The organism is Serratia sp. DD3 (assembly GCF_000496755.2).
Genome location: NZ_AYKS02000092.1, coordinates 1 through 57,671, shown reverse-complemented (window position 1 = coordinate 57,671; position 57,671 = coordinate 1). Strand labels below are relative to the sequence as shown.

The following is a 57,671-nucleotide window of genomic DNA, read 5'->3' as shown; positions in this document are numbered from 1 at the left end:
GCAGGCTGCGTTGCCGGGGGCGATAAGCATTGATATCGTTGTAGGAGTTTAACGCGAGTATGATATTGAACGGGATCGATTTATTTAGCTGGATCAGCATCAAGGTAGGCAATATCACAACGCCAAGTAACGCAATCAAGGTATAGCGCCAGTCTGCACCGCCCAGCCAAATCAGGCAGCTTAACGCGACCACCAAGCTCAGGGTCACCAGAGAAGCCCAAAAAGGTCGGTATAGTAATTTAGCCATCCCCTCGATATTACGCTGTGTATAGCCCGCCAGCACTTCCGGGCTTTCGAAAGCCCGTGCGGTAAATATGCTATATGCCCAATAGCCCCGGCCATCGCGCATCATGGTCCAGACGATGGACAGACAAATCGCGCTTAACCCGGTGATAATCTCCAGCAAGGTGATGTCAATCGCATTGCGAATCAATGACGAAGTCAGAATGCTGGAGGTCAGCACCACAGGTATTATCGCTACCCGTAGGTATTTTTTACTAAAAGGAGCAAATCTTGGGATCATGCGGCCCTTAACCCCGCTTGCTGGAGTTGACTGCCCACAATATGGTAATAGTGCTGGATGTTATAATCCTCGCGAGAGCCATAATGCTCTGCGAGCAGATGGCTGAGGGTTTTCTTATTACTGATCTCCAGATAGCGGCAGTACCCCATTTGTGCCCACTGATCCATGCTTTCACGCCAACGTACAGTATGGGTAAGATGCAGCGCCAGGTTTTCTTTGATCTGGGCCACGTCATTTTCCACTTTAGCGCTATAGTTCATGATCACTGGGCGGGTGGGTGAAGAGAAGGGCAGGCTAGCCAATGCCTCACGCATCTGAGTTACCCCTTCACTCATCAACGGCGTATGCCAGGCACCATTGACGCCTAGCTTGATAGTATTCACCCCGCTACGCGTGAGATGGTTGATCAGCGTCTTTACCGCTGTCAGTTCACCACCAACCACTTGCTGTTGCCGCCCATTATCGCAGGATACATTCAATACATCCCACAGATCCAGATTGTCAATATGCTCGCATAGTGCCTTATAGCTGTAAGGTTTGACCACATACATCGCCCCTTTGCGCTGTTCGGCCAGATTTTGCATGATGCTTGCGCGTAACGTAATAGCACGGAATAGCGTTTCCAAATCCATCACTCCAGCAGCATAGAGAGCGGTGTATTCCCCGGCACTGTGCCCAGCATAGCCAGTTTCTAACACCGGTTCACGCTCACGTAACGATGTCAACATCGCTGTGTTAACAGTAGTGACAGCCAACTGTTGGTAAACGGTTTTAGTCAGACGCGTCATCGGCCCTTTCTGACACAGCTTGCGCACGTCCAGCCCAGAAACATCGCTGGCACAGTCCCATACTGCTCTGGTACCGGCTGAGATGTCGCAAACATCGCTGCCCATGCCGATGACTGGGGAGCCCTGGCCAGGGAAGATCATCATCCAACCTTGGGCCATATTAGTGGTGATGTCTGTATCACCAATTGATTCGTATACCTGCATAGATATTTCCTTTTTCTCCGAAGGTGCCAAATTCACTGTCCTTGCTGCCGAAACTGGCTGCAACACCGGTATAAACCTCAATACTGTTTTTTAACGGCGTGCTTAAATGCAGATTCAGCATATTACTACCATCCGCCAGATTGGCCATGCCAGAGACTGACCAGTCGATATTGCCAACCTGTCCTTTATTGGTGCGGATATAAAGTGTGACATAGTGCTTTCCGAGCAGATTTCCACCACGGGCAACATTGTCGGTTTCTGCCGCCATCATGCGGGAGTAAAGTTGATAGGATGCGCGATAAAGTGCGGCAATCTCTGGCGGTAGTGGATTGGCATAACCGCCATTAACGAAACGGATAGTATCGAAGTTATCCTTCCACTCACTGCGGCTGTAGCCTTGACTCTGGCCGTAATATTCCGCGCCGTATTCGGTTTGATCGTCGCTGGTGTAACGTAAACCAGCACCGATGTCTGCTTGAGCACCGTCAGAGCGCATTTTGTATGGCACTTGTACAGAACGATACTCACGTATGGCACGTGCTGATGCGGTGTCCAGATGACGCCAGGTCTGCCCATGAGAAACCGACCCTTCAACACTGAGGATCAGCTTATCTGTCAGGTTGCCGCTGGTGCCGATTGCCAGCGTTTTCTGGTTGCCAACAAGTACGGATATGGTCGGGTTGAAGGTTTTCAACCCGGTGGCGGTATAGCTGGCATAATATCTGTCGGTGCTGTTGGTCCGCTGCAGCGGATCCCATTCAGAGGCAGCTTCCTGGCGCTGAGTGTTACGCTTCAAGCGCGGAAAGGCCGCCAGTGTGTAGGTGCCTTCATTGCGATACAATGAATTGCTGACACCATAAGCGCCTTCATCATAAAAATTACGCCAACGATCCGCTAGGCCGAAGATACGGACGTTACGTATGTTGCCAATGATATTGCGCGATAAATCAAGGGGAGCAACAGAGAACAGATAGCCGCTGGTTTTGCGTATCTTACCGGCATCGATGTACCAACTGTCACTGGCTTTCCAGCTGCCGACCACCTCGTTGATAACGCCAAACCCTTGACGGCGTTTATCCTCCAGAGTTCCCGGCTGACGGGCATGGGCAACATATTGCCCACTGGCTTGCGCCTTGACGCTGAAGGTGTCAGTCAATTTACAGAGCCCGACACTGGAAAGGTACAGGTTGGCAGCGGTGTTATTACGAAACGCCGGACTGTCGAACTGCCACAACGAGGCAGAGGTATGGGAGGAAACCCCCTCAATACCCGCATAACCACGTTGTAGCTGGCAATCAACTGCCCAACTGGCATCACTGTAGGTGCCAGCTAACAACAGCATACCGGTAACGGAAAGCCAGTTAGTCGCCATCATTAATTCAGTCTCATCAGATACTCTTTCTGGAAGTAACTTTCCGGCAACGATTCCAAACGGACGTCGCTATAACGCATGGTCGTGTAGTTACCTTTTTGCAGAGCATCCTCTACGACGATAGTCGTTGGCCGCATTTTGCCCAGCACCTGCTGAAAATCGCGATAATAGGAACGCTTGAGCAAGACGCCATCGGCAGAAAGAAAATCGGCCCGGTTGGGGAAGCCAGTCTCTTTATCTACCCAATAAGTGATGGCCGGGTAGGTGACATGGGGCCAGCGGCGTTGCAATGAAAGTTTGTAACAGGTTTTCTCCCCACAGGCTTCCTCACCCACCAACTTGGAGATATAGGAATAATCGAAGTCAGCGGCCACCACGTCACCGTTAGAGACCTGGCCCATCAGGCGCTGTTGGCGTGAGATAGGGATCGGACGCCGTAGATCAGGGGAGAAATACCACATTTTGTCCAGGTCGGAGAGCAAGGCTTTGCCTTTGTCGCGCACTGGAGAGACAAAGCGTACCAGTGCTCGTGCATCCCCTTTCTCTACCCGCTCAGAAGGTTTGTAGAAACGCATGGAGACATCCAGCACCTGCTGGTTCTCTGTCACGTCACGCCCTCCTTTATGTTCGAGCAGGGTTAAGGTGTAACGGAAAGGTTGATCCGGTGCGCGCACACGATCGGCGCGGCGGATAATTTCGCGCGCACGCTGATCTTCCTGAGTCAGGTTGTTCAATTGGTCACGTTCAAGTGAACTCGGCACTTGTTCTGCTGCTTGAGCTAGACCTGAAAGGCCCAAAAGTATTAGGCATCCAGCGAGTTGACGTTTCATCGTTATAATCCTTATTGATAATACTTAGGGTTCAAGTGTCATGCCAAGATCGGCCATCAGGGTGGCACCACGTATCGCGCTTGACTGGTCAGAGACCAAAAAAGCAGTGATGTTGGCCACTTCTTCCGGCTCCACCAGCCAACGACGTGGTTTACTTTCGTAGCGCTCGAACATCTCTGGCCACAGCTCTTTCAAGAACGGCATCATATCGGTATTCACCATCCCAGCGCAGATACCGTTGACTCGGATCTTGCGGTCATACAGTTCTATTTCCAGGTAGCTCACCAGGTTTTCCAACGCTGATTTAGCAATGCCGAGCGGGTAATTTGGTAATACGCGCCGGCTACCCAGACTAGAAATTGCACAAATTGTGCCGCCTTCAGTCATCATCGGCACTATTTCCTGGACGCAGGCGGTGTTGCCAATCAAGTTGGTATTGAGCAACAGTTTCCAGTCATTGCGTGTCATCTCCATAAAGGGTTTGAACGGCGCAGCGGCGGCATTCAGCACGAGGTGATCGATCCGCTCGATACCCTCTTGGCGCAGCTTTTTCATCATTTCACTGATATCACGTGGTTCGGCGATATCCGCTTTAGCCAATGTCACCTTGACCCTGGTTTCTGCTGCTACAAAACGTTGCAGGTTGGCGGCACTTTTTCCTTGATCTTTGCGGTAGTTGAGGATCAGATCGTAGCCCTCTTGTGCCAGCTTTTCAGCGATAGCCATGCCAATGCCACGGCCAGCGCCAGTAATGAGTACAGTTTGTCCTTTTGACATCTCTTTTCTCCCTGAGGGTATTAAACAAAGCGGAATGCTTCCGCAATCACCAGTTTCGAGGCCCGGCGAGCCGGGATAATGGATGCGATTAATGCGGTTACCAGCGGTAACGCACAGGAGAACCAGAACAGATTAATATCCTGATCCCACATCACAAAAGCCAGATAGCCTTGGGTGTAGCCTGGAGAAGGCGGCATTGGTATTCCATTGATATTGATGAGTGTAGCAATCAATATGCCAAAGCTGACGCTTAGCACCGAACCAATGATGCCGATGATGATCCCCTCCAGCACAAACAGGCGACCAATATAGGATTGGTTGAGGCCTAAGGCGCGCAACGTCGCAATTTCCCGAGTACGTTCAATCACGTTCATCATCAGCGTATTACCGATCATGAACACTACAATGACGCTGACAATCGATTTGATGAACAGGAAAATCCCTTCAAACAGGTTAACCACCTGATGGTAGAAAATCGCCAATTCATCCCAAGAGCGCGATTCCAGGTTGAGCTTTTTATCGCTGATCAACTGATTGATGCGCGCCAGTACTCTCTCGGTTTGCTCGGTGTCCTGCAACATAATGATGATTTTACTGACACCGTCAGTCTGCAACAGGCGCTGGGCAGTTTGTAGCGGCATTTTGATTGCCGTATCGTCATACTCTTTGATACCAGACTGGAAGACGCCTCTCACCTGGGAAGACATGGCATTTTGCCCACCCTGCGGGTTGACCACCAACATATCTACCCAATCGCCATAGCCTGCAGAGAGGGCATTGGCGATACCCGAACCGATGGTAATCTCTTGCGGCCTAACCCGTGACAGGTCGCTACCCGAAATGATTCTATCGAGAGAGCCCAGCACCAAGGAGGTTTGTGGTTCAATCCCCACACCGGTAAAGAAAGTAGAGGTTCCTTTGTCGTATTGCGAGATGATGCCGCTGAATGCCAGTTGACCGGTAATGGTGGTGATCTTCGGTGCTATCACTGGGTCGGCCAGCAGAATATTTTTCACCTCATCGTAATTATTGATGGTGTACTGCAGCGAATTGTTAGCACCACTGCTGAGATACCCTTTCTCGTACAATTGGATATGACCGAGGTTGGTACGGATGGTTTGCTCACGCAGGGCCCAAAACGAATAATCGACAAAGCCACCGAAGATAAATACGGCCACGCCACCCAGCGTGATAGCCAGCAGCGTGACTCCAGAACGGCGGCGCTGGCGGAACAGGTTGAGGAAGGTGTAACGGATATCCGTTGGTTTACGGATTGCCGTTATTATCACCACCAACAGTGCATAAACAATAATAATGTTGGAGATCCAGAACAAGATATTCATCATAGCGGTATCTCCGCCAAGGGTTGGAGAATGTTTTTCAGTTCAGCTGGCGTCCATGCTGGTGCCGCACGGCCTTTAAGAGTAGCGAGGCGTTTCCCTTCTTCACCCAGTTGAGCCAGTGATGCCAATGCGGCTTTGGCATCGCTTTCGCGTTGGCAATCGGTTAGCGCGTTCGCCGACATCAGCAATATCATCGGTTTCAAATCGGCCGGTACGGCTGGATTCTGTTGTAAAAAGTTCAGATCTTGCAATGCCACAACGCAGCGGCCATTGGATGCAGGAACAAAGGCATCCATCCTGGCCCGCAGGTAGCGCATCTGCCAGTCATTTTCATCCGTTTCTGCTGCTTCATCAATGTAGAAAAAACCCAGTTTTGAGCTTTCTGCTGCACGCATATAGTTCTTCTTGAGCAGGAAATCCTTAGCCATAAACAGCTGTGCATAGCCAGAGAACATTTTGGCCATGCGGTAATCTGGGTGCTGTTGATACAGCATTTGTAACTGACTGGCGGCGTTGGTTAATGAGTCCATTGAGGCTTGAGCATTAACCCCCAGGATCATCTGTAAACGCGTGTTGTTGTGCACACCCTGTTGCGGTTGGGCTACATTGTTAGCTTGTGAGTTGCTAGCCTGTGAAAGGCCGCTGGTCAATAGCAATATAGCGACGGCATAACGTTTAAGCGGTAAGAAAATCATTTTCCAACTCCCCATCCCTGATTTCCAACACCCGTTTGGCCTGATCGCGCAACGATAATGAATGGGTGGAAATAACAAATGTTGTTTTCAGTTCTTGATTCATGGTGAGCAGAAGATCGATGATCTCTTGCCCAGTGCGGGTATCCAGATTGCCGGTGGGTTCATCGGCGACGATCAGCCGTGGGCGTTTCACCAGTGCACGGGCAATCGCCACGCGTTGTTGTTGCCCACCGGAAAGTTCGCCTGGTGTGCGTTTGTAATGTGCCGCCAACCCTACTTTCTCAAGCATATCCATCACTTGGCCTTGTGCGACTCGGCGGCTAAAGCCGTTGAGCATCAGCGGATAATAAACGTTGTCAAATACGCTTAGCACTGGCAGTAGGTTAAAGAATTGAAAGACAAAACCAATGGCGTCTGCCCGCAAGCGTGCAGTTTGCTTGTCATTAAGCATGGAAAGATCGTTACCCAGCAGATAGACATGGCCGCTGGTGGGGTAATCAATCCCAGCCATCAGATTCAACAGCGTACTTTTACCGCTACCGGAAGGCCCACACAGCGCGATAAATTCACCATCATGAATTTCGGTGGTGATTGATCCCAGTGCCACTATGGCACCCGTGCCTTTACCGAATTTTTTGCTGGCCTGTTGCATCGACACAACAGGTAACGGTTGTGCAGTTTGTAGGGTGGTCATGGTTTTCCCCGATAATTTGACGGTAAATTAGAAGCCTCTTCGACCAGTAACAGGCGGTAATCGGCAGAAATTTCGTACACCAGATAGCCATCGCGATTGATCCATGAATGTCGGCTTATCCCTGTGCTGCTGTCGGTCGTTTCTATCAGGCACAGATCATTAAACGGTTTCGCTATCCCTGGTAGGTGAAGGTCGGTCATGCTGACATAACGACTCTGAGTCAAGACGATATCGCCACTGATGGGCACCAGCACTTGCTCACTGCGTTCGGTGCCCACGAGTGTTGAATGGCAGGGGATCGGAAAACGCAATGAGAATAGTGTGTACTCAAATTGTGTTTTATCGATACTTTTCTGCCGGTTTCCCTGCTGATCGGCAATATTTAGCGTCAGTCCCGCTGCCTTCGCCGGCATCTCGCCTTTCACCGTGCGTGTGTTGCCATCATTGTCCTCAGATATACGGTAGCTCAGGCTGTTATCCACCCCGTAGAACACCTCATCCTGATAGCGGTAATGATGTGTGTTGAGCAATACTCTCCAGGAAAATGCAATGCTGGCTTGTTGCACATAACGGCTATGTTGCTGATCCCAACGTTGAGTGACGCGGTGTTCGCCGATTGGTTTTTCCCCCCGTACAGGCAGGATGCGGTACACAGCATGGTAATCCTTGAACGTCTCGGCCTGTAGCGGCTTGGCTTGTAACAGCTTAGCTTGTAATAGCATAGCCGTTAACGCCATCAGCAGTGGAAACCCGTAACGCATCATTATAGCTGCTCCTCTGGTACCCAGCTTTCCAACAGCCAAGCACCACCTTCACCATCAAGCACACTGAGCAAGCTATGCCCGCTGTTCTTGCTTTGCTGCAGATATTGCCAAGCCAGCGCTGGGTTCATACAGCCGCTGTCGCCATAGAGATCACTGAGTGATACACAGACTTGGCTGGCCGGTAATTGCTGGAAAGCCTGTTGTTGCATAGCACGTAATGACAGCGCTGGTGGCGTGACGCCCAATACGGCATGGGTATCGGAGCCAAGAGAGCCTTTATATTGCTCTGCCAACTGCATGGCTCGCTGTTGCGGTGAGCCAGTCAGGCTCTGGTAGTCGCTCAGGTGTAAAGTTACCCCCTGGCCCGCTGCTTTTTTCAGGATAAGGCAGCCGACGCGCTCAACGCTGAATTGGCAATTGGCTGGCACTTCTCCCCGCTGCTTGGATGACGGAAAACGTTCGGTTTCCGAAAAAACCAGCACCGGGAAACTGCGGAATTGGCCACAAATAATGACGTTATCGGCCATATTGCTGTTTAGGCAGTCTTGTGCCAGCAGCAGGGCATTCATCAAACCATTACGCTCACCGCGTAATTTGCAGGTGAAATCCTTGATGCCATAATCACGCACGATACTTTTGGGCAGAATGTCGACGCTGAGTGAATCGCGCCAGCTATTGATCCCTTCAATGGTTGAGGTTTCTCCCCAAGAGTCGACATAAAACAGGGCATTGCGTTCATGGCGCAGGTGGAATTCCCCTTTGCTGCCCAGTTGTGCCACCGCTTGAGTGCAGGCGGTATTCATGCTGTTTAACCAGTCGCGATAATTGGCTTTGCGCAACGCCTCTTCAGGCAACATGTCACTGTCTACACCGAAACGGCGGAACAACCATTGGCTGCTGCCCGCTTTGGCATTGGCTTTTTTATGCAGCCAAGCTTCCCATACGTTGTACCAGCTCGGCGAAAACCGCCGCATCGGCAAACGGGGTTCAAGCAGGGAAAACCCCACCAGATTAATGGCTGCGGCCGGTATCACTCGTTTCACCTCATTCATTTGCACCCTCCCAGTTAGCGGAGATCACCATGGCGATCGCTGAACCGTCGAGCCCGATGCCTGATTTGATAATGTGCTCTTTTTCCAATGCCAACGGCGGGCTATCGGCATGAACGTGAATTTGCAGCGTTTCATCAATAGGATAACGACTGGTCAGCGCTAGGAGACGGCGTTGTTGCAGAGCGTCAGCAATTAGCATCAGATCGAGCAGCCCGCAACAAGAGACCATATAACCTATCTGGCCTTTGTAGCTGACGACCGGGATACCCGCCTTTCCCCAGAGTTTTTGCAGCGCCATCGCTTCGGCTTTGTCACTGGCAATCACCCCATTGGCATGGGGGAAAACGCAGGCAATATCTTGCGGTGACAGATCGGCATCTACCAGTACGCGTTCTAGTGTTTGAGCGATAGTACGGAAATCGGCGGTAAAGGAACTGCTTCCCCGGCCGCCACTGCTCTGGCAAAACATCGAACTACGTAATATGGCGCTCGGTTTAAAGCCTCGTTGCTGAGCGTGTTGCCCACTTTCAAGGATCAACGCGACGACACCGTTGGTGGGTAAGATACTGCTGTTATGGTTGCTAAAGGGCTGTGAACTGCCTTCCCCCAGCATATCTTGCCCGCCAAGGAAGATGATGTCCTGAGTCTGCGTTTCCAGCCAGCCAATCACTAACACCAGATCAACCTCTCCGGCGGCAATGGATGACTGAGCAAGATGGACTGCCGCTAAAGCAGAGTTGCTAGCACAATAGAGCGAAACCGCCGGCCAACTGAGCTGATAGGTTTGCGTCAACTGTTTTACCAGCCGATCCTGATCAAAATTGCTGGCATGCAACCGTTTGATTTTTGGAAAGAACAGCAGCTCTTCCTGATCGTTGCGATCCTGATAGCCTAGGTAATCGGCGATGTCAGCACGCTGACCATGGCCGACCAGATAAACTCGCACTCGTTTTCCCTGCAAATGTTCCTGACCTAAACCAGCCTTGGCTAAAGCTTGGTCAATCACTGGTTGCAGGCGGGAAAACGCCGAGCCGAAGGGTTGAGCTTCGGGTACATAGTGCGGGTTACAGCTTAAACGCAGATCCTGCCATTCACTTTCTGTGGCAAACCACGGCTGTGAACCGATCAATCTGCCTTCCACCAGACCATTAATCAGCGCCGGAAAATCCGGCGCATAGGCACTGGTCACGCCCCAACCGCTGAGGGCGACGTTATCAATCACGCCATACTCCTCAGCAGTACGGCATAATGGTTGCCTCCTTCCGTGGCACCTAGCACCAGCGCGGTACGGACATTTTTCTTTAACGGTTTGGTGACAAACGCGATATCGTCAGCAGCGAAATGCTCGGTATACGGGATAGGCAGTATTTCGCCGCGCTTCATGATCTCGGCGACCACAGCGATGTTGAGAATACCGATGCAAGATTCCACCAAGCCAAACCAGCCGTTATAGTTAACAAACGGCAGATTGCGACGAGCTTCACCAAACACTTCGCGAATTGCCCCGATCTCAGTGGCATCACGCAGGGGAGTACCATCGCTGGTACCACAAACCAGATCCACCTCTTCCAGCTTGATATCGGCTTCCTGCAAGGCTTGGCGGATAGCGGCCACCATCGATTCGACCCTGGCTGGAATATCATCTTGCTTAAAGAAGCTGCCGTCGTTGGATTTACCGTAACCGGCGATCTCGGCGTGAATATGGGCGCCGCGCTCTTGGGCGTGCTGTAAATCTTCAATCAACAGCATGCCAGCCCCTTCACCCGGGACATAGCCCTTGGCATCTTGACTGTAAACCTTGAAGTCCGCCGGATCGCACGTCAACTGCAGATCGCTGTTGAGCGCCAACAGATAGATGGCAAATGTCCCCATGTTTTCATCAGCACCACCGACGATCACTTGAGGTTGCACCGATTGGCGGATTAATTCATAACCATAAGTCAACGCTCCCAATCCAGCGTTGATACCGGTTGCCAGCGAGGTGTTATAGCCTTTGATCCCTTCGGAAATGGAACAGAAGGTGGAGATGGCATTCATCAGTGACCCAGGGAATTCCGAGGTGCGCACTTTGGTTGGGTCAGGGAACAGGCTCTCAAGGTAGCGAACCACCGTTGATTGTGGCCCTTTTGACATCCCCAGGATCATGCCCAGCGTTTGACCGTCGCGTTTGATTTTACGCCCAGCATCAGTCATTGCCTGGGTAATGGCCAGCAGGGCAAAGGTGCTGATGGTATTGGCTTTGCGCGGATCAAAACGGCGCAGCGTTTTACGCGGATCCAGGTCTAATACCTGGTGCACGCCTGAAGGTTTACTCAGTTTGCTCGCCATATCCGTTTCGCCGAAATTGTTCTGCATGTAGTCAACCACTTCATGGTTGTTCTTCATGGTATTGACGATTTCGCGAAATTCCTGGCTGGTAGAGGAGTCCAGTTCCAGAGGATGAAGCTGAGAGATCGGCGCCTGCGCCCACATTTTTTCCAGTATGCTGTGCAGCGTGTGGCCCACAGAACTGACAGCCCCCATCCCAGTGATGGCGACACGTTTAGCCTGGTATTGGCTCGCTGGGCTCTGTTCTGGCTTCACGCTGGCTATCACACAGCAGTTGTTACCGCCGAAGGCATAGTTGTTCTTCATGAACATTTTGACTTCGGCTTCTTGGAACTCATTAGGCACGTAGTTGAGATCGCAGTTCGGGCGTGGCGTGCTAAAGTTGAGCGTTGGCAGGATCTTGTTTTCTGGCAACGTCAGAAAACAGGCGATGAGCTCAATAATCCCTGCGGAACCGATATTGTGGCCGACATAGGCTTTGGTCGAACTCACTGGAATATCCGTGATATTCGGGAAGACCTTCTTCATGGCTAAGGTTTCACAGCGGTCGTTGGCCTCGGTACCGGTGCCATGGGCATTGATATAATCAATATCCGTTGTCTCGATTTCTGCATTTTGCATTGCGTGGCGCATGACTTGCACCGCACCGTCACCGCGTGGGTCTGGAGCAGTTTCGTGGTAGGCATCGCAAGAGGTGGCATAAGAGACCATTTCGCCGTAGATGGTGGCACCACGGGCGATAGCGTGTTCGTATTCTTCCAGCAATAACGCCCCCGCACCTTCACCAATTGACATTCCTGGCGTGCCGGAGAACGGGCTTGATGGGGTGCGCTTCATGGCGTGCAGCGCGTAGAAACCGGCAAAGGTCGGCAGGTAGATAGGTTCGGTGCCTACGACCAGAACCGTAGGGTTTTTGCCGTTCTGGATCAGGTCATAGCCGATCCCCATGGCGTTGGTACTGGCTGTACAAGCGGTGGCAACCAGTTCAAAACCGCCCTTTAGTCCCAGCAGTGAAGAAACAATGGCACAACAGGAAGAAAAACTACCTGAAACCATCGCTTTTTTCAGCGAGAAACGCTCCATCTGATGTTCGATCAGCGGCATAAACGCTTCGGTACCGGCCGAGGAAACACCGATAATCAGTCCCGTTTTATCGCGGAGCACACCATGAGGTAATTGCCCCTGATCTAAGGCTTCGTGACCAACCTTGTAGGCCCACAGGGCAGCGTTGTCCAATGAGGCGACGGTTTCAGCAGAGAGTTCTGGCCAACTCAACGGTTGCAACACCTCGGAGGCATTCGCATCCTCAAACCATTCGAGATACTTTTTGCTGGGTTTTATCCCACAGGTTTTATTCAGCAGTGCCTGTTTAAAATCGGCAACGTTATTGGCAATGGAAGAGAGGTGACCCATACCGGTAATCACCACTCTTTTGCGAGTGACTGTCATAGTGTCTTCCGTGTCAGCAAACCAGAAATCGAATGTGGATACGCCATGTTTCCATGGCGTACATAGTCCCATACTTCAAATTACTTGCGTGTTAGCTGCGCTCTGTCATCCCCAGCCACAGGGTTAGCTATGTGACTGGGGATTTCATCGATTGCCGCGTTACTCGGACCAAAATCGGGCCTGGTCCTAAAGGGCTAGCGCTGTTCGAAACATTCAGCTTTTTGTTAAGTAACTTAAATTATTTTGGGTATAAATACGTTATGCTTTTGGTGCATTTCCTGCGGCCAGTGCTGCTTTTTCGGCCTTCATTTTCTCTTCTTTCAACTTATTCCATTCGGATTGTTGCACCAAATCGCGTGGGCGCGTGCTGTCCACATAACTATGCTCTGAAGGGTTGACCAAGAAGCTATAGTTACGGGCGAAAGGCACCGCAGAAGTGGTTACCGTGATTGGACCGTTGGCTGTTACTACCTGATAAGCGTCAATGTCTGCCCATGCCATGTCATCTGTGAGGAACAGGCGGCCGAGACAGGCGTTCAAATCTGGCGAATAGTCACAGATGATCACTTCACCAATGCAGTTACCGTCAGACATTACTTTGTCGCCACGCTGAGGGATCGCATTTGGCTTACCGGCAAGGGTCATCCCCACCACTCTGTGGCTGACACCTTCCTCCAAGCGATCATTCAGGCTTTCCAGACCGGTGAAGACTTCTTTGTCGTAGCGCACAGCCCACTGCATCTGCAATGAGATTGGGCAGCGAGTATAGGTATTTAGGGTGTCAGGTTCCCAGCAAGGGTTTTCCAGACGTACCAAGTGTTGGTAGTTCAAGCCACCGGTGCGCATATCGTACTTCTCACCGGCTTCCAGCATTTGCATCCAGACGTCGGCTAATACATCCTGTGGCCCCATAAGCTTGTAGGAGTATTCGCCGTGTTTGCCGCTACGCAGGAGAATCAGTTCGTCGTCAACGTGCATATGTTCTTGGAAGGGCAGACCGATAACGTCCATCCCGTACACTTCAGCCAGCAATTCCCAAGCGTATGGGCCTTCAAAGTGCAGCATGCCCCATTCTGGTGTTAGAGACTCGATCGACTCGATGTCTGCGAATTCTTCTTCATTTTCTGCCAGTTTGGCACGCAGCAATTCACATAATGTTTCACCGCTGACCCACTCAGATATCAGCAAAAAACGCTCGTCATCACAGGCGATATACAAATCAGTGATGATGTTGCCAGTTTCATCGAGGATCAGGCTGTACATGGCCTGCTCATCGCGGATCGATGAAACATCACCGGAAACCAGTTGGTTTAGCAGTGACCAAGCGTCATCGCCGCTGATGGCCGCAATGCCAAAGTGGGAGTAGTCGGACAGCAAAATGTTTTTACGTACTGCTTTGTATTCTTCATCCGCTGCACAATAGCTGAGTGGAATAGCAACGCCGTTGCGTTCTCCCAGGATTGCACCGTGCTGTTGATGAATTTCAGTGAGTTTGGTCATTCCTTGTCCGCTCCTGCTGTTGCTGATCCGTTGTTGATTTCTCTCTGTTTGGCGATAACAAACGAGGCCAGAGTGTTGACGTTACGCATGTAGGAAGGATCATCACCTTCTTTCACACGGATGCCGAAGGTTTCGTCGAGAAGTACGATGACTTCGGTAGCATCCACTGAGTCCAGCTTTAAACCGCTGCCAAACAATGGGGTATCGTCGTCAATCTGATTGACGTTTTGATAGAGATTCAGGCGTTCTATCAGGCCTGTTTTGATTTTCTCCAGCACAAATTTGCGCTGTTCAATCGTTTCAATAAGCGAGATGTTACTCATAGTGGTGTTTCTCCCTGGTATTTCACTTGCATGCCTTTGCTTTCAGCATTACTGATATCGGTACGAAAATTCACAATACGTCCTGAGCAAACTACATTACGCCCGACTCGAGCCTCCACTTCGTAATGGTGGAAACCATGGACATCGGCGTAAGCCAGTCGGCTGTTGACTTCAATGGTGTCGCCCGGCGAGACCATGTTCTTATATTTTACGTCCTGTGACGCCAGTACACCGATGACGCGTGCACGCTCTGCCACTATGCGTTGCGCGCCTTCTGGCGTACTCAATGCACGTGAAACGTCATCGAACTTCTTCAATTGCTGTTGAGTTTCTCGTTCATGCAATAGGCAAAAATCGTTCAGCAGGCTCAGGTATTCGCTGGACTGGCCAAAAATTTCGGCGATCATCACACCTGGCATCACTGGGTTATCAGGAAAATGCCCGGGAATGTAGGACTCGTTAAAGGTTACGTGCTTAATGACGGTGATCGAGCCCTTTTCGCCTGGCGAAAAGTCCACGATGCGGTCAACCATGAATATGGGTGCACGCCAAGCCCCCATTTTCAGTAACAAAGGCGGAGTAACTAAACTCCTGTTATAATTAGCCATTCAACTTTCCTGTCGGTTAACGCATCACCAGACCGCCATCCGCCACTAGAGTCTGCCCTACGATATAGCTGGATGCGTCTGAACTTAAAAAAGCCACCACATTGGCGATCTCGTCAACACGACCAAGACGTTTCAACGGGATAGCTGACATTACTGTACGCACAATCTGGCGCGGTACTTTTTTCACCATTTTGGATTCGATCATACCTGGTGCCACAGCATTGACACGGATGCCCTTTGCCGCCATTTCGTTAGCAAGAGTACGGGTAAAACCGATAATGCCAGCCTTGGCAGCACTGTAATTACTCTGGCCAAAACTGGAGGTGATTCCAGATACCGAGGAGATATTCACTACTGCTGAATTGCGCGCATGGCGTAATAAAGGTAGTAACTGTTTAGTCATACTGAAGGTGCCGTACAGATTGACCTTAATAACTTGATCAAACTCTTCGTAGGTCAACGCGGAAAATACGTTATCTTTGTAGATCCCTGCATTATTAATAAGTACATGAACTGCGTGAGCCTCTTTTTCAAGCTCATCAGCCAGGCGTGAAACTTCGCTGACATCAGCAATATCACATTGCTTAATATGCAGATTCTCACCTTGTGGATGAGAGGTTTTTAATTTTTCCAACCCGCTAGTATCATAATGGTAAATAGCGAAAACGTTAGCGCCTTGCTCAAGGTATTTTTCACAAATAGCTAAACCGATATCACCACTGGCGCCAGTGACGACCACGTTTTTACCCCCGAGATCGGGATAGTGAGACATAAATATTCCTTTATTTTAACAATTAAGCCAATGCTGCAGCGGCAATCGCATGCGATTGACAATGAGAAATACTCAGCGTGGAACTGGTGAGGTTTTTTTCCTGCATTATTCGGGAAAATTCACCACTGAAGAGATAATAAGGGCATCCGAGATCATCGTGCATGATTTGGATGTCATGGAATGAGATCCCTAGACGAAACCCAGTACCAAGCGCTTTCACTGCAGCCTCTTTGGCTGCCCAGAAACCGGCCATGCGCTCGATGTTTTCGGTCAGATTCCCTAAGGACTCTTGCTCTGCGGGCGTTAACAAGAGTTGCACCAGCTTATTACCACTACGTGTTAACGCGGTATTTACCCGTGCGATTTCGATAATATCTACACCAAGATTCATTCGTCCTGACTCTCTTTCTCAATCCATTGAAGCATCTTCATTAAACGTAGTTATAGTGTTTTTACTTTAAACTACGTAGGTGTTAGCTGCCTTTTTTCACCTCAGTCATATAGTTTCTATGTACCGGGGATTCGATCAGTTGCTACCTGCAAGCAAATCGATTATTTGGTGTGTGTATACCTAAAGGCGTCAGGCGAAGATAAGTTAACACGAAAAATAAAAAAAAAATAATAAGAAAAATCTTAATTCATTCAGTCTATGACAGAATGAGGCGTTTTGTATCTAGTAGAATGAAAACACCTGTGAATCACTATTTTCCTTTTTGACTCCTCTTTAACTGGTCTTAGATGGTCTTTTAGACAGCTTTGTCAGCGTAAAAGAATAGTGGTGAGTATTTTGTTGATATATACCCGATTAACTTAAAGATGCTGGCTTCAGCACCTGAAAATTATCATTAAGCCGAGCTGATAAACAGCCCACTATGTTTAGGCTTTAGCTTGCCTTTATTCAGGTACCCACGGATATGGTGATCAACCGTTGTTTGGTGCAAACGTAAAGCCTGAGGAATCATCACAAAGCACCTTCCCGCCTTCAGAAGCGAAAAGGATGGCCTTTATACGACCATAAACGTGCTAATCCCTTCTGGAATCCTGTAGGTGTTAGAGTGCGTTTTGCTGTTCTACGGTGATAAATAGCTTCATGGCAAAAAGCATGCTCCTCGTAACGAACAAAATTAAGCGTTTTCAATGATCACAGATTGATACTTTTCAGGCTTCAGGCTTCAGGCTTCAGGCTTCAGGCTTCAGGCTGCTTGGGTGTTAGCTGCAGTTATTCATCTCGTTCATAAGGATCGCTCCTATCGGGGCCGCTGCAGCAGCGTTAAAATCCGCACCAGGCGGATTCGCCGTTCACCCTAGTGACATAGTTAGCTATGTCACTAGGGATTAATGAACCTCATCTATGCGGTTCATCCTGCGGGCCAGCGTAAGCACTGTTCAAAACACTCTGCGTTTTGTCATGCAACTCGAATTATTGTGTGTTTAGACTGATCCCTGCGCCCAGTATCGGTCTTTGGCTTTTTGCAGTTTGCTGTAAGCCGCCAGTAATGCCTGGTGTGCCGGTAAGGCGGTTAACGCCGGGTCAATAGCAAACAGACCATGGAAGCGTTCGCTGCCATTAATGGCGGCAGAGGCTGCGTCAAGGGCGGATTGCCCATACATTTTGACCAAAGCACTATGATATTGAGCGGGGTCGCGTTCCGCTTCCAGAGCTAACTGAAGGCATGTTTGCAAACAACGGTAATAATTGCTGCGTTCAGCGCTAAACAGTGAGGCATTAAACTCCAGTGTCCATTCGGCCCAGATCAGCGCCTGCTCCAGATCGCCTCCCGCCAAGGCCAGCATCGATTTCAGTTCGCCCACGCGTAATGTGTACCAAGCATTGTCTTTGCCAGTAGCGAGGCCCAGCAATTCACGCACCCGGGTGAAATCGTCTAATCCTTCATCATCCAACTGTTGCAGCAGAGCCAGATACTCTTCTGCTTGCCAGTGGCTGTCTGGTAATTGCAATAAAGTGGCCCGCAAATGGGCTGCCATACTGTTGTTGGCCAGGATCAGATCTTCTGCCGGATAAATATCAGACATGCCAGGCACAATAATACGGCAGGCATAAACCCCCAAGTGCTGGTAATCCGCAATGTATACTTCAGCCTCTTCCTGATTAAAAATGCTCATCAAGGTGGAAAATTCTTGTTGCGTGGTGCCGCTGAAATTCCAATCGACAAAAGGATAATCCGCATCTTGCTTGAACATATCCCAAGAGATTAAGCCGCTGGAATCAATAAAGTGCGTTTCCAGATTGGTGTGCTCGGCGACTTCTTCATTATCAAAGGTAGGAGGGCTAAAGACATCAAGATCTTTTAAGCCACGCCCTTGCAGCAGTTCAGTGACGGTACGCTCTAATGCGACACCAAAATCCGGGTGGGCACCAAAGGAAGCAAAACAACTGCCATTGGCTGGGTTGAACAGCACCACACAAATCACCGGATAGTGGCCACCCAGCGAAGCATCATAAGCGAGGATTGGGAAACCTTCGGCCTCCAGTTTGGCGATAGCTTCAACTACTTCAGGATAACGGCTTAACACCTCGCTGGGAATTTCCGGTAAGCTGATGGATTCAGCAATAATGCGGTTCTTGATATAACGCTCGAACACTTCAGAAAGCGCTTGAACGCGAGCTTCGCTGGTGGTATTGCCCGCAGACATGCCGTTGGAGACATACATGTTGCCGATAATATTCATCGGAATATAAACCGTCTGCTGGTCTGACTGACGGCTGAAGGGCAGGGCACAGATACCGCGCTGCGCATTGCCTGATTGAAGGTCCACCAGATCACTGGCTTGCAGTTCCTGTTCAGGGTCGTAAAACGCATGCAAGCGTGGGTCTAACAACCCCGCAGGTAATGCATTATCTTCCGGGATAGGGAACCATTTTTCGTGTGGATAATGGACAAAGTCGCTTTGTGCAATTTGCTGACCTAAATAGAAATCAGCAAAGAAATAGTTGGTGGAGAGACGCTCAAAGTATTCCCCCAATGCCGAGGCCAAGGCGGCCTTTTTACTGGCACCTTTGCCATTGGTGAAGCACAGCGGACAGTCGCGATCACGGATGTGCACCGACCAGACATGGGGAACTGGATTGAGCCAAGAGGCTTCTTCAATATTAAAACCCAGATCAGATAATTTTTGCTGAAAACCGGCGATGGAATCTTCCAGTGCGGCGTCTTTACCGGGAATAAAAGTTTGCGTCATGGTGATCACTTATTGGGCATACAGAGAACGCACAATAATACGAGGTTTTAGGCTGAAGCTCCATATATTCCTAAATTTGCATGAATATCACAGTTTTTATAATGATAAATTATATAATTCGGCAGATTATTATTTTATCAATCATGGGATAAGACAATGAAATCAATAAAATTGAGTGTCATGGCATTACTCATGGCCGGGGTGAGCAGTTCTGCACTGGCATTGCCTAATATCACCTTGTTAGCTACGGGGGGAACCATTGCTGGTGGGGGGCAATCTGCTACCCAATCAAATTATACCGCTGGCAAGTTGGGGGTGGAGGCGTTAGTCAATGCTGTGCCAGAGCTGAAAACAGTTGCCAATGTGAAAGGGGAGCAACTGGTAAATATTGGTTCGCAAGATATGAATGATGAGGTGTGGCTCAAGTTAGCAAAAAAAATCAATGCGGACTGCGCCAAAACCGATGGCTTTGTCATCACCCATGGCACAGATACTTTGGAAGAGACGGCCTATTTTCTTGATTTGACGGTCAAGTGTGACAAACCGGTGGTGATCGTTGGCGCCATGCGCCCGGCTACCGCCATGAGTGCGGATGGCCCATTCAACTTATATAATGCGGTGGTTACCGCAGCGGATCCACAGTCGGCCAGACGTGGTGTGCTGGTGGCTATGAATGATACGGTACTCGATGGCCGCGATGTGACCAAAACCAATACCACGGCAGTGCAAACTTTCCAGTCCCCCAACTTTGGACCGCTAGGGTATATCCACAATGGTAAAGTTGATTATCAACGTTCACCGCAGCGTAAACATACTACTGCAACACCGTTCGATGTCAGCAAATTAACCACCTTGCCGAAGGTAGGCATCATCTATAACTATGCCAATGCATCCGATGCCCCGGCAAAAGCCTTGATCGCAGAAGGTTATCAAGGGATTGTCAGTGCCGGTGTTGGCAATGGCAACTTGTATAAAACTGTGTTTGATACATTGGCCAAAGCCGCAAATGATGGCATGGCGGTGGTTCGTTCTTCTCGTGTTCCGACCGGTTCAACCACCGAAGATGCGGAAGTGGATGATACTAAATATGGTTTTGTGGCCTCAGGGACATTAAACCCGCAAAAAGCCCGAGTTTTGCTGCAATTAGCCTTAACGCAAACCAAAGACGCCAAACAGATCCAGGCGATGTTTAATCAGTACTAATTATGCAATCTACAGGGGGTGTGATGCCCCCTGATATTGTTTATCTTCGCCGCAAAACCCCGCCCTTTGAATGACGATGTTTCCGGTTCTTACAAGAATAAGCATTGCAGCCGCGTTAGGTGAGTGATAAAACCTGATGGGTGGATTTGGCGTTGCGGTTCAATAGGACGGCGAGTGGCGCCATTGGGTATCAACATCTATTTAGTGTATCAACATCTATTTAATTTGGTTTATTCAGGTGGTGGCCGATTACTGCAACTTGAATAACGAAGGGTGAGTCGACACACCGGTTTGTGCGGCAAACAGTCAATGTAGTGAGGGGAAATGACACAGGTTTATAACTTTAGCTCTGGCCCGGCAATGTTGCCGGTTGAAGTGTTGCGTCGTGCTCAACAAGAACTGTGTAATTGGCATGCGCTGGGGACTTCAGTAATGGAAATCAGCCACCGCAGTAAGGAATTTATTGCCGTTGCCGAAGAGTCTGAACAGGATCTGCGTGATTTGCTGAAAATCCCTGCCAATTACAAAGTGTTGTTCTGCCAGGGTGGCGCACGTGCACAATTTGCTGCGTTGCCGCTAAACCTGTTGGGCAATAGTACCAAAGCGGATTATATCGATGGTGGCTACTGGGCTCACAGTGCCATTCTTGAAGCAGAGAAATACTGTCAGCCGAATGTTATTGATGTTAAAACTTCGGTGGACGGGTTAAGTGCCATCAAACCGATGAAAGAGTGGCAGCTCAGTGATGATGCCGCGTATGTACACTATTGCCCAAATGAAACGATTGATGGCATTGCGGTGGATGAATTGCCTGATTTTGCTAATAAAGTGGTGATTGGCGATTACTCTTCAACGATTCTTTCCAGTCCGCTGGATGTGAGCCGTTTTGGTGTTATTTATGCCGGCGCTCAGAAAAATATTGGGCCCGCTGGTTTAACGCTGGTGATCGTGCGTGATGATCTGCTGGGTAAAGCGCGCCGCGAAACTCCTTCGACGCTCGATTACACGGTATTAGCGGAAAATGATTCGATGTTCAATACGCCGCCGACGTTTGCCTGGTACCTTGCTGGCCTGGTGTTCAAATGGCTGAAAGAGCAGGGTGGCCTGGTGGAAATGCAAAAGCGTAATCAGGAAAAAGCGCAACTGCTGTATGCCACCATTGATCAGTCGGATTTTTATCGCAACCGCGTTGCCACGGCTAACCGTTCCTTGATGAATATTCCTTTCCAGTTAGCCGATCCTGTATTGGATAAAGTCTTCCTGAGTGAAGCGGAAGCTATTGGCCTACAAGCGCTGAAAGGGCACCGTGTAGTAGGGGGAATGCGCGCCTCTATTTATAATGCTATGCCGTTGGCAGGTGTGAAGGTATTAACTGATTTTATGGTTGATTTTGAACGTCGTCATGGCTGAGCCTGACGTTTACTGACGTGTATAGTTGTTGTCCTTTGGTATTAAAGCGGCTCCGGTGATATCCCGGGGCCGTTTCGTTGATCAGATTGTGGAGAATGTTGTTGATATGGTCGATTCCCTGACGTTACAACCGGTTGCTTTAGTCGAAGGCACCGTCAATTTACCCGGCTCCAAGAGCGTATCCAATCGTGCTCTGCTGCTGGCTGCACTGGCTCAGGGAACTACCCGGCTGACTAACCTGCTCGATAGCGACGATGTCCGTTATATGTTGAATGCGTTGCAGGCGCTGGGGGTGAAGTACCAACTCTCTGATGATCGCACCCGTTGCGTCGTGGAAGGCGGGGCTGGCCCTCTGGTAGCAAAACAGCCGCTGGAACTGTTCCTTGGCAATGCCGGTACGGCAATGCGCCCATTGGCTGCGGCATTGTGCCTGGGGCAGGGTGATGTGGTTCTGACGGGCGAACCCCGTATGAAGGAGCGGCCGATTGGCCATTTGGTGGAGGCGCTACGTCAAGGGGGCGCGCAAATAGATTATCTTGAGCAGACCGATTACCCACCAGTGCGCCTGCAGGGTGGTTTTCGCGGTGGGGATGTGACGGTGGATGGCAGTGTTTCCAGCCAGTTTCTGACCGCTCTGCTGATGATGGCTCCGCTGGCAATGCAGGATACCGCCATCCATATCAAAGGTGAGCTGGTTTCCAAGCCTTATATCGATATTACGCTACACCTGATGAAAACCTTTGGTGTTGAGGTCACTCACGAAAACTATCAGGTATTCCATATTGCTGCTCAGCAGCAGTATTGTTCACCGGGGGATTATCTGGTGGAGGGGGATGCCTCTTCAGCCTCTTATTTTCTGGCCGCTGCGGCGATCAAAGGCGGCACAGTGCGTGTCACCGGGATCGGCAAAAAAAGTGTCCAGGGCGATACCAAGTTTGCCGATGTACTGGAAAAAATGGGGGCTCATATTACCTGGGGGGATGATTTTATCGAGTGTCGCCGTGGTGAGTTGCAAGGTATCGATATGGATATGAATCATATTCCAGATGCTGCCATGACCATTGCTACCACCGCTCTGTTTGCTGAAGGCCCAACCACTATCCGCAATATTTACAATTGGCGCGTAAAAGAAACCGATCGACTGGCGGCCATGGCCGCTGAGTTGCGCAAAGTGGGGGCCGAAGTGGACGAAGGGGAGGATTACATCCACATTATACCGCCGAGCAAGTTACAGTTTGCCCGAATTGAGACTTATAACGACCACCGCATGGCGATGTGTTTCTCGCTGGTGGCCCTGTCTGATACCCCGGTGACGATTCTTGACCCCAAATGCACGGCCAAGACATTTCCGGATTATTTTGAACAATTGGCACGTATCAGCCAATAGGCCTGATTTCTGCTCTATTGATGATTTCTCACTCGCCAGGATGGCCGTAGCTGATTGAATTCTATCTGTGGCTTTTGCAGCGTAATGGTTTTATTTTCAGCAACCAGTGCGTTCTGGGGTAACAGTAAAGCTGACAGGGGAGTATAATACGCCGCCGAATCTGCTCCAGTGGGGGCAGATAGCAGGCGCATCCCTGTGAGGTTTTCTACCCGAAGGAGAGAGATAATGATGGCTACAGCCCCGGTAATAACCGTTGATGGGCCAGGTGGAGCGGGTAAAGGCACGCTGTGTAAAGCGTTGGCCGAATCCCTTGGATGGCATTTGCTGGATTCTGGTGCCATTTATCGTGTATTGGCTCTGGCTGCACTACACCATCAGGTGGATATCACCTCTGAAGAGGCATTAGTTCCCTTGGCCGCCCATCTTGATGTTCGCTTTGTTGCGCAGGACGGCAAGTTACAGGTTATTTTGGAAGGCGAGGATGTCAGCAACGAGATCCGCCAGGAAACCGTTGGTAATACGGCATCGCTAGTGGCTGCTTTCCCGCGGGTGCGCGAAGCATTATTGCGCCGCCAGCGAGCGTTTCGTGAGGATCCCGGCCTGATTGCCGATGGCCGTGATATGGGTACCGTCGTCTTTCCTGATGCGCGAGTTAAAATTTTTCTTGACGCCAGCTCAGAAGAGCGCGCGCATCGTCGCATGCTGCAGTTGCAGGAAAAGGGCTTTAGTGTTAACTTTGAGCGTCTTTTAGCCGAGATAAAGGAACGGGATGACCGTGACCGTAATCGGGCTATTGCGCCCCTGGTGCCAGCTACTGATGCTCTGGTGCTGGATTCTACCAGCATGTCGATCGAAGAAGTGATCCAGCGGGCGTTGGCGTATGCACATAAAATATTGGCGTTGCCGCAGTAATAAATACGGCGGCACCTTTCTTTTTTGTCATATTTGCCACCGTATTGCGTAGCAGTATTGTAGTATATCGGGTAAAATTTTGCCCTTGTGATTTATATCGTGATTCATGCAACTGCAGTGCAGCCAGTGGGCCATCTAATTTGCGCCTGTTGCTGCGGTAATGTGCATGATGACATTTATAGAAACCTGGTCGGCATGGAGCCAATGACCGGGTATGTGAAACAACCCCATTCGGCGGGATGCTAAATGGACGTTAAACTAAAGAACCCTGAAGATTAACAACATGACTGAATCTTTTGCTCAACTCTTTGAAGAATCCCTGAAAACAATTGAAACTCGTCCGGGCTCCATCGTTCGTGGCGTGGTTGTTGCTATTGATAAAGATATCGTACTGGTTGACGCCGGTCTGAAATCTGAATCCGCCATTCCGGTAGAGCAGTTCAAAAACGCACAGGGTGAGCTAGAAATCCAGATTGGTGACGAAATTGACGTTGCGCTGGATGCTGTTGAAGATGGCTTCGGTGAAACTCTGCTATCCCGTGAGAAAGCGAAGCGCCACGAAGCTTGGATCACGCTGGAAAAAGCTTACGAAGAAGCTGAAACCGTTATTGGTATTATCAACGGTAAAGTTAAGGGTGGCTTCACTGTTGAGCTGAACGGTATTCGCGCGTTCCTGCCAGGTTCTCTGGTTGATGTGCGTCCGGTCCGCGATACTCTGCACCTGGAAGGCAAAGAGCTTGAGTTCAAAGTGATCAAGCTGGACCAAAAGCGTAATAACGTTGTTGTTTCTCGTCGTGCAGTAATTGAGTCCGAGAACAGCGCAGAACGCGATCAACTGCTGGAAAACCTGCAGGAAGGCATGGAAGTTAAAGGTATCGTCAAGAACCTCACTGACTACGGTGCATTCGTTGATCTGGGCGGCGTTGATGGCTTGCTGCATATCACCGATATGGCTTGGAAGCGCGTTAAGCATCCGAGTGAAATCGTTAACGTTGGCGACGAAATCACCGTTAAAGTGCTGAAGTTCGACCGCGAGCGTACCCGTGTTTCTCTGGGCTTGAAGCAACTGGGTGAAGATCCATGGGTTGCTATCGCCAAGCGTTACCCAGAAAGCACTCGATTGACAGGCCGTGTGACTAACCTGACTGATTACGGCTGCTTCGTTGAAATCGAAGAAGGCGTTGAAGGTCTGGTGCACGTTTCTGAAATGGATTGGACCAACAAAAACATCCATCCGTCCAAAGTGGTTAACGTGGGCGATGTAGTGGATGTGATGGTTCTGGATATCGATGAAGAACGTCGTCGTATCTCTCTGGGCCTGAAGCAGTGCAAATCCAACCCATGGCAGCAATTTGCGGAAACCCACAACAAAAACGACCGTGTTGAAGGTAAAATCAAGTCTATCACTGACTTCGGTATCTTCATCGGCCTGGACGGCGGCATCGACGGCCTGGTTCACCTGTCTGACATCTCCTGGAACGTTGCAGGGGAAGAAGCCGTGCGTGAATACAAGAAAGGCGACGAAATTGCAGCAGTGGTCCTGCAGGTTGACGCAGAGCGCGAGCGCATCTCTTTGGGCGTGAAGCAACTGGCTGAAGATCCGTTCAATAACTACCTGTCTGTGAACAAGAAAGGGACTATTGTTACTGGTAAAGTCACAGCAGTTGACGCGAAAGGTGCTACAGTTGAATTAGCAGGCGGTGTAGAAGGTTACCTGCGTGCATCTGAAGCCTCTCGCGACCGCATTGAAGATGCAACTCTGGTTCTGAAAGTGGGTGACGACGTGGAAGCTAAATTCACGGGTGTTGACCGCAAGAATCGCGTTGTAAGCTTGTCTGTTCGTGCTAAGGACGAAGCTGACGAGAAAGATGCTATCGCTACTGTGAATAACAGCAAGCAGGAAGAAAGCAATTTCTCTAACGCTATGGCTGAAGCTTTCAAAGCGGCTAAAGGCGAGTAATGACGGGGGGGCGGCATTGACCGCCCCGATACGGTAGTTTAGCTGCAAAGCTTGGAGGAACTATGACCAAGTCTGAACTTATAGAAAGACTTGCTGGTCAGCAATCTCATATCCCGGCGAAGGCCGTTGAGGATGCTGTGAAAGAGATGCTTGAACATATGGCAGCAACATTAGCCGAAGGTGAACGCATTGAAATTCGCGGATTCGGCAGTTTTTCTCTTCACTACCGTGCTCCGCGCGTTGGTCGTAACCCAAAAACGGGTGATAGAGTTGAGTTGGACGGCAAGTACGTTCCTCACTTTAAGCCAGGTAAAGAGTTACGTGACCGTGCCAATATCTATGGATAATTATAATTCATAGAGTTGTTGCTTGTAATAAATGAAAGCTAAAACGGTGCCTCAGTAAGGGCACCGTTTTTTATGGTGACACTATTCCTCTCCCCGGTGTTAATTTTCACCCGCCTCGCCGCTTTTCGCTCAACACTCGCAACTTTTCACCCAGCCCTCGCAACGATCACAGCAATGCAACGTCAATCACCGATAGTTTGCGTATCACTTCCCATGCACTGAATCAGCCACTGGTGGCGACTTAGCTGAGCGTTAATATCCCCAGTGGATATAACATCAGGTAAGGAGCGTGGATATCAGGGTCTCGATCGATACAGCAGCGATGGCGTTAGTCACAGGGATGTTGCCACTGCTGTTTTTGCCTTATTTACCCACATGGTCACAGTTGAGTGGCGTGGCTTTTGTCGCCCTGCTGCTATGGCGGCAAAAACAACAGTATTGGTGCCAGGTGTTATGTTACCTGTTGCTAGGGTTCATATTGGCAACGGGGAGCGCCAGCGTCTTGATGCGCCAAGTTACTACGTTATCGGTGGGCGGGGATCAGGATGTTATGGCTACTGTGCGCAGTATCAAGCTGGAAGGCGTAGAGATACCTCAGGTACAGTTCCGCATTGAGCAAGTGAATGGTCGTTGGCTCATTCCTGCACTGACGTTTATTGCCCAAAGCCCTAGTGAAAATATATGTGCCGGGCAGCAGTGGGCACTAAAGGTTCGCTTTCGCCCAGTACATAGCAGTTTGAATGAAGGCGGGTTTGATGGCCAGCGTTGGGCGATGGCTAATCGACAACCCTTACGCGGTTATCTCCGCTCGGCAACCGTGGTGAATGAAAACTGCCACTGGCGGCAGCAAATTATTACCACGATGGATAATCAGTGGAGGGAGCTGGCACAACGCCCGGTGTTATTGGCGTTGGCATTTGGCGAACGTATGTTGATGGATGGCAACAGCCGGGCACAATTGATGAAAACCGGCATCGCACACCTGATGGCGATTTCTGGCTTACATATTTCCCTTGCTGCTGCGTTTGCTTGGGCTGGTGCGCGTGGGGTGCAGTTTTTTCTGCCTGCACGCCTTATCGGTTATCGATTGCCCCTACTTACTGGCTGGGTGATGGCGCTCAGTTATGTCTGGCTGGCAGGAGGGCAGCCGCCAGCAATGCGCGCCTTTATTGCCCTGTCATTATGGCTTTGGTTGCGCTTCAAGGGGGTCTCTTGCTCTTCTTGGCAGGTTTGGTTGTGGTGTATCTGCCTGCTTTTGTTATTTGATCCACTGGCGATACTGTCGGACAGCTTCTGGCTATCTGTTTTAGCGGTGGCGGCACTGATTTTTTGGTTTGAATGGGCACCATTATCGGTACGATTTACCTCCTTTTGGGGGTGGGCGCCGCTACGTTGGCTGCATATCCAGCTCGGGATGACGCTGTTGTTGATGCCATTACAATTTGGTTTGTTCCATGGTGTCAGTTGGACCTCTTTACCGGCTAATCTCTGGGCGGTCCCCATTATCTCCCTATTGTCGGTCCCTTTGATTTTACTGGCAATGATACTGTTTTTTATCCCTTGGCTGAGCTTTTGGTGCTGGAAATTGGCAGACCTTACCATTAGTTGGGCGCTATGGCCGCTTCCCTGGTTAGAGCAGGGGTGGGTACAGGTGGGGGCGCTGCTGCTACAGTTCAGCACACTTGGTTGGTTGGTAGTGATCGGTTGGCGTTTTGAGTGGTGGCGCTGCTTTCCTGCAGGCTGTATCACGGTGGTACTGGTCTGTTTGCTCTGGCGGGAGCGTTCAGCAGATTATCACTGGCGGGTAGATATGCTGGATGTGGGACATGGCCTGGCGGTGGTGATTGAGCGTGAAGGGAAAGCGGTGATTTATGATAGCGGCAACCGTTGGACAACCTCCAGCGCGGCAGAGCGTATTATTTTACCCTTTTTGCATTGGCGGCAGATTTCTCTGGAGCATATTATTATCAGCCATAGCCATCTTGACCATATTGGCGGCTTGCCGGTGTTGGAGCAGGCATTTCCCCAGGCTGCTGTTCATACGCCGCTAATTCATGAACGCCATTTGCCTTGTTTACAAGGGCAACAGTGGACGTGGCGCGGGTTGAATTTCCAAGTATTGTGGCCGCCACAGCGGGTAGAGCAAGCGGGTAATGATGACTCCTGTGTGGTACGGGTTGATGATGGCAAGTTCAGCCTCTTATTAACTGGCGATATCGAGCGCCGGGCAGAGCAGGGGCTGTTACGCCAACGCGCCAAATTACCCGCCACACTATTGCAGGTACCCCATCATGGTAGCAGGACATCATCATCCCCCCCATTTTTGCGCGCAGTGGCACCAGAGCTGGCGATGGCTTCGGTTGCCCGTTATAACGCCTGGCGTTTACCGGCGGTAAAAGTGATTAAAGATTATCGGCAAAATCATATTGCCTGGCACGATACTGCGCATTCTGGGCAGTTGAGCGTGTTTTTTTTCGACAATAGCTGGCAAATTAAAGGTTTTCGGGAACAAATAAATCCGCGTTGGTACCATCAGTGGTTTGGCGTAAAGAGTGATAATGAGTAGAATAGGCCGCTATTTCTTTCGATGCTGGTATCTGCATGATGAATGATAAAGATCTCTCCACCTGGCAGACATTCCGTCGCCTATGGCCGATGATCACACCTTTTAAAGCGGGCCTGATTGTGGCCGCTATTGCGCTGGTTTTAAACGCCGCCGGGGACACCCTGATGTTGTCGCTGCTCAAACCCCTGCTGGATGAGGGTTTTGGTAAAGCCGACAGCCGCGTACTGGTCTGGATGCCCTTGGTGGTGATTGGCCTGATGTTAATGCGTGGTGTCACCAGCTACGTTTCCAGCTATTGCATCTCCTGGGTGTCTGGCATGGTGGTGATGCAGATGCGTCGCCGGCTATTTGGTCATATGATGAGAATGCCGGTGGCATTTTTTGACCAACAATCCACCGGGACGCTGCTTTCACGAATTACCTATGATTCTGAACAGGTGGCATCTTCCTCTTCAAGTGCACTGGTCACCGTGGTGCGTGAAGGGGCATCGATCATCGGCCTGTTTATCATGATGTTCTATTATAGCTGGCAACTGTCCTTGATCCTGATCTTGCTGGCACCTATCGTCTCCTTCGCTATTCGCATGGTGTCCAAACGGTTCCGCAATATCAGCAAAAACATGCAGAATACCATGGGGCAGGTGACTACCAGTGCCGAACAGATGCTGAAAGGGCATAAAGAAGTGCTGATCTTTGGTGGCCAAGAAGTGGAAACTGAACGTTTTAATAACGTCAGTAACCGTATGCGTCAGCAAGGGATGAAACTGGTCTCCGCCTCTTCAATCTCTGATCCCATTATTCAGTTGATCGCTTCATTGGCATTGGCATTTGTCTTGTATGCCGCCAGTTTCCCCAGTGTGATGGAAACCCTGACTGCCGGGACTATCACCGTGGTGTTTTCAGCCATGATCGCCTTAATGCGTCCTCTGAAATCACTCACTAATGTCAATGCTCAGTTTCAACGTGGCATGGCAGCATGCCAGACACTGTTTTCCATTCTGGATATGGAACAGGAAAAAGACACCGGCACGCGCCAAATAGAGCGTGCCACTGGCAATATTGAATTTCGTCACGTGACCTTTTGTTACCCCGGCCGCGAAATTCCGGCACTGCGGGATATCAACCTAACGATATCAGCAGGTAAAACCGTCGCCTTAGTGGGGCGCTCTGGTTCAGGCAAGTCAACCATTGCCAACTTACTGACACGTTTTTACGACGTGCAGGAAGGGGAAATATTAATGGATGGGCATGATCTGCGGGAGTATACCTTGGCTTCACTGCGTGATCAGGTCGCTTTGGTATCGCAGAATGTACACCTGTTTAACGATACCATTGCCAATAATATTGCCTATGCCCGTGAACAGCATTATAGCCGTGAACAGATTGCAGAAGCCGCACGGATGGCCTATGCCATGGATTTTATTGACAAAATGGAACATGGCCTGGATACGGTTATTGGGGAAAATGGCGTGATGCTTTCTGGCGGTCAACGCCAACGTATTGCCATCGCCAGGGCGCTGCTGCGTGACAGCCCGATTCTGATCCTGGATGAAGCCACCTCGGCGCTGGATACGGAATCTGAACGTGCTATTCAGGCTGCGCTCGATGAACTGCAGAGAAACCGCACCTCGTTGGTGATTGCCCACCGCTTGTCTACCATTGAGAAAGCCGATGAAATTCTGGTGGTGGAAGATGGGATTATCCTCGAGCGTGGTCAACATGCGGCGCTGATTGAGCAGAAAGGCGTATATGCGCAACTTCACCGTATGCAGTTTGGTCAGCAATGATAGAGCGCATCTGGTCTGGCGGTTCACTATGGTATTTGCTGCTGTTGCCGTTCTCTTGGCTCTATGGCCTGGTGAGCAATGTAATTCGCCTGAGTTATCGCTGCGGCTTCCGTAAAAGTTGGCGAGCTCCGGTACCGATTATTATCGTCGGCAACCTTACTGCTGGCGGCAATGGCAAAACGCCGATGGTGATTTGGCTGGTAGAGCAGTTGCAACAACGTGGCTACCGCATTGGTGTGGTGTCGCGTGGCTACGGCGGGAAGTCAGCGGTCTATCCGTTAGTATTGGGGCCGCAGACCACCACACAACAAGCGGGTGATGAACCGGTTTTAATCTATCAGCGAACCGGTGTACCCGTAGCGATATCTCCTAAGCGTGTTGAGGCGGTTCAGGCACTGTTGCAGCAGCATCAATTGGATGGGGTGATTACCGATGATGGCCTCCAGCATTATGCGTTGCAGCGTGATTTTGAATTGGTGGTGATTGACGGGGTACGCCGTTTTGGCAATGGCTGGTGGTTACCCGCAGGCCCCATGCGTGAGCGCGTATCCCGTCTTAACACCGTGGATGCCTGCGTGGCTAATGGCGGCGTGGCGCAAGTGGGGGAAATCGCCATGAAATTACAGGCACAGCAGGCAGTGAATGTGATGAGTGGCGAGCAACGCCCGGTGCTTGAGCTGACACCGGTTGTTGCCATGGCAGGGATTGGCCATCCACCACGGTTTTTCGCCATGCTGGAGAAAATGGGTGTGAAAGTTGATCACGAGGTGGCTTTTGCTGATCATCAACCATACACCCAGTCACAATTAACGGTGTTGACCCAACCCGGGCAAACACTGCTGATGACCGAAAAAGACGCGGTGAAGTGCCGCGCCTTTGCCCAAGCAAACTGGTGGTATCTACCGGTTGACGCCGTACTTCCTGCCGAACAGGCAGAACAACTGTTACAGAAAATCGAGCAGCAGCTTAACAAGGTGCATAAATAGTCAGTTGCCTTCAAGTTGCTGCCAGTAACGGAGGGGTATGCTCCGTTATTGGGAGTTACCCCCCAGCGTATGAACCCCTAATGCCTGCGCGCAAGCCGCTAAAGAGCGTTGTTGTGTCTGTTGGTACAGTTGCTGCTCATCAATGACTTTAGCCCCTAACGCCTGCTCAAAAGCCATACGGCTTGATGCGGAATCATATTGTGCACGCTGGCTGTCACCCAGATTAGATTGAAAAATACCAGCCGCGCTGACGGGGAGAAAATCCTCATACACTAACGGCTGAAAACGGATGTGATCCAGCGCGATAAGCTGTTCGAGCGTGCTGTGTTGATCTCTTGACTCTTTGGCAGCCAGCCCGCGCTCGGTAGGGAAATAACGGAACCAGGCCAGTTGTTGCTCACGTAATACTTGGTAATCGTCTGGGAAACCCTGGAAGTGATCTGCCAATAATTGGTTATATTGCGCCGCATTGCTTTCGGTCGGTGTTGCTTGAAAGCGGTCATTGGTCGCTTGCAGCAACTGATCGTAAAGTGCCCGTCCTTTGGGCGTTAAAGCGGCACCACGCTGTTCAATTTCACCGAAGCGTGCAGTATGGTGCCCGGCAATCTGGCGGCCATCTAGCTCAACGAAAAGCACCTTTTCCTCCAGTGCTTTGAAGCTGGTCTGCCGTAACAAAATAGGGCACTTGCGCAGTGGTGGGCCTTCAATCACTGCTTTAGGGCAAATGCCGCGCTCGGGCATGGCAGACTGAACCCGGTCAATGTCCAGCGTTCTGGGTGTTAAGTGGTTGATATGTGGCCCTTTGAAGGCGACAACATCGGCAATTAAACGATGTTGATCGTGCAATTGTTGATATTCGCTCGCGCTGACTGTGGCCACACTATGCCAACTGAAGGTTTCAAGGGCTTGTTCAACAAACTCATTGGCTTGCTCAGTGGTTAATCCGCCCTCAGCCTCGTGTAGTGCGATCAGCTCATGTGTTCTGGTGGTGAAAATAGAACGCTGTGCCAGTAACTTTTCAGCTTGTTGGCGCAATGGCGGGTTTTCGATCAGTTCGAGTCGCAGTAACGAAGTGAACACGCGAAATGGGCTGACTTCCAGATCAGACTCGTGTACCGCACGAAATGCAGTTGAATGGACAGGCACTCCTGCAGTTGACAAGTCATAGTAACCAACCGGTGACATCCCCATCACGTTGAACAGTTGCCGCAACGTTTGTAACTCTTGTGCTGTTCCGACACGGATAGCGCCATGGCGCTCCATTGTTAACCGGCCAATCTCGCCAGTAATTTGCAGGCAGTGCGCTAAAGCGGCATCTTCACTCAACATCTGTCGGTTGGTTTCCGCTACCAGATCAAGTAATTCGCCGTACAACGGAACCTCTTTCTGATACATGGCCGAGAGAGCCCGCGAGAATTTGGCGCGAATGTCATTAGGTGAGACGAAAGGCGAGCCACTCATATGCTTGCTCCTTAACGTTAAGAATTTGAAAACTCGGTCTTGCGCTGCGCGGATAATAGGGTGTCCGGCAGAAAGCATTGTTGGTCATACTTGAGTTCATTCAAACGGTTGGGGAGTCGCTTAGCTCCTGACTATAATTCAACTTATCTAGAGTATAATCACTGGGATAAAATGTTATGGTGTAATTTATTGCGAAAAATGTGATAAACCTCTTGTATTGATTAATGGTTTATGAGTTAATGCGTCTCCCCTTGCTATGCAGGTGGGTTTGAGTTTAGAAAAATAGGGTTTAGAAAGTAAGAGTTAGAAGTTAAGATTTAGACGCTAAGATTTATGAAGTTAGCGTTAAGCAGTTCCTCGCTAGACGTCATCATCCGATTACACTGCAAAGATGAACCTCCTAAGTCCTTCCTAATAAGTAATGATTCTGAAACCAGTGATTTGCGCCGGAAGATAGCTTTCATAACTGTATTGATACTCAAAATAATTCCAGTGGTTTGACAAAACGCTGAGCGTTGGTGCTTGTCCCAGTCAGGGTGGAACCCAGAGGGGCAGGTCACAGAACATGGCTGACAAACATGCAACATAAAATAGGTTGATTTGTCATTAAATTGCCATATTGCTGGAATAGGCTTGCTTTATTGAGCAAGTGATCGCGTATTAACAGTAAGTGCTAGTACGTTTTTTATTTTTGCCCACGAGAGCTCTGTCACAAGAAACTCAAGTAGGGGCTGATAGCATCCGGACGATAATAAAAAAAGTGTTGTTAAGGGTGCACAAATGTAAGGAATTAAATAATGTTTAAAAATAGTGGATTAAAAATGGGCCGAGTGAAATGGTTTGATCAGGCTGAAGGCTATGGTTTTATTTCTCCGGTTGATGGTAGTGACGAAATTTATGTTAGCCGTCGGGCTATCGCCAATACCAACAAAAAATCGTTAAACGAAGGCCAGAACGTTGAGTTCTCAATTTATCGTAGTTCTCACGGGCTGACCGCAGCAGACGTTATCGCGTTCTGATCCCCGCTTTCTCACCAGTGCCGGAGTCGCTCCCCTATGCACTGGTGATGAAAACCCCGCCAATATCCTCTATCATCAGACAACGATTCAATATCGCTGGATAGCAGGATGCTAAACCCCATTATTTCGCTTCACTCTGCCCGAGCCCTTCATCTTGCTGCTCAAGGCTTGCTTACCCCGATGAAACGCCAGGCTCGTCCCGACGATGTCATGGCTGCCATCGAGCGTATGGGCTTATTACAAATTGATACCATTAGTGTGGTGGCCCGTAGCCCTTACCTGGTGCTGTTCAGTCGTTTGGGCCACTATCAGCCAGCCTGGTTAGAGCAGGCTTTAGCCAGTGGGCAATTATTCGAGTATTGGGCCCATGAAGCCTGCTTTATTCCAATTGATGACTTTGCGTTATTACGTCATCGCATGCTGGCACCACAAACAATGGGTTGGAAATACTCGCAGGCTTGGGTGGATAAACATCACTTGGCCATTGAAAAACTGCTGCAGCATATCGAGCATCATGGTCCCGTGCGCTCTGCCGATTTCAGTGCCGGAAAGAAAGGCAACAACGGCTGGTGGGATTGGAAGCCGGAAAAACGCCATCTTGAAGTGCTGTTCACGGCAGGCCAATTAATGGTGGTTGAACGCCGCAACTTTCATCGAGTCTACGATCTCACCCAACGACGGTTGCCATCATGGAATGATGAAGCACATAGCTTACCGCCAGCGGAGGCACAACAAGCGATGTTACGCCGTAGCTGTCGCTATCTGGGCATCTTTAAAGCCGAATGGCTGGCGGATTATTACCGCTTAAAGCAGGTTAAGCCAAAAAAGATGCTGGCAATGTTAGCAGAGCAACGCGAGATTTTGCCCGTTAGGGTTGAGGGCTTGGCAGGGGAGTTTTATGTGCATCAATCACTGACCACTGAGTTGGCGTTGGCAGAACAGGGGAAATTGAAGTCCAGCGTGACCTGCTTGCTTTCGCCTTTTGACCCAGTAGTTTGGGATCGTCGCCGTGTTCTGGAACTGTTCAATTTTGATTATCGGCTGGAATGCTATACGCCAAAAGAGAAACGGCAGTACGGCTATTTCACCTTACCGTTACTGCACCGAGGTGAGCTGATAGGGCGAGTGGATGCAAAAATGCACCGCAAGCCAGGTATTTTTGCTGTGATCAGTCTCCATTTAGAGCCGGGTATCACGTTGAATAAGCGACGCTGTCAGGATATCTCACAAGCAATAACCCGTCTGGCTGATTGGCATGGCGCGCAGCAGATTACGCTGGGGGAGGTACCCGCGCAGTTAGCCACCGCATGGAGGCAGTGGCGGGACGAAAATGCTTAAATACTCACCTGGCGATGATTTAGCTCATTCCTTACGTTGATCAGACGATGATTAAATAGTGCTATAGCGTTATGCTATTCTCTGACAAAATTCCCTGAAGATAGCTCTTCCCTTGGAGAAAGCATGGATCACCGTTTACTCGAAATCGTTGCCTGTCCGCTGTGCAATGGCAAGCTCTATTACAATAAAGCTCATCAGGAGCTGGTTTGCAAATTGGACAGCCTGGCCTATCCATTGCGCGATGGCATCCCAGTATTGCTGGAGAATGAAGCGCGTTCACTGTCATTAGATGAGAAACCTGCATGAGTTTTATTGCTATCATTCCTGCGCGTTATGCCTCTACCCGTTTGCCGGGTAAACCCTTGGCGGATATTCACGGAAAACCGATGGTGGTGCATGTAATGGAGCGTGCACGTGAATCGGGTGCGTCTCGCGTTATTGTCGCCACTGATCATCCCGATGTGGCGCAAGCGGTAGAAATGGCGGGGGGTGAGGTGTGTATGACCCGTGCTGACCATCACTCCGGTACTGAACGCTTGGCGGAAGTGATTGAAAAGTACGCTTTTGCGGATGACCAAATTATCGTCAACGTACAAGGGGATGAGCCTCTGATCCCGCCGGTTATTGTACGCCAAGTGGCAGAAAATCTGGCGGCTTGCCGTGCCGGCATGGCGACGCTTGCTGTACCGATAACCACGGCGGAAGAAGCCTTTAACCCGAATGCAGTTAAAGTGGTGATGGATGCACAAGGGTATGCCCTTTATTTTTCCCGCGCCACCATTCCTTGGGATCGCGAACGTTTTGCCCAATCGAAAGCGAGTATCGGCGATAGCTTATTACGCCACATTGGTATCTACGCGTATCGTGCCGGGTTTGTGCGCCGTTACGTTAGTTGGCAACCTAGCCAGCTTGAACAGATTGAATTACTCGAGCAGTTGCGTGTGCTGTGGTACGGCGAAAAGATCCACGTTGCGGTAGCCCATGCTACCCCGAGCGTCGGGGTCGATACGCCAGAAGACTTACAGCGGGTGCGAGACAGTTTAAAGTCGTAAGCCGGTTTTGGCCGGACAACAATGTTATACCCAAGCCGATTCAAGCGCAGCGCATACCGTGGCCGCTTGAATGGCGGGTTTTTCTTAATCTGGAGGACCCCGTCCCATGGAGCAGTTGCGTGCCGAATTAAGCCTTGTTTTGGGGGAGCCGATTAGTCGCTTGGAGCGCGTCAGTGAGCAGCCCTATGCGCATATGTATTCATTGTACGACCAGCAGGATCATGCGATCCCGTTGATGGCGAAAAGTTATGTTTGTGAGGGTATTGTACAACAGGAAGCCTACAAACTCTCGATGCTGTCACGTGAAGGGGATATACGCTTACCTACGGTTTTTGGTGTGGTCTATAGCCATCAGTCCTCCTATAAAGAGGTCATGCTAATCGAACGGTTGCGTGGTGTCTCGGTTGAAGCCCCAACGCGGACGCCAGACCGTTGGAATGTTCTGATGGATCAGATTATCGATGGGGTATTAGCCTGGCATCGTATTGATAGCCATGGCTGTGTCGGTACTGTAGATAGTACGCAGGAAAATGACTGGTTCAGTTGGTATCAACAGCGTGTCGAAGTTCTGTGGTCCAGCGTGAGCAATATGAACTCACCGTTATTGACCATGGCGGACCGTCGTCTGCTTTATCGCACGCGTGAAATGTTGACGACGTTTTTTGCTGGTTTTGATGACCCTTGTGTGTTGGTTCACGGTAACCTTTCGTTACGCAGTATGCTCAAAGATGTCAAAACCGACCAATTGCTGGCAATGCTCAATCCAGGAATGGTGCTGTGGGCACCCAGAGAATATGAGCTGTTCCGGCTGTGTGAAGCAGGTATGCCTGAACAGTTGCTGTTCCGTTACTTACAACGAGCGCCAGTAGCCGACTCTTTTTTATGTCGGCGTTGGTTATATGTGGTGTGGGAAGCGGTGGCGAGAATGATCCATACCGGCAAGCTCGACCGGCCGCTGTTCGATCAAGCATCGAAACAATTGCTGCCTTGGCTGGCCAATTAATCATTCCTGTTCGCTGGCGCTATTATTGCTGCTCTTTAACCGCTGCCAGAGCCTACCCAGGGTTTCATATACTGCACGCTCGCTGTGCCCAAGGAACATGGCAGATGGCATCACGCGATCCCAGATGTTCAAGGGGGAGCTGATCGCCAACTGGTTGGCAGGTGCCGGGATAGGGTGTAACCCAAGCGCGGTAAAGAACACCATGGCACGTGGCAGATGATTGGCCGATGTCACCAGAAGAAACGGCTGTTGCCCGACTAATTTAGCAACCTGTTCGGCTTCTTGCTCTGTGTCTAACGGGCTCTCCAGCATGACAATATCGCTAGAGGGAACCCCCAGGCTTTCAGCGACACGGGCTGCGGTGGCAGCGCTACTCAAGGTATTGGCACCACGTCCGCCAGTAAACACCATCTTGCTACCAGGATGTGCCAGATATAACCTGACACCCTCGGTGACCCGTGGCAGGCTGTTGTTAAGCAGATTTGAGCTGGGTGCCCAATCTGGATTAAACGTGTAACCGCCACCCAGCACGACGATATAGTCAATCGGCTCGTTGCCACGATAGGTCATATAGTCTGATTCCAGTGGGCGTAACAGGCGATCGGCGATGGGTTGCAGGCTGAGTAGCAGTAACAGCAACCAACTGAGGCTTAAAATAATTTTGCCGCTTTTTTGCCAGCGAGTGAACCACAGCAATGACAACGCCAGCCCCATTAGCAATAACAACATGGGCAGGGGCATCATCAGGTTGCCGATGAGTTTTTTTAGATGAAATAACAGCAAAAAACGCTCCTTTTGGGCGAAAAAGCGCCATTCAGGCGCAATTATGTCGTAAGAAGATTTATTCTAAGCCAGTCTGTGCAAAAATAGCAGGTTTGAATGGGGGTATTTTGCTGCAAACCAAGATAGAATCAGCGGAGCCGTTGAGCATGCATGATCGCAATTTTGACGATATAGCTGACAAGTTTGCACGTAATATTTACGGCACCACCAAGGGGAAAATCCGTCAGGCGGTGCTCTGGCACGACTTGACCCAGTTGTTGGCCCAGTTGCCGCAGCGGCCGTTGCGTATTCTGGATGCTGGTGGCGGAGAAGGCCATATGGCCTGCCAACTGGCTGAATTAGGGCATCAGGTCTTGTTGTGTGATCTTTCTGGTGAGATGATCCAGCGTGCTGCGTTGCTGGCAGAGCAGAAAGGTGTGCTCCACAAGATGCAATTCATACAGAGTTCGGCACAAGAGATCGGTCAGCATTTGGAACAGCCCGTTGACTTGATCTTGTTTCATGCGGTGCTGGAGTGGATTGCGCAGCCGCAAGCGGCATTGCAGGCGTTATTTGAATGCCTGTCACCCGGTGGCGCACTGTCGCTGATGTTTTTTAACGCCAACGGGCTGTTGATGCGCAATGTGGTGTTGGGTAATTTCCAACTGGTCGACCCTGAAGTGAGACGGCGTCGCAAACGTTCGCTTTCGCCGCAGTATCCACTGAATCCACCCCAGGTTTATGGTTGGTTGGAACAGATGGGGATGCAGATTTCAGGGAAAACCGGCGTGAGGGTTTTCCATGATTATCTGCAAAGCAGGCAATTGCAGACACAAAAATTTGACGAGTTACTGGCGCTTGAGCAGCACTATTGCCGGCAAGAACCGTATGTGAGTTTGGGGCGCTATATTCACGTCATGGCGCATAAAGCAAACCTGAAGGACGAACTATGAGTGAGTTTTCCCAGACTGTACCCGAACTGGTCGCCTGGGCACGGAAAAATGATTTCTCTATTTCGCTCCCGACTGAGCGTCTTGCGTTTCTGCTCGCCATCGCCACGTTAAATGGTGAGCGGTTGGATGGTGAGATGAGCGAAGGCGAGCTGGTTGATGCATTTCGCCATGTCAGCAAAGGGTTTGAACAGACGCATGAAACTGTAGCGATACGTGCTAACAATGCGATAAACGACATGGTGCGCCAGCGTCTGTTGAACCGGTTTACCAGTGAATTGGCGGATGGCAACGCCATCTATCGCCTGACCCCACTGGGCATCGGTATTACCGATTATTATATTCGTCAGCGTGAGTTTTCTACTCTGCGCCTTTCCATGCAACTGTCCATTGTGGCGGAAGAGCTCAAGCGTGCAGCAGATGCGGCGGAAGAGGGCGGCGACGATTTTCACTGGCATCGTAATGTCTTTGCCCCATTGAAATATTCAGTGGCGGAGATTTTTGACAGCATTGACTTGACCCAACGCCTGATGGATGAACAGCAGCAGAGTGTCAAAGAAGACATTGCCGCGCTGCTCAATCAAGATTGGCGCGCAGCGATCTCCAGTTGTGAGTCGCTGCTATCGGAAACCTCTGGGACCTTGCGTGAATTACAGGATACGTTGGAGGCCGCAGGTGATAAACTCCAGGCCAATTTGTTGCGTATTCAGGATGCCACGCTGGGTGATGGGGAGTTAGGGTTTGTTGATAAGCTGGTATTTGACCTGCAAAGCAAACTAGACCGCATTATCAGTTGGGGCCAACAAGCCATCGACCTGTGGATCGGTTATGATCGTCATGTTCACAAGTTTATCCGTACCGCTATCGATATGGATAAAAACCGCGTATTTGCCCAACGCCTGCGTCAATCAGTACAAAATTATTTCGACTCCCCCTGGGCGCTGACCTTTGCCAATGCCGAGCGTCTTTTCGATATGCGCGATGAAGAATTGGCACTGCGTGGTGAGGAAGTGACCGGTGAATTGCCACCGGATCTGGAGTATGAAGAGTTCAGTGAGATCCGTGAACAGCTGACATTGATGATTGAACAGGCACTGAAGGTTTATCAGGAACAAAAAATGCCGCTCGATTTAGGCGCAGTGATGCGCGATTATCTGGCGCAATACCCGCGTGCGCGTCATTTTGATGTTGCTCGTATTGTGGTCGACCAGGCAGTGCGCCTTGGTGTGGCTGAAGCTGATTTTTCAGGGTTGCCAGCCCGTTGGCAGGCAATCAATGATTACGGAGCCAAGGTGCAGGCCCATGTCATCGACAAATATTGAACAAGTAATGCCAGTCAAGCTGGCCAAGGCATTATCAAACACGCTATTCCCGGCGTTAGACAGCCAATTACGTGCCGGCCGTCATATTGCTATTGATGAGTTGGACAACCATGCTTTCCTGATGGATTTTCAGGACGAGCTGGAATCATTTTATGCACGCTACAGCGTAGAGTTAATCCGTGCACCGGAAGGTTTTTTCTACTTGCGCCCTCGCTCCACGACGTTGATCGCCCGTTCAGTGCTTTCCGAATTGGATATGATGGTGGGCAAGATCCTCTGTTACCTTTATCTTAGCCCTGAGCGTCTGGCGCACGAGGGGATTTTCAGCCAGCAAGAACTGTATGAAGAATTATTGAGCCTGGCGGACGAGAATAAACTGCTTAAGTTTGTTAACCAGCGTTCCACCGGTTCGGACCTTGATCGGCAGAAACTGCATGAAAAAGTGCGTGCTTCCCTCAATCGCTTGCGCCGCTTGGGGATGGTCTATTTTATGGGCAATGACAGCAGCAAGTTCCGTATTACCGAGGCGGTGTTCCGCTTCGGTGCTGACGTGCGCAGTGGTGATGATCCACGTGAAGCCCAATTGCGCATGATCCGTGATGGTGAAGCAATGCCGGTAGAAAACAGCCTGTCATTAAATGATGAAATCAACGAGGCGGAAGAGGTTGCAGCAGAAACCATCACCGACAGTGCAGAGGATGAACAGGAATGATTGAACGCGGTAAATTTCGCTCGCTGACGCTGGTTAACTGGAATGGTTTCTTTGCCCGGACCTTTGATTTGGATGAACTGGTGACTACCCTGTCTGGGGGGAATGGGGCCGGTAAGTCGACGACCATGGCGGCGTTTGTGACTGCGTTAATTCCCGATCTGACGCTGTTGCACTTTCGTAATACTACTGAAGCCGGGGCGACCAGTGGCTCGCGCGACAAAGGGCTACACGGTAAATTACGTGCAGGTGTCTGTTATGCCACCCTGGATGTGGTCAACTCACGCCATCAGCGCGTGCTGGTGGGGGTGCGCTTACAACAGGTAGCCGGGCGTGATCGTAAAGTGGATATCAAACCATTCACTATTCAGGGTTTGCCGACCGCCGTACAACCGACAGAGCTGTTAACCCAGATGGTGGGTGAACGCCAGGCGCGGGTGCTTCCGTTACAAGAATTAAAAGAACGTGTCGAAGAGATGGAAGGGGTGCAGTTCAAGCAATTCAACTCCATCACTGATTACCATGCCTTGATGTTTGATTTGGGGGTGATCCCCAAACGTTTACGTTCCTCTGCGGATCGCAGCAAATTTTACCGCCTGATTGAAGCTTCGCTGTATGGCGGTATTTCCAGTGCCATTACCCGCTCGTTGCGTGATTATCTGTTGCCAGAAAACAGCGGGGTGCGCAAAGCCTTCCAGGATATGGAAGCGGCATTGCGTGAAAACCGCATGACGTTGGAAGCGATTCGTGTCACCCAATCGGATCGTGATCTGTTCAAACATCTGATCTCTGACGCGACATCTTATGTGGCTGCCGACTATATGCGCCACGCCAATGAACGCCGCATCCATCTCGATGGTGCGCTGGTCTTGCGTAATGACCTGTTGGGTAGCCGTAAACAGCTGGCCAATGAGCAATTGCGCCACGTTGAAATGGCGCGGGAATTGGCAGAACAAAGTGCGGCAGAATCGGACCTGGAAACTGACTATCAGGCCGCCAGTGATCACCTCAATCTGGTGCAGACGGCGATGCGTCAGCAAGAGAAGATTGAACGCTATCAAGGTGACCTGGAAGAGCTGACTTACCGGTTGGAAGAACAAAATGAGGTAGTGGAGCAAGCGGCTGAACAGCAGGCGGAAAGCGAGGCACGCAGCGAAGCGGCCGAGCAGGAAGTTGATGAGCTGAAAAGCCAACTGGCTGATTATCAGCAAGCTCTGGATGTGCAGCAAACCCGAGCCATTCAGTACCAACAGGCATTACAAGCCTTAGAGCGCGCTCGTTCGTTGTGCCAGGTTAGTGACCTGACAGCAGAAAATGCCCATGAGTGGTTAGATACCCTTCAAGCACGTGAGCAGGAAGCGACTGAAGCCCTGCTGATGTTAGAACAGAAACTCAGTGTGGCTGATGCTGCACACAGCCAGTTTGAACAAGCTTATCAACTGGTATGTAAAATTGCTGGCGAAGTCAGCCGCAGTGAAGCCTGGCAAAGCGCACGTGAATTATTACGTGATTGGCCTTCCCAACAGCATCAGGCAGAGCGGGTGCAGCCGTTGCGTATGCGTTTGAACGAACTGGAGCAACGCCTGAATGCACAACAGGATGCTGAACGCCTACTGCAAGAGTTCTGTAAACGTTACGGGGAAACCTATCAACCTGATGAACTGGTCACGTTGCAGCAGGAGTTGGAACTGCGCCTGGAATCATTGTCGCAAAGCGTCAGTGAAGCAGGTGAGATCCGTATGGAGATGCGCCAGGAACTGGAGCAGATTCAGCAACGTATTAAAGAGTTGACCACACGAGCGCCGATTTGGCTGGCGGCTCAGGATGCCTTGCATCAGCTTGGTGAACAGAGTGGGGAAACGTTCGAAGATAGCCAACAAGTGACTGAGCATATGCAGCAGTTGCTGGAGCGGGAACGTGAAACCACCGTTGAGCGTGATGAGGTTGCCAGCCGCAAACGGGAAATTGAGGGGCAAATTGAGCGTCTTAGTCAGCCCAGTGGTGCCGAAGACCCGCGTTTGGTCACGCTGGCTGAGCGGTTTGGTGGTGTGCTGTTATCGGAAATATATGACGATGTTACCCTGGATGACGCCCCTTATTTCTCCGCGTTGTACGGCCCGTCACGCCATGCGATTGTGGTACCGGATTTGTCATTGGTACGCGAGCTGCTCGAAGGGTTGGAGGATTGTCCTGAAGATCTTTACCTGATTGAAGGGGACCCACAGTCATTCGATGACAGCGTATTTGCTGTTGAAGAACAGGACAAGGCGGTGGTGGTGAAGATAGCGGACCGCCAGTGGCGTTATTCCCGTTATCCAGAAGTGCCGTTGTTTGGCCGCGCCGCGCGTGAAAATCGCCTGGAAGTGCTGTATGCCGAACGTGACAGCTTGGCTGAGCGTTATGCTACCTTGTCGTTCGATGTTCAGAAAACGCAGCGTGCCCATCAAGCTTTCAGCCGTTTTATCGGTGCCCACTTGGCGGTGGCGTTTGATGCAGATCCTGAAGCAGATATTCGCACGCTGCACAGTCGTCGTGGTGAAATTGAGCGCGCGCTGAATAACCACGAAGCACAGAATCAACAGCAGCGGCAGCAGTATGATCAGGCCAAAGAGGGCGTCGCTGCACTGAACCGCCTGATACCGCTGGTCTCATTATTGAATGATGAAACCTTGCTCGATCGCGCCGAAGAGCTTCGTGAAGAGCTGGAAGAGGCACAGGACGCGGCGCGTTATCTGCAACAACATGGTGCCTCTTTAACCAAATTGGAACCCCTGCTGGCGGTATTACAAAGCGACCCCGAACAACACGAGCAGTTACAGCAGGACTATATCCAGGCACAAGCCAGCCAGCGCCAGGCCAAGCAACAGGTTTTTGCTTTGACTGAGGTGGTACAGCGCCGTGCACATTTTAGCTATAGCGATTCTGCGGATATGCAGAACGCCAACAACGACCTGAATGATAAACTACGTCAACGGCTGGAACATGCCGAAGCTGAACGTAGCCGTGCCCGTGAACAGTTACGTCAGTATCAGAGCCAATATACCCAGTACAGTCAGGTGTTGGCTTCACTGAAAAGCTCCTATGATGCCAAGCGCGACATGCTCAAAGAGTTGAGCCAGGAACTGGTGGATATTGGGGTCCAGGCGGATGCCAATGCCGAAGTGCGTGCACGCACTCGTCGCGATGAACTGCATGCATTAGTCAGCAATAACCGTGCGCGCTGTAGTCAGCTAGAAAAACAACTGACGTTCTGTGAGGCTGAAATGGATAGCCTGCAGAAGAAACTACGTAAGCTGGAGCGCGATTATTATCAACTGCGTGAGCAGGTGGTGAGCGCTAAAGCGGGTTGGTGTATGGTAATGCGCCTGGTGAAGGACAATGGGGTGGAGCGTCGCCTGCATCGTCGTGAATTGGCCTATATGGACGGCGACGAGCTGCGCTCTATGTCGGATAAGGCGCTGGGGGCGCTGCGTCTGGCGGTCGCGGATAATGAACATTTGCGTGATGTGTTGCGCTTGTCTGAAGATCCCAAGCGGCCAGAACGTAAAATTCAATTCTATATTGCGGTCTACCAGCATCTGCGCGAACGTATTCGTCAGGATATCATCCGTACTGACGATCCAGTGGAAGCCATCGAACAGATGGAGATCGAACTGGCTCGTCTGACCGAAGAGTTGACGGCGCGTGAGCAAAAGCTGGCGATCAGCTCAAAGAGTGTGGCGAATATTATCCGCAAGACCATTCAGCGTGAACAGAACCGTATCCGTATGCTAAACCAAGGCTTGCAAGCGGTTTCTTTCGGCCAGGTAAAAAGTGTACGGCTGAATGTCAATATACGGGAAGCCCATGCGACGTTACTGGATGTGCTGTCTGAGCAGCAGGAACAGCATCAGGATCTGTTCAGCAGTAACCGGTTAACCTTCTCTGAAGCCTTGGCAAAACTCTATCAGCGCCTGAATCCACAGATTGATATGGGGCAACGGACACCGCAAACCATTGGTGAAGAGCTGTTGGATTACCGTAATTATCTGGAGCTGGAGGTGGAAGTATTCCGCGGTGCTGATGGCTGGTTACGTGCCGAGAGTGGTGCTTTATCCACCGGGGAAGCGATTGGTACCGGGATGTCAATTCTGGTGATGGTGGTACAAAGTTGGGAAGAAGAGTCTCGCCGTTTGCGTGGTAAGGATATTTCACCTTGCCGCTTATTGTTCCTGGATGAGGCTGCCCGTCTGGATGCTAAATCTATTGCGACACTGTTTGAGCTGTGTGATCGTCTGGAAATGCAACTGATCATCGCTGCGCCAGAGAATATCAGCCCGGAAAAAGGCACTACCTATAAGTTGGTACGTAAAGTGTTCCAGAATCATGAGCACGTACACGTTGTGGGTTTACGCGGTTTTGCCAGCGACCAGCCTGCATTGAGCACCACCGTGGCGGAAACGCCGCAAGCTTGAAACAGGCGCTGATGACCGGGAAATAGCTGCCAGTCTTAGGGCAGCTATTTTTGTGCCAACCGGGGATATTTTTACAGCCAAGATCAAGTCAGGCTGTTCTATTTGTATACTAAAGAAAGTTATGTGTATTGGTAGTATTTTTGTGAGCCTACAGGGGGCGAGGGATGTTGCGGAAAAATGGATACAGAGTACGACGTTTGGTATTGAGCTACGCAATTGCGTCTGGTCTTGCCCTATCGTTTTTTACTGGTGCGACCGAGCAGGTACCACAGGTTGTCTTATCACCATCTGCTCTCTCGGTGGAACAGAGTCGAACAGAACTGCTTGCGGCGCTGCCAAAAAATGTGGTGCCACACTATATGGAGACGCTGGCACCGTTGTATGCGGCCAACCAGATGCAGCCGATGTGGCAAGATAGCCAGGCAGTATTGCAATTTCAGCAACAGCTTGCTGAGTTGGCGATTTCCGGTATACAGCCGCAATTCACCGAATGGGTGAAATTACTCACCGATCCTGCAGTGAGGGATATGGCCCGTGATATTGTACTGTCTGATGCGATGCTCGGTTATCTGCAATTTGTCTCGTCAATAGAGGCCAATGGCAGCAACTGGCTGTATAGCAAGGTACCTTATAAATTGGCGGTACCGCAGAACCCGGTGATCAATCAGTGGCAGCTTGCTGTACAGCAAGGTAACACGCTGAGTTATGTTAATTCATTGGCTCCGCAGCATCCGCAATATGAGAGAATGCATCAGGCGTTGCGCGACATGCTGGCAGATAGTCGGCCATGGCCGGTGGTGCTCAATAAGGTCAGCTTGCGTCCTGGGCAGCAGAGTGATGATATTCCTGCATTGCGCGAGATCCTGAGCCGTACCGGCATGTTGACGGCACCCGCAGGGGAAGCCCCCCATTCTACCGAGGCTATTAACACCGTAGTGACTACGCCACCGGTAGTGGTTGATGACCTTTCGGTGGATGAAGAGAAAAACCGTGATGCGGCAGCAACCGTCGTCAGTCCGGCTATTGCATCGACTCAAGATTTAGCTTCTTCGACCAATACGCCAGCGCATCAGGCGAAGTCTGTTTCAGCAACAGATAATCGCTATACCGATGATTTGGTTGAAGGTGTCAAACGTTTCCAAACTTGGCAAGGGCTGACACCCGATGGGGTGATCGGTCCTCGGACCCGTGAATGGCTCAACGTTTCACCACAACTGCGTGCTTCATTGCTGGCGTTGAATATCCAGCGCTTGCGCATCTTGCCTGGGCATGTGGACACCGGCATTATGGTGAACATCCCTAATTATTCTTTGGTTTATTACATTAATGGTACTGAAGTGCTCTCTTCACCGGTTATTGTCGGCAGACCGAGCCGGAAAACGCCATTGATGAGTAGCGCGCTGAATAATGTGGTGGTTAACCCGCCATGGAATGTGCCAGTCAAGTTAATCCGCGAAGATATCGTGCCAAAAGCCATGCATGATCCTAGCTATTTCCAGAAGCATGGCTATCGCGTGTACTCCGGATGGAGTCATGATTCAGAAGCTATCGATCCGGCAATGATTGATTGGAGCATTACTTCTCCGCGTAACTTTCCTTATCGTATTCAACAGGAACCTGGCACCAGTAATTCGCTCGGGCGCTTCAAGTTTAATATGCCAAGTTCGGATTCTATCTATCTGCATGACACGCCGAACCGCGGTTTGTTTGCGAAAGATATTCGGGCGTTAAGTTCGGGATGTGTCCGTGTTGGCAAAGCCTCAGATTTGGCTAATATGCTACTGCAAGATGCTGGCTGGAATAACACACGGGTGTCATCAACGCTTAAACGGGGCAACACCACTTACGTCAATATTCGCCAGCATATACCGGTTCAGCTCTATTATCTGACTGCTTGGATCGCTGATGATGGCAAGCCGCAGTTCCGCACAGATATTTACGACTATGATGTGACAGTAAAATCCGGGGTGCAGATTTTGGCTCTGGCTGAGAAGTTGATGCAGTAATAACCCTTTCCCCAGTGGGGTATTTGATGGCCTGACTGGGGAACCGCTTTCTTAAACCCATGATACCTATCGGGGTGATAGGCCAGTCTGCTTTGGCCCCAACAGTTATGAGTTTGTTATACAGCTTGAATGGCAACACAGTGTGCCATTTTTTTTGTTAGAGCTTGTAAACGGCGGTGTATCGCGGGTTGACTCAGCTTGCGCGTGCGGTTATGGTGCTCACTGCTTGTATTTTTTATACCTAAGATGTTTCTGATTATACGCAAATGACGATATGAATCATCTTTGGTATATATTTTGAAATTATTACCGAGTTTAAAAAGGATTATGGACAAAATTGACCATCATCGCCGTAAATGGCTGGCGTTAGGTATGGCCACCATGGGCATCGCACTGCTCCCGGGGCAGGCGCTTGCCAGTTTTTCAACTGCTCGCCCGCGTATTCTGCTGTTGAACAACCTGAATACAGGGGAATCCATCAAGGCTGAATTCTTTGATGGCAAACGTTATAACAAAGCAGAATTGGTAAGGCTGAACCATCTATTCCGTGATTATCGCGCCAATAAAACGAAAACCATTGACCCGGGTCTGTTTGATCAGCTTTATCGCCTGCAGGTGATGCTGGGGACTAAAAAACCAGTACAACTGATTTCTGGTTACCGTTCACTAGAGACCAATAGTGAAATGCGTGAGCAGCGTCGCGGTGTGGCTAAACAGAGTTACCATACCAAAGGGCAGGCGATGGATTTCCGTATTGAGGGGATCCAATTGAGTAATATCCGCAAAGCGGCGCTGAAACTGCGCGCGGGCGGAGTAGGATATTATCCACGCAGCAACTTTGTACATATTGATACCGGCCCGCTACGCACCTGGTAATCGGCGCCTAACTCAAAAATACCCATCGCCATTCACGTTGCTGTTCTCCGGTAACCTGAATGGCGATGGGTTTATCGTTATTGGAGTGTTATGAAATACCACATTATTCCTGTCACGGCATTCAGCCAAAATTGTACACTGCTCTGGTGTGAGGCGACCAAACAGGCTGCCTTGATTGATCCGGGTGGTGATGCAGACAGGCTCAAGGCTGAAGTCGCCAAAATGGGGGTGCAGGTTAGTCAGATCCTGTTGACCCATGGGCACCTTGACCATGTGGGAGCCGCCGTTGAAATGGCACAACACTATCAGGTGCCTATTTATGGCCCCGATAAAGAAGATGCTTTTTGGCTGGAAAACTTACCTGAACAGAGCCGCATGTTTGGCCTTGAAGAGTGCCAGGCGTTTACCCCAACCCAGTGGTTATCAGAAGGGGACAGTGTGCAGATTGGTGAACATTCGCTGAATGTACTCCATTGCCCTGGCCATACACCGGGCCATGTGGTGTTTATCGATGCAAAATCTCGTCTGGCATGGGTAGGGGATGTGTTGTTTAACGGTGGTGTTGGCCGCAGTGACTTCCCACGCGGTAACCATGAGACGCTGATTAACTCAATCCGCACTAAATTATTGCCGCTAGGCGACGATATGGCGTTTGTTCCTGGTCATGGACCAATGTCTACCTTTGGTCATGAGCGCCAAACTAACCCCTTCCTGCGCTCAGAACCGGCCATTTGGTAACTGACTTAGCCAGTAAACAATTAACCAGCCGATAAAATCATATAAAATTAAAGTTAAGTTAAAACCAAGGGGGCGCATTTGCGCCCCCTTGGTTATTACAGTATGTTATTGCAGCGTGGTGCTTGTGGTGCTTATAGGACAGCCACAATGGCTTCACACAATGGCGCCATATTGTCTGGTGTCATGCCAGCAACGTTTACACGGCCAGAATTCACCGCATAGACACCAAATTCGTCACGTAGACGCAGCACTTGCTCTTTGGTTAATCCGCTGAAAGAGAACATGCCGTTTTGGTTGATAATAAAACTAAAGTCCTGCTCAGCGCCTTTCTCCTGCAAGGTATTGACGAACAACTGGCGCATACGGTGAATGCGCTGGCGCATATCGGTCAGTTCTTGTTCCCAGATAGCACGCAGCGCTTCATTACCTAGAATGGTGGCAACCACAGAAGCACCATGAGCGGGCGGGTTAGAGTAGTTGGCGCGGATTGCTGCTTTGACCTGGCTGAAAGCGCGGTCGGCAGTTTCAGCATCGGCTGCAACCAGAGTACAAGCACCAACACGCTCGTTGTACAGACCAAAATTCTTCGAGTAGGAGCTGGCAACCAGCAGTTCCTGATGCTTGGCGGCAAAAATACGCAAGCCTTGAGCATCTTCTTCCAGGCCTTTGGCAAAGCCCTGATAAGCGAAGTCAAACAGTGGTAACCAGCCGTTGGCTGCAGAGAGCTCAGCTAACTCTGTCCACTGCTGTTGAGTAGGGTCGATACCGGTTGGGTTATGGCAGCAGCCATGGAACAGCACCACATCACCAGCACGGGCTTGTTTCAGGCTATTGAGTAGACCAGCAAAATCCAGAGAGTGATTGGTGGCGTCGTAATAGTCATATTCCAGAACTTCGAGGCCAACCGCGGCAAAGACATTTTTATGGTTTGGCCAGCTTGGGTTACTGATCCAGATACGTTTGGCCGTGGTTTGGTTGGCGATAAAATCTGCCGCTACTCGCAGGGCACCAGTACCCCCCGGAGTTTGCGCGGTACGGGCACGCTTGCTGTTAATGATCGGGCTTTGCTTGCCAAACAGCAGTTCTTGGGTATAGAAGGCGAATTCAGGGATACCTTCGATACCTAGATAATTCTTGGTGGTTTCATTTTCCAGCAAGTATTGTTCAGCCTTCTTGACGCTGGTTAATACGGGTGTTTTACCGGTTTCGTCTTTGTAGACACCAATGCCTAAGTTAATTTTATTTGGGCGGGTGTCCGCACGGAAAATGTCAGTCAGACCCAGAATGGGATCAGCGGGTGCAGCGGTGATTTTTTCAAACATGTCAAATGCTTCCATGGCCTAGAGTTAAGCAGACAGAAACATTAGGTTAACGCCAGTTACGGGCTTTGCCAACTGTTTACCACAAAAACACCGTGATCTTGTGATGCGGATTGATTCAGCATAAAAAATAGCTGCAAAAGGGGGTATCGACGGTATAAAAAAGGTAACTTTCATTAAAACAAAAACAGGGCCGAAGCCCTGTTTTCTAACTTAACTGGCAACGTAAAGCTACCATTAAGTGTAACAACTTAGAACTGGTAAACCAGACCAGTTGCTACGATGTTGTCAGTAGTGATACCAGCAGCCTTATAAAAATCGCTGTCGTTGTCGTTCAACAGGTTGATTTTGTAATCAACATAGGTAGACATGTTTTTGTTGAAGTAGTAGGTAGCACCGATATCAACATACTTAACCAGATCGCGGTTATTATTAGCGGAGTCACCAACATCACGACCTAAGTTTCTACCTTTAGACTCAAGGTAAGCGATGGATGGACGCAGACCGAAGTCAAACTGGTACTGAGCAACCACTTCAAAGTTCCGAGTTTTGTTAGCAACCCAAGAGCTGTCATCACCAAACGGCGTCATATTGCGGGTTTCGGCATACATGGTAGCCAAGTAGACGTTATTAGCGTCGTATTTAGCACCAACAGTCCAAGCGTCTGCTTTATCACCATTAGCAATAGTAGAGTCTTTTTGCTCTAAGGTACGGTTAGAAGATGAATAAGCAGCACCGAAGCTTACACCGGTATCCATCAGAGCATAGGTAGTAGAAACACCTACACCATCACCATTTTGCTTTTTCAGCTCACGGTTTTCGTTTTTGCCTTGATATTGCAGAGCAAAGTTCCAGCCATCAACCAGACCGAAGAAGTCGTTGTTACGGTAAGTAGCCACACCGGTAGCACGCTGGGTCATAAAGTTGTCGCCGGCGGTATAAGTATCGCCACCGAACACTGGCAACATATCGGTCCAAGCTTCAACATCGTACACTACGCCATAGTTACGGCCGTAGTCGAATGAACCCAGGTTAGCAAACTTCAGGCCAGCAAAAGCCAGACGAGTTTTGTCGCCAGAAGTGTCTTTTTCAACACGGTCACCACGGAACTCATATTCCCAACGGCCGTAACCAGTCAGTTCGCTGTTGATTTGGGTCTCGCCTTTAAAGCCGAAACGCGCAAAAGTTCTGTCTCCGTCTTCGCTTTTATCGCTAGAGAAGGAATGGCGAGCATCAACTTTACCGGTCAGGTCCAGCTTGTTGCCGTCTTTGTTGTAGATTTCTGCTGCGTTAGCTGCACCGGCTGCCAACAGAGCTGGGATTACTACTGCAAGAATGTTGCGCTTCATCATCATTGTTACCCTCATTAGTGTTATTCGGACACCTGCCACTGCCGGCAATAATTCTTAGGGAACTATTGTTGCTAGATTGGTGTCGTCCTGTGTCTGCACGCAGTGTTCCATTCACGGGCTCGTTAATCTAGAGCGAAAGTGCTACTAATGTCGCAAATAGATTTCACAAAGAAACAATGTGTAACAGAATGTGTAATATAGGGAACTTTGTGACCTTGGTCAATAATAAAAAATGACAAAGGCCAGCATGGCTGACCTTTGAAAAGATAACGGATTGATTAAAAAGTAATCTATAGATAACTGAAATTAGAAGCTAGCATTGCGTGGAGTACGTGGGAATGGGATCACATCACGCACGTTTTGTACGCCGGTAACATAGGCGATTAAACGCTCAAACCCTAAACCAAAACCTGAATGGGGCACAGTCCCGTAACGGCGCAGATCACGATACCACCAATAATCTTCTTTATTTAGCCCCATCTCTGCCAAACGCTGATCCAGCACCTCAAGGCGCTCTTCACGCTGTGAACCACCGATGATTTCACCAATGCCAGGTGCCAAAACATCCATGGCAGCCACAGTTTTCCCATCTTCATTCATGCGCATATAGAAGGCTTTGATATCTTTCGGGTAGTTTTTGACTACCACTGGCGCTTTGAAATGCTTCTCAGCCAGATAACGTTCATGCTCAGATGACAGATCAATCCCCCAGGAAACCGGGTTTTCGAAACTTTGCCCGCAGGCAATCAGGATATCAATGGCCTCGGTGTAATCGACCTGGGCGAAGTCAGAACAGACAAAACGCTTTAAACGATCAACGGCGTCCTTATCCACTCTTTCAGCGAAGAACTGCAAATCGTCAGCGCGCTCGTCGAGTACTGCCTGGAAAACATACTTCAACATCTTTTCCGCCAGGCTGGCGACATCATCCAGTGTGGCGAAGGCCACTTCAGGTTCAATCATCCAAAATTCTGCTAGATGACGGCTGGTATTCGAGTTCTCGGCACGGAACGTGGGGCCGAAGGTGTAGATTTTAGACAGCGCGCTGGCATAGGTTTCGCCATTCAACTGGCCAGAAACGGTCAAGAATGCCTCTCTGCCGAAGAAATCCTGGCTGAAGTCTACTGCGCCTTTATCAGTACGTGGCAGGTTTTCCAGATCCAAGGTAGAAACCCGGAACATTTCACCGGCACCTTCAGTATCCGAAGCGGTAATCAGTGGGGTAGAAACCCAGAAATAACCGTTTTCGTGGAAGAAACGATGGATAGCTTGTGCCAGGGTATGACGAACACGTGTCACGGCACCGATCAGATTGGTGCGTGGGCGCAGGTGAGCCACTTCGCGCAGATATTCGATACTGTGGCGTTTGGCGGCCATAGGGTAGGTATCGGGATCATCAACCCAACCGACGACCTTGATGGCCGTGGCTTGTAGTTCAAAACTCTGGCCTTCGCCAGGGGATGCGACGACAGAACCGGTGACTTCAACCGAACATCCGGTGGTTAAATGCAGCACTTCATCCTGATAATTCGCGAGAGAGTGATTAACCACGGCCTGTAACGGGTCAAAGCAGGAACCGTCATAAACGGCCAGAAAGGAGATCCCGGCTTTAGAATCTCTCCGGGTACGTACCCAACCGCGCACGGTGACTTCACTGCCAACCTCGGCACGACCATGCAGTACATCGACTACAGGCACTACTGTCATAAATTTCTCTCTTATATATAGGTGTGGTTCACAAATAGTCATCCCCATCGTCTTGCCAGCAGCAGGAGGGGGTATTCATTATTTATTCGGCTCAGCCCACGCTGCCTTGGTTTGATAACCAGCGGCCTGGAAAACGGAGATATCACTATGTTACTTGCCGCATTATGGAGCACAAGCAGAAATCATCGCCATAACGCAACATTTGTTCAGTCACAGCAAAAGAGTGACATCAGCAAGATCTGTCGCTTCTATATATAGAAAGCGACAAGCAAGTCGTATTGGCTCACCCGTTGCTCCGTTAACTGGCTTTTTTTACCAATGGCAGAGCAAAGGCTTTGCGTAAGGCTTTTACAAATGCCGGGTCCTGGCAGATAGTTTTACCGGGGCTGTCTGACAGTTTGGCAACGGGCTTGCCTTTGCACTCAACCAGTTTGATCACAATATTCAGTGGGTCGACACCAGGGATATCACAAGTCAGGCGTGTACCGATACCAAAAACCAGATTGATGCGTTGATCAAAGTGCCGATATAGCACCAAGGCCTTATCCAGATCCAGGTTGTCGGAAAATACCAGTGTTTTACTCATGGGGTCGATACCTAGCTGCTGATAATGGGCAACCGCTTTCTCTCCCCACTCAACCGGGTCACCAGAATCATGGCGTAACCCTTGATAGTGTTGGGCAAACTGCAGACCAAAATCACGCAGGAAGGCATCCATAGTAATACAATCGGTGAGCGCAATGCCCAACTGGTCTGGATATTCGTCCAGCCAGACTTGCAATGCGACACGTTGGCTGTTGGCCAGAACCGGGCTTATCTGCTGATGTGCCTGGAACCATTCATGGGCTTGTGTACCTACCGGAGCCAAATCCAATTGATGAGCCAGATGGTAGTTACTGGTTCCCACCAGATAAGGGAACGCCTCTTTTAAGCTATGTACAATAGCGTACTGCACATCGCGGGAGAAGCGCCGGCGGGTACCAAAATCCATCAACTTGAAACGCGAGATATCAATATCACTACTGGCCTGTTTGAACAGCGTCAGTTTGCTCTGCAATTGAGTGACTGCCATCTCCGGTGTCACTAAGGGTGAACGGTGGCGATGGACAACCTCACTGATCACCGCCAGTAGCGGAACTTCCCACATAATTACTTCTTGCCAGGGGCCAGCGATACGGATCTGTAGATGACCATGGTGATCACTAATCGCTACTTGTTGCGGGTCATAACGAAAATCACGTAACCAGTTCAGGTAATCCGTGCAGAAAAAAGGAAGACCAGAAAGATAGCGATATTCAGCCTCAGTCAGTGCCAACTGGCTCATCATGGCAACCTGATGACGGAGCTCGTCGGCATACTCACCCAGTAATTCGTTGCCACGGCAACGGAACTCCGCAGCGACAGTAACGTCAGGGTAACGGTGGAACACTGCTTGCTGCATATGAAGTTTATAGGCATCAGTATCAAGCAGTGAAGTCAAAATCGGGGAGGCGTATAGAGTCATAGCGCGTTACAGCATCCTCGTCAGGCGCATGTCCAAAACCGGATAAGCAAAAAAGTGTTGTGAAGTATACCCGGATTATCCTGTTATTGAAGCCTCATCACATCACAAATGGCAGGTGTTGGTCGAGGATTAAATAATGTCTTTATTATGTGTAGCATTCGTTGTGGGGGAAACGGCTAAATAGACAACTTGAATGGTGAGTACAGGCTTCTGATGTTTTTTGCCCCGGCTCCTGCCAGTAATCCGAACCGTTTAGGGGATAAAACCCTGACTGGTATAGATACTGACCCGGTTTCGACCGCTTTTTTTACAGTAGTAGAGCGCTTCATCAGCTTGTTTAATGGCTGAAGCGAGCCCCTCAATATTGTTAACGGAAGCGATACCACAACTGATGGTAAAACGTACCCGCTTACCGGTTGGCAGTTCTAGGCAGAGTTGTTCAGCCAACTCACGGAGTTGATTCATCAAGCGGGATGCCTCTTCCTGAGAACATCGGTTGAGCAACACTGCAAACTCCTCGCCACCGTAGCGGCAAAAAATGTCGCTGGCGCGGAAATGGTTGCGTAATAGTTCAGCGAACATCACCAACACACGATCACCAATATCATGACCATAAGTATCGTTGAGCCGTTTAAATTTATCGATATCAATCAGACAGAATGTATGGGGATAGCTGTTGGCAGGCAGTAAATTGTATTCGATAAAAAATTTGCGACGGTTATAAATATTGGTGAGCGGATCAAAGAACGATGAAAGCTCAAGATCTTTGATTAATTGATGTTTTTCCTGCTCGAGTGCCAGCTTTACCTGATTGTACTGCTTCAGTTGGGTGACTGCATCGTTGATAGCCACCAGTTCTTGGCTATAAAACACCTCATTATTATCGATGCTTGTATCACCTTTAGACAGACGTAGAATATTGTTATGCGTTTTTGTCAGCCACCGAGTGATTCTTGAGCAGAAAATCAATAGCGGTAACAAAACAAACAAGATGATAAGCCCCGTTAGGGCGATTAAACCATAAATAGTGGTCTGGCTGTGGTACAGCTTATTTTGCGTGGCGGCAATTTGCAGCTCAAAACTGCGCTGATAAAGCGGTTGAGAAAGTTGGTTGATTTCGTTGATGTATTGATAAATGGAATCAGCGTTATAACTGCTATTGAGATCAATCGCTTGGTAGAGACCTTGAGAGATATAGTTAAGTTGATCACTTGAAATGTGTTTTTTTATGCTATCAACTAAGCTAGATATTTTCGGGTCATTGTAAGTCTGTTCAATAAAGGTCAAGCGGGTATTAAGCGATTTGATAACCCCGGTTAATTGGATGGCCTTAAGGTAAGCATCTTTACGTTCCAAGCTACTGAGGTTGACATCGATAATCTGATCAATTAATTCAGTCAGGGACAGCGTTAAAAGGTTATTGAAAGAAATAGACTCGATAAACAACAGTGATTCTGCATTGATCATTTGGGGATCATAACTATATTGGTAAAAGGCTTTATTGGCTTGAACGATGTAATAGGCACTGTTGATATTGAAAAGATGAGCCGTGGCGGGATTATTGCTCTGTAAAATCTGCTGTACATCATTATCCAGTAATTTTTCTAGCAGACTAATCATCGACAGTAGGGTGAATTTTTGATTAACACTTTGAAAATTTTGGTTTTTATGTTCAGCGTGTGATTTCATGATGGCTATTTTATCATGAGCCTGTTCATCAGCATCCCGCCATTGGGCTTCGGTAATCGTCTGGTTGATCTGACTGAGTCTTTTTAATCGGTGAGCCGATAGTACAGCCTGGAATGCTTCAGAAATATCTTTAGTTCGCTGGAGTTTATAGAGGTTGCTTTCATTTTGAACGTAATGGGTATTTGCTATTCGTAGTGCATTGAAAACAAATAGGGAAAAACTCAGCATAATGGCAAAGGTAAATAGATAGATTAGGTATTTTACTTTCATGCCAGCCTGCTTCCCCACAGAATAACCGGCTGACTATAACATTGTGCTTATTGGCTTGTCCCCATAATTGTACTGATGCCAAATTGAGGAATAGATAATATCCTTAGCCATCCCCTCATATGAGCAAGGCATGGCAAGGCTTCTGAGGTATGATCTCCGTTCTTGACCAGCTAATAGCGAGCAGACAGCCTCCATGCTTAACCACGAAATAATTCTTAACCACATTGATGACATATTCGGACAGGACATGCATGCCAAGCGTGTCTTGTCGCTCGCCAATGCAACCCACGGGGTTATTGAGTCGGGGTCATTGGCCATCCATGCCATTGGCAATGGCCTCTCTTTGGCCAGCGGCCTTG

46 protein-coding genes and 2 pseudogenes (1 of these 48 running past the window's edge) are annotated in these 57,671 nt (G+C 49.8%); 22 read left to right on the top strand and 26 right to left on the bottom strand.

Annotated elements, in window-relative coordinates; translation table 11 throughout:
• The 19 genes and pseudogenes from IO95_RS18780 to ycaO all read right to left on the bottom strand — a co-directional run.
• Nucleotides 1-523 carry the 5' portion of a hypothetical protein gene (locus IO95_RS18780; RefSeq protein ID WP_023489367.1) on the bottom strand. 515 nt of this gene lie to the left of the window's left edge, so 523 of the gene's 1,038 nt are visible here — the first part of the coding sequence; it begins with the start codon at nt 521-523; its stop codon lies beyond the left edge, outside the window.
• On the bottom strand, nt 520-1,515 hold the full coding sequence (locus IO95_RS18775; RefSeq protein WP_023489366.1) for an ACP S-malonyltransferase: 996 nt from the start codon (nt 1,513-1,515) through the stop codon (nt 520-522). The genes IO95_RS18780 and IO95_RS18775 overlap by 4 nt, the downstream gene beginning before the upstream one ends.
• Nucleotides 1,490-2,890 (bottom strand): hypothetical protein, encoded by a 1,401-nt coding sequence (locus IO95_RS18770; RefSeq protein ID WP_023489365.1) that lies wholly within the window; start codon nt 2,888-2,890, stop codon nt 1,490-1,492. The genes IO95_RS18775 and IO95_RS18770 overlap by 26 nt, the downstream gene beginning before the upstream one ends.
• On the bottom strand, nt 2,890-3,717 hold the full coding sequence (locus IO95_RS18765) for an outer membrane lipoprotein-sorting protein (protein ID WP_023489364.1): 828 nt from the start codon (nt 3,715-3,717) through the stop codon (nt 2,890-2,892). Before IO95_RS18765 ends, IO95_RS18770 begins: the two co-directional genes overlap by 1 nt.
• A gap of 24 nt (nt 3,718-3,741) precedes the next feature.
• Complete coding sequence (locus IO95_RS18760; RefSeq protein ID WP_023489363.1) at nt 3,742-4,494, bottom strand: SDR family oxidoreductase; 753 nt, start codon at nt 4,492-4,494, stop codon at nt 3,742-3,744.
• A 20-nt stretch (nt 4,495-4,514) separates the two neighbouring features.
• Nucleotides 4,515-5,840: an FtsX-like permease family protein gene (locus tag IO95_RS18755; RefSeq protein WP_023489362.1), complete on the bottom strand. Its 1,326-nt coding sequence runs from the start codon at nt 5,838-5,840 to the stop codon at nt 4,515-4,517.
• On the bottom strand, nt 5,837-6,532 hold the full coding sequence (locus IO95_RS23630; protein WP_023489361.1) for a hypothetical protein: 696 nt from the start codon (nt 6,530-6,532) through the stop codon (nt 5,837-5,839). Before IO95_RS23630 ends, IO95_RS18755 begins: the two co-directional genes overlap by 4 nt.
• On the bottom strand, nt 6,513-7,226 hold the full coding sequence (locus IO95_RS18745) for an ABC transporter ATP-binding protein (RefSeq protein WP_023489360.1): 714 nt from the start codon (nt 7,224-7,226) through the stop codon (nt 6,513-6,515). Before IO95_RS18745 ends, IO95_RS23630 begins: the two co-directional genes overlap by 20 nt.
• Nucleotides 7,223-7,990: a hypothetical protein gene (locus tag IO95_RS18740; RefSeq protein WP_023489359.1), complete on the bottom strand. Its 768-nt coding sequence runs from the start codon at nt 7,988-7,990 to the stop codon at nt 7,223-7,225. The genes IO95_RS18745 and IO95_RS18740 overlap by 4 nt, the downstream gene beginning before the upstream one ends.
• Nucleotides 7,990-9,042 carry a hypothetical protein gene (locus IO95_RS18735; protein WP_023489358.1) on the bottom strand — a complete coding sequence of 351 codons (1,053 nt, stop codon included), beginning with the start codon at nt 9,040-9,042 and terminating at the stop codon, nt 7,990-7,992. Before IO95_RS18735 ends, IO95_RS18740 begins: the two co-directional genes overlap by 1 nt.
• The gene (locus tag IO95_RS18730; protein ID WP_023489357.1) at nt 9,035-10,264 is read right to left on the bottom strand and encodes a beta-ketoacyl synthase N-terminal-like domain-containing protein; all 1,230 of its coding nucleotides are present in this window, start codon (nt 10,262-10,264) and stop codon (nt 9,035-9,037) included. Before IO95_RS18730 ends, IO95_RS18735 begins: the two co-directional genes overlap by 8 nt.
• Entirely contained in the window at nt 10,261-12,819 is a 2,559-nt protein-coding gene (locus IO95_RS18725) for a beta-ketoacyl-[acyl-carrier-protein] synthase family protein (protein WP_023489356.1), read from the bottom strand. Before IO95_RS18725 ends, IO95_RS18730 begins: the two co-directional genes overlap by 4 nt.
• Before the next feature lie 258 nt (nt 12,820-13,077).
• On the bottom strand, nt 13,078-14,319 hold the full coding sequence (locus IO95_RS18720; RefSeq protein WP_023489355.1) for an aminomethyltransferase family protein: 1,242 nt from the start codon (nt 14,317-14,319) through the stop codon (nt 13,078-13,080).
• Complete coding sequence (locus IO95_RS18715) at nt 14,316-14,642, bottom strand: acyl carrier protein (protein ID WP_023489354.1); 327 nt, start codon at nt 14,640-14,642, stop codon at nt 14,316-14,318. Before IO95_RS18715 ends, IO95_RS18720 begins: the two co-directional genes overlap by 4 nt.
• Nucleotides 14,639-15,250 carry a 3-hydroxyacyl-ACP dehydratase FabZ family protein gene (locus tag IO95_RS18710; protein WP_023489353.1) on the bottom strand — a complete coding sequence of 204 codons (612 nt, stop codon included), beginning with the start codon at nt 15,248-15,250 and terminating at the stop codon, nt 14,639-14,641. Before IO95_RS18710 ends, IO95_RS18715 begins: the two co-directional genes overlap by 4 nt.
• Nucleotides 15,251-15,266: 16 nt before the next feature.
• Entirely contained in the window at nt 15,267-16,022 is a 756-nt protein-coding gene (locus IO95_RS18705) for an SDR family NAD(P)-dependent oxidoreductase (RefSeq protein ID WP_023489352.1), read from the bottom strand.
• Nucleotides 16,023-16,044: 22 nt separating this feature from the next.
• Nucleotides 16,045-16,413, bottom strand: a complete 369-nt coding sequence (acpS, locus tag IO95_RS18700) for a holo-ACP synthase (RefSeq protein ID WP_023489351.1) — start codon at nt 16,411-16,413, stop codon at nt 16,045-16,047.
• Between the two features lie 475 nt (nt 16,414-16,888).
• Nucleotides 16,889-17,126: pseudogene (locus IO95_RS26155) on the bottom strand (IS630 family transposase); the annotation flags it as partial.
• Between the two features lie 327 nt (nt 17,127-17,453).
• Nucleotides 17,454-19,223: a 30S ribosomal protein S12 methylthiotransferase accessory factor YcaO gene (ycaO, locus tag IO95_RS18690; RefSeq protein WP_023489350.1), complete on the bottom strand. Its 1,770-nt coding sequence runs from the start codon at nt 19,221-19,223 to the stop codon at nt 17,454-17,456.
• Nucleotides 19,224-19,379: 156 nt separating this feature from the next.
• Between ycaO and ansB the strand changes: the two genes are divergently transcribed.
• From ansB to lpxK, 9 genes are all read left to right on the top strand, one after another.
• Complete coding sequence (ansB, locus tag IO95_RS18685; protein ID WP_023489349.1) at nt 19,380-20,426, top strand: L-asparaginase 2; 1,047 nt, start codon at nt 19,380-19,382, stop codon at nt 20,424-20,426.
• Between the two features lie 324 nt (nt 20,427-20,750).
• Nucleotides 20,751-21,836: a 3-phosphoserine/phosphohydroxythreonine transaminase gene (gene serC, locus IO95_RS18680; protein ID WP_023489348.1), complete on the top strand. Its 1,086-nt coding sequence runs from the start codon at nt 20,751-20,753 to the stop codon at nt 21,834-21,836.
• Between the two features lie 106 nt (nt 21,837-21,942).
• The gene (gene aroA / locus IO95_RS18675; protein ID WP_023489347.1) at nt 21,943-23,223 is read left to right on the top strand and encodes a 3-phosphoshikimate 1-carboxyvinyltransferase; all 1,281 of its coding nucleotides are present in this window, start codon (nt 21,943-21,945) and stop codon (nt 23,221-23,223) included.
• A 225-nt stretch (nt 23,224-23,448) separates the two neighbouring features.
• Nucleotides 23,449-24,135 (top strand): (d)CMP kinase, encoded by a 687-nt coding sequence (gene cmk / locus IO95_RS18670; RefSeq protein ID WP_023489346.1) that lies wholly within the window; start codon nt 23,449-23,451, stop codon nt 24,133-24,135.
• A 283-nt stretch (nt 24,136-24,418) separates the two neighbouring features.
• Entirely contained in the window at nt 24,419-26,095 is a 1,677-nt protein-coding gene (gene rpsA, locus IO95_RS18665) for a 30S ribosomal protein S1 (protein WP_023489345.1), read from the top strand.
• A gap of 62 nt (nt 26,096-26,157) precedes the next feature.
• Nucleotides 26,158-26,442, top strand: a complete 285-nt coding sequence (gene ihfB, locus IO95_RS18660; RefSeq protein ID WP_023489344.1) for an integration host factor subunit beta — start codon at nt 26,158-26,160, stop codon at nt 26,440-26,442.
• 289 nt (nt 26,443-26,731) lie between these two features.
• The gene (locus IO95_RS18655; RefSeq protein ID WP_023489343.1) at nt 26,732-29,008 is read left to right on the top strand and encodes a ComEC family protein; all 2,277 of its coding nucleotides are present in this window, start codon (nt 26,732-26,734) and stop codon (nt 29,006-29,008) included.
• A gap of 35 nt (nt 29,009-29,043) precedes the next feature.
• Nucleotides 29,044-30,795, top strand: a complete 1,752-nt coding sequence (msbA, locus tag IO95_RS18650; RefSeq protein WP_023489342.1) for a lipid A ABC transporter ATP-binding protein/permease MsbA — start codon at nt 29,044-29,046, stop codon at nt 30,793-30,795.
• Nucleotides 30,792-31,781 carry a tetraacyldisaccharide 4'-kinase gene (gene lpxK / locus IO95_RS18645; RefSeq protein WP_023489341.1) on the top strand — a complete coding sequence of 330 codons (990 nt, stop codon included), beginning with the start codon at nt 30,792-30,794 and terminating at the stop codon, nt 31,779-31,781. Before msbA ends, lpxK begins: the two co-directional genes overlap by 4 nt.
• A gap of 45 nt (nt 31,782-31,826) precedes the next feature.
• On the opposite strand, the gene IO95_RS18640 is transcribed toward lpxK, so the two are convergent.
• Nucleotides 31,827-33,242: a VOC family protein gene (locus IO95_RS18640; RefSeq protein WP_023489340.1), complete on the bottom strand. Its 1,416-nt coding sequence runs from the start codon at nt 33,240-33,242 to the stop codon at nt 31,827-31,829.
• Between the two features lie 797 nt (nt 33,243-34,039).
• Here IO95_RS18640 and IO95_RS18635 point away from each other — a divergent pair.
• The 5 genes from IO95_RS18635 (at nt 34,040) to IO95_RS18615 (ending at nt 37,654) form a co-directional block, all read left to right on the top strand.
• Nucleotides 34,040-34,261: a cold-shock protein gene (locus IO95_RS18635; protein ID WP_023489339.1), complete on the top strand. Its 222-nt coding sequence runs from the start codon at nt 34,040-34,042 to the stop codon at nt 34,259-34,261.
• Between the two features lie 108 nt (nt 34,262-34,369).
• On the top strand, nt 34,370-35,599 hold the full coding sequence (locus IO95_RS18630) for a winged helix-turn-helix domain-containing protein (protein WP_023489338.1): 1,230 nt from the start codon (nt 34,370-34,372) through the stop codon (nt 35,597-35,599).
• A gap of 123 nt (nt 35,600-35,722) precedes the next feature.
• On the top strand, nt 35,723-35,905 hold the full coding sequence (locus IO95_RS18625; protein WP_023489337.1) for a Trm112 family protein: 183 nt from the start codon (nt 35,723-35,725) through the stop codon (nt 35,903-35,905).
• Nucleotides 35,902-36,651 (top strand): 3-deoxy-manno-octulosonate cytidylyltransferase, encoded by a 750-nt coding sequence (gene kdsB / locus IO95_RS18620; RefSeq protein WP_023489336.1) that lies wholly within the window; start codon nt 35,902-35,904, stop codon nt 36,649-36,651. The genes IO95_RS18625 and kdsB overlap by 4 nt, the downstream gene beginning before the upstream one ends.
• Nucleotides 36,652-36,757: 106 nt before the next feature.
• A complete protein-coding gene (locus IO95_RS18615; RefSeq protein WP_023489335.1) occupies nt 36,758-37,654 on the top strand; it encodes a YcbJ family phosphotransferase in 897 nt (298 codons plus the stop codon).
• Here the strand turns inward: IO95_RS18615 and elyC are convergent, their stop codons facing one another.
• Nucleotides 37,655-38,434 carry an envelope biogenesis factor ElyC gene (gene elyC, locus IO95_RS18610; protein WP_037386542.1) on the bottom strand — a complete coding sequence of 260 codons (780 nt, stop codon included), beginning with the start codon at nt 38,432-38,434 and terminating at the stop codon, nt 37,655-37,657.
• A 149-nt stretch (nt 38,435-38,583) separates the two neighbouring features.
• Here elyC and cmoM point away from each other — a divergent pair, with 149 nt between their 5' ends.
• The 7 genes from cmoM (at nt 38,584) to IO95_RS18575 (ending at nt 49,471) form a co-directional block, all read left to right on the top strand.
• A complete protein-coding gene (gene cmoM / locus IO95_RS18605) occupies nt 38,584-39,369 on the top strand; it encodes a tRNA uridine 5-oxyacetic acid(34) methyltransferase CmoM (RefSeq protein WP_023489333.1) in 786 nt (261 codons plus the stop codon).
• On the top strand, nt 39,366-40,688 hold the full coding sequence (mukF, locus tag IO95_RS18600) for a chromosome partition protein MukF (RefSeq protein ID WP_023489332.1): 1,323 nt from the start codon (nt 39,366-39,368) through the stop codon (nt 40,686-40,688). Before cmoM ends, mukF begins: the two co-directional genes overlap by 4 nt.
• Nucleotides 40,669-41,400: a chromosome partition protein MukE gene (mukE, locus tag IO95_RS18595; protein WP_023489331.1), complete on the top strand. Its 732-nt coding sequence runs from the start codon at nt 40,669-40,671 to the stop codon at nt 41,398-41,400. Before mukF ends, mukE begins: the two co-directional genes overlap by 20 nt.
• Nucleotides 41,397-45,851, top strand: coding sequence for a chromosome partition protein MukB (gene mukB / locus IO95_RS18590; protein ID WP_023489330.1), 4,455 nt, complete (start codon nt 41,397-41,399; stop codon nt 45,849-45,851). Before mukE ends, mukB begins: the two co-directional genes overlap by 4 nt.
• A gap of 164 nt (nt 45,852-46,015) precedes the next feature.
• Nucleotides 46,016-47,857: a L,D-transpeptidase gene (gene ldtD / locus IO95_RS18585; RefSeq protein ID WP_023489329.1), complete on the top strand. Its 1,842-nt coding sequence runs from the start codon at nt 46,016-46,018 to the stop codon at nt 47,855-47,857.
• A 327-nt stretch (nt 47,858-48,184) separates the two neighbouring features.
• Nucleotides 48,185-48,733, top strand: coding sequence for a YcbK family protein (locus IO95_RS18580; protein ID WP_023489328.1), 549 nt, complete (start codon nt 48,185-48,187; stop codon nt 48,731-48,733).
• A gap of 90 nt (nt 48,734-48,823) precedes the next feature.
• Nucleotides 48,824-49,471: an MBL fold metallo-hydrolase gene (locus IO95_RS18575; protein WP_023489327.1), complete on the top strand. Its 648-nt coding sequence runs from the start codon at nt 48,824-48,826 to the stop codon at nt 49,469-49,471.
• Between the two features lie 131 nt (nt 49,472-49,602).
• On the opposite strand, the gene IO95_RS18570 is transcribed toward IO95_RS18575, so the two are convergent.
• The 5 genes from IO95_RS18570 to IO95_RS18550 form a co-directional block, all read right to left on the bottom strand.
• On the bottom strand, nt 49,603-50,793 hold the full coding sequence (locus tag IO95_RS18570) for an amino acid aminotransferase (protein WP_023489326.1): 1,191 nt from the start codon (nt 50,791-50,793) through the stop codon (nt 49,603-49,605).
• 248 nt (nt 50,794-51,041) lie between these two features.
• Nucleotides 51,042-52,142, bottom strand: a complete 1,101-nt coding sequence (gene ompC, locus IO95_RS18565) for a porin OmpC (protein WP_023489325.1) — start codon at nt 52,140-52,142, stop codon at nt 51,042-51,044.
• A gap of 306 nt (nt 52,143-52,448) precedes the next feature.
• On the bottom strand, nt 52,449-53,849 hold the full coding sequence (asnS, locus tag IO95_RS18560; RefSeq protein WP_023489324.1) for an asparagine--tRNA ligase: 1,401 nt from the start codon (nt 53,847-53,849) through the stop codon (nt 52,449-52,451).
• A gap of 298 nt (nt 53,850-54,147) precedes the next feature.
• A complete protein-coding gene (gene pncB / locus IO95_RS18555; RefSeq protein ID WP_023489323.1) occupies nt 54,148-55,353 on the bottom strand; it encodes a nicotinate phosphoribosyltransferase in 1,206 nt (401 codons plus the stop codon).
• Between the two features lie 252 nt (nt 55,354-55,605).
• Nucleotides 55,606-57,312 carry a GGDEF domain-containing protein gene (locus tag IO95_RS18550; RefSeq protein WP_037386526.1) on the bottom strand — a complete coding sequence of 569 codons (1,707 nt, stop codon included), beginning with the start codon at nt 57,310-57,312 and terminating at the stop codon, nt 55,606-55,608.
• Nucleotides 57,313-57,505: 193 nt separating this feature from the next.
• Between IO95_RS18550 and IO95_RS25340 the strand changes: the two are divergent.
• Nucleotides 57,506-57,671: pseudogene (locus tag IO95_RS25340) on the top strand (IS4 family transposase); the annotation flags it as partial.

What these genes read in the sequence shown, in the direction of transcription:
- ycaO (WP_023489350.1), bottom strand. Translation starts at nt 19,223, where the DNA reads ATGACGCAAACTTTTATTCCCGGTAAAGACGCCGCACTGGAAGATTCC.
- IO95_RS18625 (WP_023489337.1), top strand. Translation starts at nt 35,723, where the DNA reads ATGGATCACCGTTTACTCGAAATCGTTGCCTGTCCGCTGTGCAATGGC.
- IO95_RS18615 (WP_023489335.1), top strand. Translation starts at nt 36,758, where the DNA reads ATGGAGCAGTTGCGTGCCGAATTAAGCCTTGTTTTGGGGGAGCCGATT.
- IO95_RS18725 (WP_023489356.1), bottom strand. Translation starts at nt 12,819, where the DNA reads ATGACAGTCACTCGCAAAAGAGTGGTGATTACCGGTATGGGTCACCTC.
- IO95_RS18640 (WP_023489340.1), bottom strand. Translation starts at nt 33,242, where the DNA reads ATGAGTGGCTCGCCTTTCGTCTCACCTAATGACATTCGCGCCAAATTC.
- IO95_RS18760 (WP_023489363.1), bottom strand. Translation starts at nt 4,494, where the DNA reads ATGTCAAAAGGACAAACTGTACTCATTACTGGCGCTGGCCGTGGCATT.
- IO95_RS18705 (WP_023489352.1), bottom strand. Translation starts at nt 16,022, where the DNA reads ATGTCTCACTATCCCGATCTCGGGGGTAAAAACGTGGTCGTCACTGGC.
- msbA (WP_023489342.1), top strand. Translation starts at nt 29,044, where the DNA reads ATGATGAATGATAAAGATCTCTCCACCTGGCAGACATTCCGTCGCCTA.
- IO95_RS18755 (WP_023489362.1), bottom strand. Translation starts at nt 5,840, where the DNA reads ATGATGAATATCTTGTTCTGGATCTCCAACATTATTATTGTTTATGCA.
- IO95_RS18735 (WP_023489358.1), bottom strand. Translation starts at nt 9,042, where the DNA reads ATGAATGAGGTGAAACGAGTGATACCGGCCGCAGCCATTAATCTGGTG.
- acpS (WP_023489351.1), bottom strand. Translation starts at nt 16,413, where the DNA reads ATGAATCTTGGTGTAGATATTATCGAAATCGCACGGGTAAATACCGCG.
- IO95_RS18740 (WP_023489359.1), bottom strand. Translation starts at nt 7,990, where the DNA reads ATGATGCGTTACGGGTTTCCACTGCTGATGGCGTTAACGGCTATGCTA.
- mukE (WP_023489331.1), top strand. Translation starts at nt 40,669, where the DNA reads ATGTCATCGACAAATATTGAACAAGTAATGCCAGTCAAGCTGGCCAAG.
- mukB (WP_023489330.1), top strand. Translation starts at nt 41,397, where the DNA reads ATGATTGAACGCGGTAAATTTCGCTCGCTGACGCTGGTTAACTGGAAT.
- IO95_RS18575 (WP_023489327.1), top strand. Translation starts at nt 48,824, where the DNA reads ATGAAATACCACATTATTCCTGTCACGGCATTCAGCCAAAATTGTACA.
- IO95_RS18580 (WP_023489328.1), top strand. Translation starts at nt 48,185, where the DNA reads ATGGACAAAATTGACCATCATCGCCGTAAATGGCTGGCGTTAGGTATG.
- mukF (WP_023489332.1), top strand. Translation starts at nt 39,366, where the DNA reads ATGAGTGAGTTTTCCCAGACTGTACCCGAACTGGTCGCCTGGGCACGG.
- ansB (WP_023489349.1), top strand. Translation starts at nt 19,380, where the DNA reads ATGAAATCAATAAAATTGAGTGTCATGGCATTACTCATGGCCGGGGTG.
- lpxK (WP_023489341.1), top strand. Translation starts at nt 30,792, where the DNA reads ATGATAGAGCGCATCTGGTCTGGCGGTTCACTATGGTATTTGCTGCTG.
- IO95_RS18715 (WP_023489354.1), bottom strand. Translation starts at nt 14,642, where the DNA reads ATGAGTAACATCTCGCTTATTGAAACGATTGAACAGCGCAAATTTGTG.
- cmk (WP_023489346.1), top strand. Translation starts at nt 23,449, where the DNA reads ATGATGGCTACAGCCCCGGTAATAACCGTTGATGGGCCAGGTGGAGCG.
- ihfB (WP_023489344.1), top strand. Translation starts at nt 26,158, where the DNA reads ATGACCAAGTCTGAACTTATAGAAAGACTTGCTGGTCAGCAATCTCAT.
- ldtD (WP_023489329.1), top strand. Translation starts at nt 46,016, where the DNA reads ATGTTGCGGAAAAATGGATACAGAGTACGACGTTTGGTATTGAGCTAC.
- pncB (WP_023489323.1), bottom strand. Translation starts at nt 55,353, where the DNA reads ATGACTCTATACGCCTCCCCGATTTTGACTTCACTGCTTGATACTGAT.
- asnS (WP_023489324.1), bottom strand. Translation starts at nt 53,849, where the DNA reads ATGACAGTAGTGCCTGTAGTCGATGTACTGCATGGTCGTGCCGAGGTT.
- IO95_RS18630 (WP_023489338.1), top strand. Translation starts at nt 34,370, where the DNA reads ATGCTAAACCCCATTATTTCGCTTCACTCTGCCCGAGCCCTTCATCTT.
- IO95_RS18635 (WP_023489339.1), top strand. Translation starts at nt 34,040, where the DNA reads ATGTTTAAAAATAGTGGATTAAAAATGGGCCGAGTGAAATGGTTTGAT.
- IO95_RS18710 (WP_023489353.1), bottom strand. Translation starts at nt 15,250, where the DNA reads ATGGCTAATTATAACAGGAGTTTAGTTACTCCGCCTTTGTTACTGAAA.
- IO95_RS18550 (WP_037386526.1), bottom strand. Translation starts at nt 57,312, where the DNA reads ATGAAAGTAAAATACCTAATCTATCTATTTACCTTTGCCATTATGCTG.
- aroA (WP_023489347.1), top strand. Translation starts at nt 21,943, where the DNA reads ATGGTCGATTCCCTGACGTTACAACCGGTTGCTTTAGTCGAAGGCACC.
- IO95_RS18745 (WP_023489360.1), bottom strand. Translation starts at nt 7,226, where the DNA reads ATGACCACCCTACAAACTGCACAACCGTTACCTGTTGTGTCGATGCAA.
- IO95_RS18720 (WP_023489355.1), bottom strand. Translation starts at nt 14,319, where the DNA reads ATGACCAAACTCACTGAAATTCATCAACAGCACGGTGCAATCCTGGGA.
- IO95_RS18765 (WP_023489364.1), bottom strand. Translation starts at nt 3,717, where the DNA reads ATGAAACGTCAACTCGCTGGATGCCTAATACTTTTGGGCCTTTCAGGT.
- IO95_RS18770 (WP_023489365.1), bottom strand. Translation starts at nt 2,890, where the DNA reads ATGATGGCGACTAACTGGCTTTCCGTTACCGGTATGCTGTTGTTAGCT.
- IO95_RS18775 (WP_023489366.1), bottom strand. Translation starts at nt 1,515, where the DNA reads ATGCAGGTATACGAATCAATTGGTGATACAGACATCACCACTAATATG.
- ompC (WP_023489325.1), bottom strand. Translation starts at nt 52,142, where the DNA reads ATGATGAAGCGCAACATTCTTGCAGTAGTAATCCCAGCTCTGTTGGCA.
- rpsA (WP_023489345.1), top strand. Translation starts at nt 24,419, where the DNA reads ATGACTGAATCTTTTGCTCAACTCTTTGAAGAATCCCTGAAAACAATT.
- IO95_RS18570 (WP_023489326.1), bottom strand. Translation starts at nt 50,793, where the DNA reads ATGTTTGAAAAAATCACCGCTGCACCCGCTGATCCCATTCTGGGTCTG.
- kdsB (WP_023489336.1), top strand. Translation starts at nt 35,902, where the DNA reads ATGAGTTTTATTGCTATCATTCCTGCGCGTTATGCCTCTACCCGTTTG.
- IO95_RS23630 (WP_023489361.1), bottom strand. Translation starts at nt 6,532, where the DNA reads ATGATTTTCTTACCGCTTAAACGTTATGCCGTCGCTATATTGCTATTG.
- cmoM (WP_023489333.1), top strand. Translation starts at nt 38,584, where the DNA reads ATGCATGATCGCAATTTTGACGATATAGCTGACAAGTTTGCACGTAAT.
- serC (WP_023489348.1), top strand. Translation starts at nt 20,751, where the DNA reads ATGACACAGGTTTATAACTTTAGCTCTGGCCCGGCAATGTTGCCGGTT.